We start from the raw sequence: 57,182 nt of genomic DNA on the forward strand, positions 1-57,182 counted from the left end.
CCCCGCCACGACCCCTTGACCCGAACGACCGCCGCCATGGGGCGGGCTGCGCCCTCCCCCCTCTGTCCGGGGGAATGTCAGAGGCCATTCCCCCGGAAAGACCGGGGAGGCTTCGCCCAAGGGGGCTTCCCCTGCGGGAAACGGGAAACCAAGGAGACCGACAATGACCGAACTTTCCAACTTCATCCGTTTCAACGAAGACGGCACCCTCAGCGGCAATATCGCATCCATCGCCTATGACATCGACGTCGCCGGCGAACCCTATGCCAGCACCAACAAGGACGCCCCGGTCTACCGCATCTTTGCCAAGTCCCCTCGCGGCCGACGCGTAGAACTCGGCGGTATCTGGAAGAAGAAGAACCAGAACGGCGGCGACTATCTCAGCCTCTCCGTCAGCACGGGCCACGGCAGGCTCAACGCCAATCTTGGCCGGTTCCCCGGTCAGGACGACGAAGACCTCATGGCTGTCATTCCGTGGGATTAATGGCGCGACCGAAACACTGGCCCTGCCCGAAGGGGAGCGATCCCCTTCGGCGTAAGCCGAACCTTCAAGGATGAACTCAGGAGGAGCAAATCGTGGACACGCCGAACACCGACACGCTGGGCGATGCGCTGGTGGAAAAGGGCTTTGCACCCAACGTTGGCCTTCTCGATATCAAAAATTCGCTGGCTGTCCCGCATGGCTTCGAGCTGCCCGAGCCGTGGAACCTGCCGTCGCGCATGTTCCGGCATCCCATCGAGGTTTGCCCTCCCGATGGAACGCAGCCGCGCAAAATCGGGCTTCGCCATCCCCTGCTGGCCGACCATCCCTATGTGCGGCATGTCGAAAACCTGTTGGGGTACGAGATAGACCGAAACGGCGCACCGAACCGCCACGGCTATTCGAGCGGCCCGACTGCGCGCTGGTGGCACGCCGTCGACCTGATCACGGCGCGGAAATGGCGCGAATTGCTGGCGACGCGGGAATTCACGGAGCGAGAGTGCATCATGCACGCCGTGGCCTTCGGGTGCCGCTATTCCCATCACGAGGACAAAAAGGCGTCGGGCTATATCTCCATCGCCGACGCCCGCAAGGTCATGGGCGCGGTCGGGGCGAGCGAACCCGGCGACCGAAGCGCCACCATCCGCGCTTTCTCTGCCCCGAGCGTCTGCCGTCAGGACAAGGGCAGCGAGCATTGGCCGATCAATACCGGCCGCCTGTCCGCCGAGGCCGAGGCGTGGGGAATGATCTTCGGCATCGAGGACGGCTGGCTTCGCTATGACCGCGCCGGTTTCCTCCAGTGGTCTGCGCTGGGCCGCGAGCGTTATGCGGCGGGCGATAGCGCCACCTACATGCAGGCCAGCGGCCAAGCCGCTTTCGCCTTTTGACGATGGCCCGAACGGAAAGGAAATCTCCAGTGAGCAAGCAGACAGTCACTATCATCCAAATATTCCGCGCCGAGCGCCTCATTAACGTCGAAGTCGATGCGGCAGATCACGAGAGCGCCATCGAGGGGTTCCAGAATGGCAGCGCCGAGGTTCCAGACTTTGACGATCCAAAGTGGACAACGGAGTGGAATTTGCAAAGCGAGGCCTACGAATGAGCCGCTACACCGTTACCCTTCTGAAAGGCGAGAGAACGGACGACGAGGCTGTCATCGGCTTCGACCCGCCGTTACGCACCTTCTTTCTTCAGGGCTTCGAGGCCGACGACGATTTCGGCACGCTGGAAATCTGGCTCGGCACGCTCTTGGAGGAATTCCCGACCTTGGAAGCGATCATTGAGGCGGCACGCCGGCAGCGCTACGAGGTCCGCGATCTCGATCATGCGGACATGATCGCAATGCTGGCAGAGGCGGGCCACGACTATGAGCCATCCATCGCCGAGAAGCTCGGTTTCATCCGGTAGCAAACCCGCCTGCCCCTCCTCCCGACGCGGAGGGGCAGCAGCGCCAGTGACCGCTTCGCACCCGCATCGAGCGGACGCGATGCGGTACGAGAGGAGCCCCAAAGCCCCTCCCCTCGCCCTCCCCTTCCCGCCCCGAAAAGCCCTCGCGTCAGGGGACGATACGGATTTCTGTCGCTCCCTTGGTTTTGGGATTTTGTCTCAATTCGCATTGGACATCGCGCGCGGCGCTGTCGCGTCTTGTAACTCCGGCGCATTCGCGCTAAATGTGGTTACGTAACCACAATTGTTGGAGGCTTGTTATGGGCATCACCACACTTTCAGGCCGGGAACTCAATCAGGACCTTGGCCGCGCAAAGCGCGCCGCCAACGGAGGGCCTGTCATCATCACCGACAGAGGGCGGCCAGCGCATGTCCTCTTGTCGTTCGACGAGTACAAGCGACTTACCGGCAAAATGCGGACGCTCGGTGACATGCTGGCCGCGCCGGGGGCGGAAGACGTCGACTTGCCTCTTCCGCAGCGAACCGAGCATGCCCAGCCGGTCGATCTGTCCTGATGCTGTTGCTCGATACCAATGTCGTGTCCGAGTTGCGCAAGGTTGCGAGCGGCAGGGCGCATCCCAACGTCGTGGTCTGGAACGAAACCGTCGATCCGGCCGAAACCTTCATTTCCTCTGTTGTGCTGCACGAACTGGAGATTGGTGTGCGGCTGGTGGAGCATAATGATCCCGCCGCCGGCAAAGTATTGCGCAACTGGCTCGAAAACATCGTCCTCACGACGTTTTCAGGCCGTATCCTGCCTCTGGACGAGGCGGCGGCCGTTCAGGCGGCCCGATGGCATGTGCCTGATCCAAAGCCTATCAACGACGCCTATATCGCGGCGACGGCGTTCACCCGTCGCATGACCCTGGTGACGCGCAATGTGAGAGATTTTGACGGCATGGGTGTCGCGCTCGTCAATCCGTGGGACCTCTCGGAATAGCATTCCGACGATTCGGTCCCGCCGTCATGTTCAGCGGTGGAAAGAGATTCTGAAATCGATTCATGCTTTCGCTTCCAACCAACACGGTTGGCTGTAGCCCTGCGCCTGGAACGTGTTCGATCCTTTGCGCCTATGCGCGGGGCTGCAATCGGTTTCTGTCAGCCCACACTCTTGTTCCGACTGTTTTGCGGTGATGAAGCCCGTTTTCCAGCCGTAGCGCCGTGAGGACGGCGCGGCCGCGGCCGCAGCGAACCGGCCTTGCCGGTGAGCGGAGCAGGCGGAGGAAACCCGCGCTCCCCAATTGCGCCGTAGGGTTTTCCGGAGCCTCGTGGGAAACGGGCGTTTTTCCATGATGGTGATCTTCTTCGGTATTCTGTTGGGCCACCGCCCGTTCCGGTCGGCCGCGCTCTATGCGAGCACGGAGCCAGCCTTCGGCCGTCTCTGCCGATCCCGGTAACGATCGCTTGTCCGTCGGTGGCTGGCGCCCCCGGTACTGAGGCCCGGCGACGGGCCGCATCATCTCTTTCGCCCCTGACATCGCCGGCCGCCCGGATCAAGGGGCAGGCGCGGCAAGCCGCTTGTCGCGTCGGGAAAAAAACGGCTTTCACCGCTGCGCGCCGAACCTTCCGTTTTTTCCCCGCCACGACCCCTTGACCCGAACGACCGCCGCCATGGGGCGGGCTGCGCCCTCCCCCCTCTGTCCGGGGGAATGTCAGAGGCCATTCCCCCGGAAAGACCGGGGAGGCTTCGCCCAAGGGGGCTTCCCTTCGGGATTTCGGGAAACATGGAGACAGAAAATGAGCACAGTCAAAGCCTTCCTGATCGAGCCGATGGCAGGCACCATTCGTCCGGTGACGATCAACCTTGAGGGCAGCTATGCCGAGATCAAGGATTTCGTGAAATGCGACATGATCGACATCGTCCGGGTGAACGGTCTCGACATTATCGTAGATGACAACGGACTGGGTGACACCGTGCCGTGCCTCACGGAAGTCGCGGGGGCGCCCACGCCGCTGGCCGGAAATCTTCTGGTCACCAAATCCGACAGGCTCGGCGAGCTGGCGGACGTAACCGAGGCTATCGAGGCGGTCGCCGCGCTTTTCGTCATTGCCCGTCCGGTTCTTCGCCCCGTCATCGTGGTGTCAGAGCGCCCCGGTGTCATCGCGGCCGAGATTGCCCGCGTCGAAATCATCCTCGACCGGAGCGCGCCGAAGGTTCTGGAGGCCGCCGAGGCTTGAGCGATGAAGGAAGCGGGGCGGCCCTGCCGTCCCGCTCCCCTCCCCGCCAGACGAAGCGATACCGCCGGAGGAACCCGCCATGGATGACCGGGAAGAACTGGAGCGCCTTAGGCGAAACCGAATCCCCTACTCTAACCCCCGAAGGTCGATGGCGGGCTGACTACCGCAACGCACAGCGCCAGCGCCGGCTTGCAGGTATTCAGCCCGATATGTTCGGCGCGCCAGCGACCGAGCATTTCCACCGGAATCCGAAGCCGCCCAAGGCAGAGGATTGGCCGCTCGATTATGACATCACGCGGTTTCACGATCTTTCGCCGGACGAGCAGAAACAGCAACTCGCCGCTGATCCCCATACGCCTTGGGCGCGGACGACCCGCAAGTCGCTGACCCCGGAGGAAAAGGCCGCGATGATCGCCAGCGCGGCGAACTGGCTCCGGCTCGGTCAGCGCGTGCGCATCACCGGCACGTCGCCGTCCATCGATGGCAGCAACGAACGCCGCGTCGGGCGCGTCGGCGTGGTCTGGCGATTGTGCAGCCCGACCTTCGCCGATTACGTCTATATCAATCTCGACCTGATTGGTCAGGAGCGCAGCGAAAAGGTGATTTTCATCGAATTGCGCGACGTGACGCCGATAGACGACAAAGAGGACTAGTCTGATGGAGAACACGACGAATAGCGCTGCCCGCGACAGAACCACCGAAACGACCGAATTGGAGTTTGCGCAGGCGGTAGCGAAGGAAATCGCCCGGCTGAAGGCCGAAGGCTATAGCAAAGCCTATATCTGCGAGAGGAGCTTTGAAATCGAGGACCGGATTCGCCAGCGCCTTGTTTGATGGCCTTGACGCGGAGGGCATGGCCGGCTCGGGAGACGGGGCCAGCCCGTCCATGCCGCGTGCCTGTCCCTTGCCGCGTCGAGCGGCGCGGAACAGGACGAGGGGTGCCCCGAAGCCCCACCCCTCGAACTCCCTGCCCGCCCCCGAAAAAGCGGAGCGCTGCGAGCGGGGGCAGTCGGTCCCGGCTCGCCCTGCGGGCCGCTATGCTGAGCCTCCTGCGGCTGCCCTCTATCCGCCCTCGCGCGACGAGAATTCCCGAAATCCCGCCCTGCGGACGGCGCGATGCTGATTTCTCCGATGCTCTCCATCATCCGAGGATCGCGCCTACTCGTTTCACGTCGCGGCGGCGCGTCCGGTGCGTTGCGCCCTCCCCTCCCCCGACGCAGTGTCGCTGCGCTATGCGAGACCGCCGACGAAGCCGCTCAATTCCTTCAACCGCACCATGGCAAGCCGCATCCGGCCGTTGCAGCCGCGCTTCTTGCAGCTCGCCTTCACTTCGATCTCATCGAGATAGAGCTGCGAGCGGTCCACCTCCGCGCAGATAATGGCGCGATCGATATAGGTGAGCCGTCCGCATTTGCGGCAAACCAGCTCAAGTTTCTGGTCATCAGCCAGATCGCGTACCTGGATCGTCGTCTTCCAGTTTCCCATCACCAGAAGTCCCCGCCGAGGGAATGCGCGTGTAGCTGATCTTGCCGCCGGCGTGGCCACCGGCGGGGGGCTTCCATTCGCCAAGGCTGACGATCGTGCCGGAATAGCGCGTGTTTAGTGCGTCGACGGCACTGTTCACCTTCTCCCATTTCCGCCGATCAGCATCGTCATTGTCGAGCATGTCGATCTGCCGTTCGTCCGCCGGCGAGAGATCATAGAGCGTGACCCCGACCCGGAAGATGGTCACGCCACGCGGATAGTCCCGGCGCACGCGCGCCCAAAGGGAGCGCAGCGCGGACAGGATGGCCTGGTCGTCGTTGACGACGGCCAGATGGTGCTTGCCCATCCACGATCCATCCGTCACCGACAACCAAAGCCAGACGCCGCCGGCGTAGAAATTCTCCCGGCGCAGGCGGCGGGCCGCCTTGGTCAGCAGCAGCCGGGAAATCTCGGATGCACCGGCGATCGTCCGGCCTTCGGGTGGCAGGACGCGCCCATGCCCGAACATGCCGCGCTTCTGCGGCGGTGCCTGGATGGCATAGCCATGCAGCGCGTACCAAAGGCGCTCTCCGTTCACATTGTTCCAGATCTTGCGCATGTGCTTGGCTTCGAGCGCATAAAGCTCCGCGGTGGTGAAGACCCTGTTGCGCGCCAGCCGCCCGATCATGCTTGCGCCGACGCCCGGAATGTCCTTCAGCGCGACGCGCAGCAGCGGCGCGGGCATGTCCGAAGGTCTCCAGATCGCTAGGCCATTGCCATAGCTGCCCAGTCGCCGGCTCTCCTCTTTGCCCTGCTTGCACGCGATCTTCGCCAACTGGCGGTTCGCCGCGAAACCGATCGAACTCGTGATATACGTCCCGATGTTCGTGGCGATCGCCGTCTTGATCCGGGCGGCTAGCAGCTCGGGGTCGCGCTGGCCGCTTTCGTCGAGGACGCAGGTCAGGTCGTCGATGCTCTTGGCGGTGTCGATGGCGATGACGGTTTCGATCTCGCAGAGCAGCGCATTGTGGGCGCGCCGGTATAGGTCCGGCTTCTGGGGAACGAGGATCAGGTCGGGACAGACCTGCTTGGCCTCCCGGATCGGCATCACGTTCTTGACGCCGGCGGCCTTGGCTTCCTTTGAGCAGGCGATGACGGCCGTGCGATCCGTCCCGGCGAACGGCACGACGCCGACCGGGCGGCCGCGGAGACGAGGGTCCGCCTGTTGCTCCACCGAGGCAAAGAACCCATCGAAATCAAGGTAAAGCCGCTCGATGTCGTCAGGTTTTCGCATGGCCGGCTCCGCAAGAAATATCGGGCGAGCAGGGTCGGCCCATGTGCTTATACGCGCATAGGAATAATCGCTCGGGATGGGTATATGTTCCTATTTTGTTCTGCTTTGGATTTAGAGTCAATCCGTCTCGTTTGTGATCCTGTGGATGGGAGGGGCCACCGCCCGTCCCGGTCGGCCGCGCTCTATGCGCGCACGGAGCCAGCCGGAGGCCGTCTCCGCCGATCCCGGTAACGATCGCTTGTCCAACGGGCGCTGCGCGCCCGCGAGCGAGGCCCGTTCCGGGCCGCTTTGTTTGTCTCGCCCCTGACATCGCCGGCCGCCCGGATCAAGGGGCAGGCGCGGCAAAGCCGCTTGTCGCGTCGGAAAAAAAACGGCTTTCACCGCTGCGCGCCAAACCTTCCGTTTTTTCCCCGCCACGACCCCTTGACCCGAACGACCGCCGCCGTGGGGCGGGCTGCGCCCTCCCCCCTCTGTCCGGGGGAATGTCAGAGGCCATTCCCCCGGAAAGACCGGGGAGGCTTCGCCCAAGGGGGCTTCCCCTGCGGGAAACGGGAAACCAAGGAGACCGACAATGACCGATACCAATGCAGCAACCGAAACCATCATGGTGGCGCTGAACAAGCTCGACCGCGACCCTCTGAACGTGCGCAAGACCTATAGCAAGGAAGGCATCGAGGAACTGGCCGCGACCATTCGCGGTGACGGCTACCGTATTCTGCAGAACCTCGTCGTCCGCAAAGGCGACAAACGGGGGCGCTTCTTCGTGACAGCCGGCGGTCGGCGCCATGCCGCGCTCGACCTTCTGGCAGAATTGGGCGAGATTGCGAAGGATTTCGCGGTCGAATGCAAGGAGCGCAGCGCCGCCGAGGCGACCGAAATCAGCCTCATCGAAAACACGCAGCGGGAAGCCATGCACCCGGTCGATGAATACGAGGCGTTCCGCGTCATGGCCGACGCCGGAAAGTCCGTCGAGGATATCGCCGCCCGTTTCGGCACCACCGAGGTCATGGTGCGCAAGCGCCTCGCCCTGGGCCGTGTCGCCCCTGCCCTGCTCGAACTTTACCGCAACGAAAATATCAGCTTCCAGCAGCTTACGGCCTTCACCGTGTCTGATGATCACGAAAGGCAGGTGGAAGTCTGGAATAGCTTGCCGTCGTGGAATTGCGATCACCGCGCCATTCGTGCGGCCCTGCAAGGCGAAGCCTTAAAGGCCACCGACAAGCGCGTGAAATTCATCGGCGGGCTCGACGCCTATGAAGCCGCTGGTGGAGCCGTCAAGCGCGATCTCTTCGATGAGCAGAACGGCGGCTACGCGCTAGACGTCGCTCTTGTCGAAAAGCTTGTCGGCGACCGGCTTGAAGCCGAGGCCGAAACAGTTCGCCGGGAAGGCTGGAAATGGGTGGAGGTCGTGCCGGTCATCCCGGACGAAGCCCATCGCATGCACCGCGTTTATCCCACCGACGTTCCGTTGACAGACGAGGAACAGGCAGAGGAGGAACGGCTGGAACACGAACATGACGAGCTGGCGGAGCAGATCGAGGAAGGGGTGGCCGACGGCGAGGCCGAGCCGCGCATCGAAGCCATTCGGGCGAGGCTGGCGGTTTTATCGACGGCGCAGGAAGCCTACACCTCGGAGGACATCGCCAAGGCCGGTTGCTATGTCACGATGGACTATTACGGCAACGTCGAAATCGAGCGCGGTCTTGTCCGGCCCGATGATGAAGTCGAGGCCGGAGACGAGGGGGAAGACGGCGACGAAAGCGCCGAAGGCGATAACGAGGAGACGGAGGCAGGTGAGATGACGGTTGCACAGCAGCCCGAACAGCGCCCCGAACCGACGTTCAAAATTCCTGCCCTGCTTGTGCAGGAGCTTACGGCGCAGAAGACCGCCGCCATCCGGGCCGAGCTTGCGCATAATCCGGACGTCGCCCTCGCCGTCGTGGTGCATGCCATGCTGGTGAACCTCTTCGGCAACTACGGCGGCAATGAGTACACGTCCCTTGAGGTAACGGTGAAAAGCGAACGGCTGGAAAACAGCATTGCCAATCCAGCGGAGTGCAAGGGCATCGTGGCGCTGGACGAACTCAAGGAAAACTACGGGCATACCATTCCGGGCAGGCCGAGCGATCTTCTGGAATGGTGCCTTGAGCAGCCGACGTCAACGCTTCTCGACCTCCTGGCCTATGCGGCGGCAAAGTCCGTCAATGCAGTGCAACACCCGCACTATGAGCGGAAGTCGCAGCGCGCCCATGCCGAACGGCTGGCACAGGCCCTCAAGATCGACATGACGCAGTGGTACGAACCGACCGGCGAAAACTACTTCGGCCGGATCAGCAAGATCGGGATCAAGCAGGCGGTCACCGAAGCCGCTGGCGAGGATTTCGCGCTCGGCGTTCCCGGCATGGAGAAGGCGAAAGCCGTGGAATATGCGGAACGGAAGATCACCGGGACCGGATGGCTGCCCGCGCCGGTGCGGATTGCTCTCACCGCCGAGCAGGAGCGCGAGCGGATGGCGGAGGCCGATGGCGATGATGACGGCGTTTGCCCGTTCGACATCGATGACAAGCCGAACGCCGAACACCAGCAGTTCCCCGAAGCAGCCGAGTAATCGGTTGCGGCAGGTCGCGCCAGTCTCCGGCGCGGCCTGCACCTTTCGCTGAATTTCCGAAAACCAGCCGCAATGAGACGCCGGGCATCGCCCCGGCGAGTGGCGAAATGCGCCCTGCGGCCCTGCCCGTCCCAGGTGATCCCATGACCTCTCCCCGTCTCAATGCCATCGTCAAGCTGCTTGAAACCTGCCGCTATAAGCACGACCTCTACACCGTCTTCGGCGACTGGTGCGAATGCTCCGCCATTTCCATGAGCAACGCCGTCGATCTGGTGAACTTCGAGAAGCGCGAGGTGCGCTATCTCGAAATCGCCCGAAAGTATGACAGCGAAACGATGGGCAATTTCTCACGGATATTGGGCGAAGTGGTCATGGCGCTGGAAGAGAAGCCGCAGGACATTTTGGGCATGACGTTTCACGCGCTCGAATTGCACAACAAGGCGAGGGGGCAATTCTTCACGCCATATCCCATCTGCCAATTGATGGCCCGGATCACCGCCGGGAGCGCCGAGGACGTGCAGCAGGCGATTGCCAAGCGCGGTTTCATGCTCGCGCAGGAACCAGCCGTGGGCAGCGGAGCGATGATCATTGCGCTGGCCGAAGCCATCCTTGAGGCGGGTTTCAACTACCAGCAGCTTCTCCATGTGACCGCCGTGGACATCGACCCGCGCGCCGTCCACATGGCCTATATCCAGTTTTCGCTCCTGCATATTCCGGCGACCGTCATCGCGGGCGACAGTCTGGCAATGCGGTTTCGGGAGGAATGGCACACGATGGCCCATGTCATGGGCGGGTGGTCTGCCAAGTTGCGGTACGCAAGGGAAAACGTCGGGGCAGGGGCAGAGGAGGGGGCACTTCCCATTGCTGCGCCGCGCCGGGCTGCCGTGGTCGCGGGTGGCTCCGCCGCACCGAAGGAAGAGGCATCCTCGCCGGTCATCGAGAGGAATGGGCAACTGCGCCTGTTCTGAATTGCAGGGTACAGGCTAGAAGCTCCGACCGGATTGACCGGCCGGAGCTACTTCGAGAGGGGGGCTGGCCGGCCCCTCTCAATCTCTCCCCCATGGAGGAAGGGGCAAGCCCCCTCCTCCAAACCGCCTCCCAAAGGGAAGGGCAAGCCCCTCCCTTGAACCCACCCATGGGAAAGGGGACGGTTCCCTCCTCCCTTTCCCCAAACCCCTATCCCTCTCCCTAGGACGAGACCTCGCGTCTGTGGGTTTCTGGGCGGGTTAGATTCGTGGATCAGCACGAGGTTTTGCGACTTAACAGCTGTTAAGTTCCGACCGATGCGGCCAATCATATCGCCGAAAAAGCTGTGCCGTCTCAGCTGAACTTAACAGCTGTTAAGTCGCAAATTTCTGATCACTCGAATTCCATAATAGAGATATGTGTGCCTCCGCACGCTGCCTGCGTTAACCGTTCATTAACGAAAAACACCTTGAAGAATCGGATTCTGTCTGGCATCCATGACGGAAATGATCGCGTATCGCGTCCAAAACCGTCAAGAGGAATAAATGCTTCAACCGGCTTCTCGAAGCGTCACCGATACCGCATCGAAGATCGGCAATTATACGTCGAAGCTGTCGGCGGAACTGCATGAAATGCGCGAAGGATTCTATCCGCCGACCGCGAAGAAGACGTTCGCGCGCACATTCTCGACGACCGACCTCGTTCGACTGCTGAATGTTCCTGAAAGCACGCTGCGGCAGCTTACCATCGCAGGGAAGGGGCCAGTACCTGAGCGGGCCGACAATAATCGACGCACCTATACCGTTGAACAGGTGAAAGAGCTACGCGCGTTTCTCGCGGAGCTTCGTCCGGACGATGCCCAAACCCTGTTGCCTCATCGTCGTGCGGGGGAGAAACTGCAGATAATCGCGACAGCGAACTTCAAGGGCGGCAGTTCCAAAACGACGACCTCCATCCACCTTGCCCATTTTCTTGGCCTTCAAGGCTATCGCGTTCTTTGCATTGACCTCGACCCCCAAGCGTCGATGACGGCATTGTTCGGCCTCCAGCCAGAATTCGATCTTGGCGAGAATGAAACGGCCTATGCTGCGATCCGGTACGATAACGACCGGCGGCCGCTGGCAGACGTTATCCGGACCACGTATTTTCCGGGTGTCGATCTCGTCCCTGGAAACCTGGAACTCATGGACTTTGAGTTCGACACCCCTTCCTACCTCACGCAGAAAAATCGTGATGATCTCGGTCTGTTCTTTGAACGGCTCAACAATGCGATCTCAGGCGTAGAGGATCGATATGACATCGTAATTCTCGATACGCCGCCGTCGCTCGGCTATTCCACGCTTGCAGCACTCTATGCGGCTACGTCCCTGATCATCACGGTCCATCCCGCCATGCTGGATGTTGCGTCGTGCAATCAGTTTCTCATCATGATTTCCGATCTCAGTGAAACCTTGGCGCAGTTCGGTGCCCGGTTCGAGCACGACTTTTTCCGCTTCCTGCTCACTCGCGTAAATCCGAACGATGGGCCGCAGAAATATATGGCGGGTGTTATGCGCCGTCTTTTTGGAAGCGACGTTCTGGTTGCCGATGCCTTGGAATCGACCGCCATCGCCGGTGCGGCGGTCGCTAAGAAGACTCTTTACGAGCTTGAAGCGGGCGAGGTTGGCCGAGAAGCGCTCAAGCGGGCCATCGAGAGCGCCGACCGCGTTAATTTCGAAATCCTTGAACTCGTTCACAAGGTTTGGGGGCGTAGCGCATGAAGAAGAGCATACTCCAACGGATGGCGGCGGATGCCGAAAATCGCGGTGATGCGGCTCCCGCAAGCGATGGGACCGACAGGATTGGACTTACTCGTCGCCACTCGTCGCCAGTCATTTCCAACGTGGGAAGGGCGCTTTCCCATCTCAGCGAAGACGTCATTGTTTCTCTCGATCCGTCGAAAGTGGACGCTTCGCCCTTCAAGGACAGGTTTGAGTACGATGCGGAAGCCGATGAAAAATTCGGTGCCTTAAAGTTCTCAATTGCCACGGAAGGCCAGAGAATCCCAGTCCTTGTCCGGCCTCATCCAACCAAGAGCGATCACTATCAACTGGCTTATGGGCGCCGTAGGCGCGACGCCATTTTGGCGATCATGGCGGAAGCTGATCGTCCTGAAACCATCAAGATCAAGGCCTATGTGCGAGACCTGACCGATCGCCAGTTGATCGAGGAGCAGACGCTTGAGAATGGTCCAAGAGAGGATCTCAGCTGGATCGAAAAAGCTATGTGGGCCGTGCAGCTGAAAAGCAGCGGCATCTCTCAGCGTGAAACAGCTTCCATCATGGGGCTATCCGAGGTCACGGTCTCACAAATGTTCCGCGTAACGTCCGCGATTCCGGAAGACATCATCTTTGCAATAGGCCGCGCACAGGCAGCGGGTCGCCCGAAATGGACTGCGTTTGCAGAGCTGCTGAAAGACGCGAGCAAGGTTGACGCCGTCCGAAAAATTGTCCCCACGGCGGAGTTTCAACAGGCAGATGGTGCCGAGCGTATTTCCCAGGCAATGCGTGCGACTACGTCGCCGGTGTCTCAGGTGGAAGAACACGTTAAGGAAGAAATTCTTGATTTCGTTATGGGCGGCCGCGTTTTCGGCCGCATGAAGTCTACCTTATCGGGAACGACCGTGACGATCCCGAAAAAGGAGCAGGTCTTTGCGCGGTGGCTGGCAGAACGAATGCCGGAGCTGATGCGTGAGTTCAACGCGGCCGATCCTTCGCAGTAAGCGGGTTTCGGCTGAGAAAATCAATTGGTCGGAAGGAGAGACCGCCGCAAAAGAAAAAGACCCCCAAAGCGTTACCGCCGTGGAAGTCTTCCTCTGATCTAAGCACCCAGAGAATCGCATTTCCACGAATCACAGTCAAGAGTCTTTGGCGCCGTTTTGGTGAGTGGATTTCTTTTGCCTTTTGAGAGGTGAAGGAAAATGCAGATAGGACGTGTAGCAACGCCACACGGGCGGCCGATGACGCTTGCCTTGGTGAGAGGCCAGCTCGAAACGGCTGATCGCCGCCCGAGCAAGGCGGTCAACAAATGGAAGGTCTTCAACGACATCGCCGAGACGAAGGACGTTTTCGGCCTTCAGGATCGTTCAATCACGGTGCTGCAGGCGCTGCTGAGTTTCTATCCAAGCGACGAGCTTTGCGATGAAAGCGGCGGCCTGGTCGTGTTCCCATCAAACAGCCAGTTGTCCATGCGCGCCCACGGCATTGCCGGCACGACCTTGCGCCGACACCTCGCGGCGCTGGTGGACGCCGGTTTGATCCAACGTCGCGATAGCCCGAACGGTAAGCGCTATGCTCACCGGGGCAGGGGAGGGGAGATCGAGGCCGCATTTGGCTTCAGCCTGGCGCCCCTGCTTGCCCGTGCGAGCGAGTTGGCCAGCCTTGCGCAGCAGGTCGCCGCAGAGCGCCTTCAGTTCAAGCGCGCCAAAGAAGCGTTGTCGCTTTGCCGGCGCGATGTCCGTAAGCTCATCTCCGCAGCCATGGAAGAGGGCGCTGATGGTGATTGGGCGACGATCGAAGCTATGTTCACCGGCCTCCTGGCGCGTCTCCCGCGCTCGCCTCACCGCGACGACGTCGACGCGGTGCTCGACGAAATGGTGCTTTTGCGCGAGGAAATCATCAACCGCTTGGAAATTCAAGTAAAAGCAGAAAAAACGGACGTCAATGACCACCATAACGGTCGTCACATACAGAATTCAAAACCCGAATCCTTCCGTGAACTTGAACCTCGCTCAGGAAACGAGCGGGGCGAGAAGCCGAGCCAGAAACCGAAACGGATCGCCGAGCCGCTGAAGGCATTCCCGTTATCGATGGTGCTGAGAGCGTGCCGGCAGATTGCCGATTACGCGGCGGGCGGCCGAATAGACGGTTGGCGCGACCTGATGGGGGCCGCCGTCATGGTCCGGTCGATGCTGGGCGTCAGCCCGTCGGCCTATCAGGAGGCGTGCGAGGTGATGGGGCCTGAAAATGCCGCGGTTGCCGTCGCCTGCATCCTGGAGCGCGCCGAACAGATCACTTCCCCCGGCGGCTACCTGCGCGATCTCACCCGCAAGGCGGCGCGCGGCGAATTCGGCCTTGGGCCGATGCTGATGGCCGCGCTCAGGGCGAATGGCGGAGGCGAGAAGCGAAGCGCATGATCGCCCGCTTCTCGGCCGTTTCAGGAAATGTCGGGGATCCGGGCGGCGATTTTCAGGAGATAGTCATCGATGGCTTCCTCGATGTAGCTGTTGAACTTGCGCCGCTCGATAGCGGCGAGGATCTTCAGCTTCTTGTGGACCTCGGCGCGGATATGGATGCCGGTTGTGACCTTTTCAGTATCGCGGAAGCGCTTGCCGGCGATTGGATCGCGGCTTTCGCCCTTGGCGACCAGGTCGCGGAACTGGGTCCGGCCGGCCGCCGCGATTGGCGCTGCGCCGCCATCACCGTCGGTTTTCGCCGGGGGAGGAGAGGCCATGGGCTTTTCGCGAACGGATGGCCGGTCGCGGCCGGTCGAGATCAGCCCGAGGACGAGATTTTTGCTGTCCGATCCTTCGCTCATAGCAGAGCCTCTTTCGCCGTCGACCTGTAGAGGGTGAGCAGCTCGCCGAGGAGCATTTCCATCTCGGCGATGGCCTTCGGGTCGGATTTCGTGGCGGTCTGGAGCGTGCCGGCGGCGCCGATCGACTGATAGGCGGCGCGCCGGGCGATTGGCTGCGTCGAAAGGGCGACGCCGCTCTCCCGCAGGATTTCGCGCAGAGGCTCGTGGGCCTTGGCGCGGCCGGTGACGAGATCGTGCTGGTTGATGACGATCATCGCCGGCAGCTTGCGCTTCTGGTCTTCCTCGACCACCGGGATATGGTTCAGCGCGAGCTGCATTCCGGCCACCACATCGTCCTGGGTCGTCTGCAGCGGGATCAGAACGATGTCGGCGCAGTAGAGACCGGCGAACAGGTTTTCGTTCGTGGTTCCCTCGATATCGATGAAGACGATCTTTCCTTCGAATTGGCGCTCCAGCGCCAGCTTGTAGATCCGGTTCGGGTCGAGGCAGCTTTCCGCTTCCAACCGGTCCGGCCAGACGTTCACCTGCTTCGACATGGTGACCCAGCGCATCGTGTTCGCCCGGCTGTCGGCATCGATGAGGAAGACGTCGTTGCCGGCATGGGCGGCGGTGCCTGACAGCGCCCGGACGAGCGTGGTCTTTCCGGTCCCGCCCTTCGGGTTGGCGATGGTGACAATCATGATGGCTCCTTCATTGTGATAAACTATATTTAACTCTCTAGTTCTCTTTCCGCAACGAAGTCATTGCCCGTTCACCGTTGACCATTGTTGATTAACGATTGATGACTGCCCACCGACAACGGGCAACGGTGAACGGGCAATCATCAATTGACCGTTGATAATGATCAATTTCCCGCTGGTAACTAACCGTTGTTAATGGATAATTGCCAATTAGCCGCGATGTCACTGTTAACCAGAGCGCGGGTAACGGGCAATTGTTCATGGGGAGACGCTTTGGCATAGGCGCCGGTCGTGTCGGGTGAGTCGAGAGCGCCTGCCTCTATGAGGCTGCATCTGTTGAATAAAATATAGTTTAGTTTTCTGTGGCAGGATAGTCAAGTTTGTGGTACAAACTCGACGTCGCCCCGCCTCCGGCAGGGCAGTGGTTCGCGCCTTCTGGCGCTCCGGGTCGCCTCCGGCAACCTGGCAAGCGGGAAGGAAAAGATGCGGAGCGAGGTGTTGAGGGTCCGACTGCAGCCAGAGGAGCGCGATGCGCTCGCCGCGCTGTGCGAGGAAGGGCGCACCGCCAGCGACGTCATCCGGCTGCTGTTTCGCGAACAGGCGGGCCTTCCGCTCCCGGTGGGGCCAGCTGAGGCCGACGCCCTGCGGGGGACGAACGAGGAGCTGCGGCGCATCGGCATCAACCTCAACCAGGCGGTCCGGGCGATGAACGAGGGTCGCGTAGGTTACGAACCGCATCTCGACGCGGCCCTGCGCACCCTCCTCGATGGCGTGTTCCGGCTGCGCGCCGACGTCGATCTGATGCTGCGGATCAGCCGCAAGGAGCGGAGGGAAGCTGGCCGTGGCGCATGACTGGTCCGGACTGCTTAGTGAGATCGAGGCTTTTTCCGCCCGCCGCGCCACGTCGTTGATCGACGAGGAAGAGGAGTTGCGTCGCCGGCGCGCGATCGGGGTCGCCCTGTCGGGCGGGGAGCCGCCGCGCCGATTTGTAGCCAAGGGCATCGCGAGCAAGGGGCACCCTGGCGCGGTGTCGAGAAGCGAGCCGACAATCGTGTCGATCCTGCAAGCTCCGCTGTCATCGCAACAGGGCGTCATTGCGCTGGTCGGAGCTTTGGGTGCAGGCGACCAGAGGGGGGATGATGACGAGCTGGAGAAGTTGGCCGGCGGGGGAGGGGGCGGGGCGTCCTTTGCAGCAGCGCCGCGTGTCGCCCGTCCTCTGAGCGCGCGGGGCGCAGCGAAGGACAGGTCCAAAGCAGAGACGGCGAGCCGCGCGGCGATCGCCGCCGGTGCGCAGCCGGTGGTGATCAAGGTGACGTCGACCGTATCGAGCCGGGCGTCGGCTGCTGGCCTGATGACCTATCTTGGCACACGGGAAGTCGAGAACGAAATCGGCGAGAAGGGCAAGGTGGATATCCCGGTTTACGATCAGGATGGCCTTGCCATCACCAGCCGCGAAGAGCGCGCCGCCGCGCTCGCGGAGTGGGGCGCGGATTTTCGCGATGCCTATGCGGTCAACGCGCTGGCGACCTTTTCCGTCACCCTTTCCGATGAGGTCGACGACGACACGCTCCACGATGCCCTGAACGCCGCCTTCGGGTCGAAGCCCTTCCTCTATTCGCGGCATCCGGATGGCAAGGTCTCGATCTATGCGGTGACCGATCTGCCGGCGAAGAAAATCGCCGGCGCGTTAAAGGCACGCGAGAAAGGCGAGGGGCCGGCGCGCGCCTTGGAAAATGCAGAGTCCAATTTCGCGCGCCGGCTGGCTCATGCCGGCGTCTCGGCCGAGGTTCGCATTCTCGGTGCAGCCGTCTCGGAGAAATCCGGCCGCTACTTTCTGGAAAAGTTCCTGCGCACCGAGAAGGCCGTCACCACCAGCGAAGGCGATCCGATAAAGCGCGGTTCCAGCGTCAAGGAAAAGGCCGATGGCATCTGGCGGGTCTGGTCCTCGCACATTCGCACCGTCGAGCCGCGCAATGCTTTCCATATCATCTTCTCGGCGCGGGCGGGAACCGAGCCGGAGGCGATGAGCCGCGCCGTCCGGGATTTCCTCAGCGAGCAGGTTGCCGGTCACCGCTGGATCACGGCGTATCACCGGGAAACCGGCCATGTTCATGTCCATGCGATGATCTCGGCGCGCGACGATGTCGGCAAGGCGCTGCGGCTCACCAAACCGGAGCTGTACGAATGGCGCGAGCGCTTCGCGGCAAAGGCGCGGGAGCAGGGCATCGCCATGGTCGCCACCCGGCGCGCGGATGTGGCCGCCACGCGGCCTTATAGCCAGGCGCAGGCCGGCGCCTATGAGCGCGGCAGACAAGATCCCCGCTATCTCAAGACGGCGGCTGTCACCAATCGCGTCGAGCGAAAACGCGCCGGCGTCGTCGACCGTGTGTCGCTCACCAATGGCAACCTCGCGCTTGCCCCGAAATGGCAGGCGACCGCGAGCGCCCTGCAGCGGGCCGGCGCGGCGCCTTCCGTGATCGCGGCGGCCGACCGGTTCGCAGCCGCGGCCACCGCTCAAGCGCCGCAAGCTGCTGCGCGTGCCAGCGGCTTCGTCCTGCTCCGGTTGGAAGTCGAACAGACCTTGGAACGCGAGACGGTGGCTGTCGTTATCGAGGGCGCCGTCGGCATCGAGGCCAAGTTGATCTCCGCCGAGGGGAAGTCCGTCCAGATCCTGGCGCCCACGACCGCGAGCGTCAGCAAGATCGAGCGCGAGCTGGCCAAGCACAACGAGGAGTTCGGCCCCGGTCCCGAGATGCGTTCCGTCGCCGGAGATATCCAGGCGCGGTTGCTGGCGCATGGATTGCGCGCCGCCGTCGTTGTCGAGGCAGCCGGCTCCGCGAAGCATGGTGCGCCGTCGCCTTGGCTGCAGAAGAAATTCGATGCCTTGGCCGAGCGGTCCGGTGCGCCGCCGAACGAGCCATTGGCGGAATTCAAAACCCTGATCGCAACCATCCAACAGCAGAAGGAGAAGACTATGCCCCTATCGTTGGAACAGTTCGACGAGCGCGTCTCGCGGGCGAATAGATCCATGGACCGCCTGGAGACGATGGTCGACAGCAGTGCAGAGCGTCAGGCCGTCGAGGAGATGCGCAAGGAAATCTCCGCGCTGTTCGAAGAGCAGCGTCGTGACATCCAGATGCAACAGATGCGCTCGGTCACCGACACAGCGGGGGCAGGGGGCACGCCGGCGCCGGCGCGCGTCGACGAGACCCGCGCCCATGACCGGCCGGCGCCGGCAACCGTCGATCCCGCGATTGCCGCCCAGCAGCAGGCAATCGCCGCCGGTCGCGCTTCTCGCGCGGCACGAGAACAGGCCGGTGCGTCGAAAGTTGCCCAGGACGAGCAGCGACAGCAGATCCTCCGGCAAGCGGAACAGGAGCGCCAGCGCGGCAACGATAGGGACGGAGCCGAACGGTAGCCGTTCGAATCTACTCTTCCATCAGGCCGTCGAACACTTCCAGGAGGGCGTTGACGATGGCCTGGCCAAGCGCATTGGCCGAGGCGGCAATCTCATCATCGCCCTGGTCTCGGGTAGCGATCGCAAGGTTGCCGCCCTCCTCGGCGACAATCGCCTTCGCCCGCTCGATGGCCCAAAGGGCGAAATCGCTCCGGTTGGAGATCGTCATCGTCTCAGTGGTCTCATCCATGGCGTTTACTCTCCGTCGGCGCAGCACAACCCGCTGTCAGTTTCCCTCTTGATGAATTCCAGCCATATCGCTTGGCGGGTATCGGGGGAACCGTCTTCAGAATTTGACCTTGCGACTGAATTCATTCGGCATTTTTGCGTCTGAATGTTTGCGCCGCGCCGCGTGATCGCCTAGACTCACGGGTGAAGCAGTGACGCGCTGCTTTAGGGCGTGGAAACCCTTGTACACGGGTACGAGTGCCGACCTGCAACGGCACTATCTCCTTGACCTTATGGTCGGGGAGCCTGCGGCGTATGCAACAGGTTCTCCGAACTAAAGGCCGTGGGGATCGTGTGTACACGGTTTTCCAACTCCCCGATCACCAGGGGTCAAAGAGCAGTAGCGGGGGCGTACCGCAAGCTCTTGGAGGAAACCGAGTGTCAGCATCACCCTCCTTCACATTGTATACCTATTCGCCCGAGCTTCAGCGGGTGGAAGCGCGCTGGCGCGACGATGGTATTGGCGATGCGTTTTTCGGAAACGCCGAGGCCGCCCGCGCCGCAATCGTCGAGCTGCGCGATGCGGTTGCTCACGAGCCGGGCTACGACTGCCCGCCAATGCGGCTTGAGCAAATCGATACCGTGCCGGTGACGAAGGAAGCCATCCTCGCGCTGCTCAATGATGGAGTCGGCGCCATCGTCAAAAGCTACCACATCATCGAGACGATCGGAGGAGAATGAAATGGCGAAGATCCCCGACCCGATCGACGTGGAAGTCGGTGGAAAGATCAAGGCGCAGCGCCGGCTGGTGGGCATGAGCCAGGATACCCTGGCCGCGAGGCTCGGCGTTACCTTCCAGCAGATTCAGAAATACGAGAAAGGCACCAACCGGGTCAGTTCGAGCCGCCTAGCAGTGATCGCGCAGACCTTTGGCGTCCCGCCCGCCTTCTTCTTTCTGGGATCGACATTTGATGCTGGTCAAGCCGCCGCGGCCGCTGCTCCCGAGCTGGTCAGCTTCATCGACACCAACGAGGGGCGCGACCTCAATGTGGCGTTCGCGCGGATCAGCTCAAAAACCATGCGCAGAAAAGTCGTTGGCTTGGTCACGGCGCTCGCCGCCGCTCTGCCCAGCGCGGAGAAAGACCCCGGCCTTTAGCACCGCCCGTATGGAAATTCGTGAGACGGCTTCTTGAAATTTGCTGCATTGCAGCATACACTGAGATTGTCGGAGCTGCACTCCTCCTCCCAGCGGCTCCGGGCGACTGACAACCCTCCTCCTCCCAGTTGTCAGTCAGAATCGAAGCCCGGTGCATCTCCTCCCGCACCGGGCTTTTTCATGCCTTCATTTGCGCGATGGGCAAGAGTTGGCCGAGTCCAGCGTTTCCGGAGGCGGGCAGTATAAATGCAACTGTTGATAAAGCGGCTTCTTGCGTTCGCAAGCTAAAGGATGGACTCCCAAACATACCATCTTGCGCTTAAGACTGATCGTACTTTGCAGTGGAAATGGGAAGATGTTCCCGTTATGTTCCTTTTTGAACTGATGGGAGATTTCAATGGCAAAGCCATACGCTTCTGAACTGGCTCGATTGCAGGAAACCCTTCGATGGTCAGCTTCGACTGACATCGAATCCCTGAAAAATGCGGTCAAGACCGCCGGCCTCTCGCCGTTGTCTGCCATCGGATCTGGAGGGTCGCTGACGGCCGCAAATGTGCTCGCAGCGTTGCACCAGTCATTCACCGGCAAGCCTGGCCTGGTTCAAACTCCGCTCGAAGCAGCAAACGCGAACTTGGATGTGTCCGTCAGTCAGTGGCTTTTAAGCGCTGGAGGAAGCAACGTCGATATCAATGCCGCTGCGGTTTCCCTCATTGAGAGAGAACATCGGCAGGTCGCCGTGATGTGTGGCCGGCCCGGCAGCCCGATCACCGAAATTTGCGAACGTCACCCCTTCGTTGATCTTTTATTGTTTCCGCCACCTGCAGGAAAAGACGGTTTCCTTGCGACGAACTCCCTCGTCGGCTTTTCGGCCCTGCTTGCCCGCGCGTACACTTCAGTCTTTGATCCAATCGCGTCCTGGGAAGATGTCGCTTCCACCGTCGAGCCATTTGCGGACAGCAGTTCAGGTCGGGTGGAAAGTTGGCGGGATGCCGCCGAGGTGCTTTGGGGCCGGTCCACTACGGTTGTGCTATACGGGCCTTCGACAAAGATTGGTGCGGTCGATCTGGAATCGAAGTTCACGGAGGCGGCCCTTGGCGTAGTGCAACTGGCGGACTATCGAAACTTTGCCCATGGTCGCCATCATTGGTTAGCTAAGCGTGGGCAGGAAACCGCAGTCCTCGCGTTCATCACAGATGAGGACAGGGCGATCGCCGAACGAACGTTGGCCCTGATTCCTACAGAGATCCCGATTGCGAAGCTCGAGATTAGTGGTCAAGGGCCGGCCGTGCTTCTGGGGTCTCTGCTGGCAGCGCTACACGTTACAGGTTGGGCGGGTCTTGCGCGGGCCATAGATCCTGGCCAGCCAGGCGTCCCTGATTTCGGTCGAAAGCTGTATCATCTCAATTTTCCGAGCAAAGGCCGGAAAAAAGCCTCAGAGGTTCGGGCCAAAAGTGCCAATGCCGCGATCGAACGTAAGACCGGAGAGTCGATCCGACGGCTCGAAGAACGAAAGACGCTATCTCACTGGCAAGATGCGCTGGCCACATTTGTTGGCCAGCTGCAGTCAACTACCTTTGGGGGCGTAATTCTCGACTATGATGGTACGGTTGTCGATACACGACATCGCTTTCATCCGGCACGTCCTGAAATCGTCGCCGAATTGGAGAAGATCGCAAGAAGTGACGCGACGTTGGCGATCGCCACCGGACGAGGAGTGTCAGTCAGGAAGGACTTGAGGGCAGTGCTTCCTGAGGAGTTCTGGTCACGGGTTTTCATTGGATATTACAACGGCGCAATGATCGGAACGCTCAGTGACGACAGCGTGCCCGATGGGACGGATGAAGTATGCCCGGAACTCAAAGACCTGGCTGAAGCCTTCGCCACGAGCGATGAGCTGGCGGGCTCTGCAAAGCAGACGAACCGACGCTACCAGATTACCCTCGAACCCCGTCAGTTCATGGCCGAGAACCGACTTTGGGACATTGTCCACCAATTGATCCTGCGCACCGGCTGCCGGGAGGCCATCGTTACCAGATCAAGCCATTCTGTAGATATCATTGCAAGTGGTGTCAGCAAAACCAACGTCATAAATCAGATTCAGGAGCGTTTGCCGGGCCGTCAAATTCTCACGATTGGCGACCGCGGCCGCTGGCCTGGCAACGACTACGACCTGTTGAATGCCCCGATGGGTCTCAGCGTCGATGAGGTCAGCGTCGATCCAATGACCTGCTGGAACCTCGCGGAACCCGGGCAACGCGGAGTAGCGGTTACTCGAAACTATCTCGAGGCACTCGAAGCCGTTGATGGTGGTCTGCGATTTCGTAAGGGGACTTTCCGGTGAATGAAGATCTCGGCCTGAGGGTCCTCAGCGAAATCATGCAATGGAACGATGACGAAGCGCGGAGAGAGTTCGACTGGCTCCGGTTGATGGCGCGTCTCAAATACGATGGCTATCGCGACTTCCAGGCCGGTATGCGTTTCATCGAAAGCCTCGCAACTTGGCTTCAGCAGTTCAATATCGCGGAAGAGAGAAAGACAGCCTACGATTTTGTCCGCAATGCGCTTGTCTATGTCGGACCGAGTGAAATGCAGAGACTGGTTGAACAGCTTTATCCGAAGATAGTGCGCGACAGGCTGGTGCGGATGGTTGCACAGGAGCGCGGCATTCCCCCTTATCGCATCTACGCAGACGAAGAGGCGAGCAAGGCAGTCGAGCGTCTGCGCCGGCAGACGCTATTCATGGGTCTGAGTGATGGAGCACGCATCGACGGTTTGCGCCACAGCAATGTCGGACTGTTAACCAACGAACAGCTGGTGGTCTCAACCCAGCTGGACACGGAAAAATGGCAAGACCTTCTCAGCAATCTTGAGGATGGTCTTCAGGACAAGGAAGCCAAGTTCAAGCTCGTCTATTTGATCGACGATTTCATGGGCACAGGCACGTCCTTTCTTCGGTACAACGACGAAAAAAAGAAGTGGTCGGGTAAGCTGACGAAATTCAAGGAATCGATCGAGCTTGCTCGAAAGAGCCTCGATGGAAAGCAAATATTTGCGGACAATTGGCATCTCTGCATTCACCACTACATCGGCACGCACGCGGCCTCGACGGTTATGAAAGAACGAGCAGCGCAGGCAAAAGCGGCGTTGCAGTCGGACGGCTGGGCGTCGGAAGTTCATTTCTCTTTCGGAACGATCCTCCCTGAGGCGCTTCCGATCGACGCTCATGGGAATGACTTTCAAAGATTCATTGAACTGACGAAAACCTATTATGACCCGGCAATTCGTACAAAGCACACTGACGTTGGCGGCAAAACACATCTTGGGCTCGGTTACGGCGGCTGCGCCCTTCCCTTAATCCTCGACCACAATACTCCAAACAATTCCGTAGCTCTGCTATGGGCGGAGACCGACGGCGGAAAATGCGAGGGGGGTGCGGATGCACCGCCAATGAGCCCCTTGTTTCGGCGCCGGCAAAGACATGTATAGGTGAGATTTGGTAAACCCGTTTGAGAAACGCGCAACGGAGTATCTCCAGCAGGACGAGGCGTTTCTGGCAGTTGTGACGCCGGAACCCCTTTCGACGTTCTTCGAGAAGCCAGCCCAGGAGGGGAGGCTCTACGACCGCCTCGCGATGGTCATTGGAACGCCTGGGAGTGGCAAGACCACCTTGGCGCGTCTCTTTAAGTATTCGACGCTACGGATCCTTTTGAGAAACCGTGGGTTTGAAACTTACAAGAACCTCATCGATGGTCTTTCCGCCTGTAGCGCGATCAAGGACGGGCAACCTGCCGTAATCGGGTGCCGGATCTCACTCGAGAGCGAGTATCGCGAGTTCTGGGAGTTTCCCTATCCGGACACGCTTAAGGCCTCGCTTACCGTGGCACTCCTTCAGGCGCGCGCTGTTCTGGCCTGGCTCAGAGATGCGCAGGCAGCCGGTATTCCGTTGGAAGACATTGACATTGTTGCACGACCTGACGCGGAGGCGGCGCTTGAAGCGATCGGCGGAGCCAACGGTGTCGGCCTGCAGCGACGGGCGCGCGAGATGGAAACTGCGATCTATGAGATTTCTGCGGCGCTGGTGCCACCCGATATAGATGAGGTCGAACAGAACGCCGCCGCCACCGCCTATCGTCCTCTCGACGTCATTGACGCGTTTAGGGTGAAGGACGGTAATGAATTCCTTCAGCTCACGCCACTCGTCGTGTTCGACGACGCGCACTACCTGCACCCGAGCCAGCTTTTGGCGCTCCAGCGGTGGCTCGCCCGCCGGGAGCTTCGGGTTGCACGATGGATCCTCACCCGCCTGGATGCACTCGCACCGGCGGATGTTTTGATCGAAGGGCAGAATGTTTTTGAAGAGGATGAGCCTGGATTGAAGCGCGCCAGAGAGGTGACGACCATCTGGATGCAAAGCAGCGAGGGGCGCGCGAGCCAGCGTCGCGCGTTCCGCAAAATGGCAAAGGACATGGCCGGGCGATATCTCAGCCAAATGGAAGTCTTCAATCGGAGGGGCCTCAACACGCTTGGCGATCTACTTTCAACTCACATCGAAACGCTAGCGCCCTCCAAGGTCGAGAAACTGGCGAAGAAGGTTGCTGCAATCCAGCGCCGATACTCAATCACCGCCGAACGGCGGGCAATCCTTGAGCGAGAGGTCGTCGACTATCTCGATAAAGGCGGGGAAAATTCCGAGGATATGAAGCTATCGCTGCTCTCTATTCTTCTGGAGCGCTACGCGAACAGAACGCCGCAGCGCGGCCTTTTCGAAGACGAGCCGGAAGTGGACGTGGAACCGTCAAAGCCGCTGACCGCGGGCGCAGCAGTAGCCGATGGCGCGAGGATTCATCTCCTCCATCAGTTCGATCGTCCCTATTATTACGGCATCGATGCGCTGTGTGACGCAAGTTCCGAGAACGCCGAGCAGTTTCTCCACTTGGCGGCTCGGCTCGTTGCGCAATCGGAGACACAACTCATTCGGTCGAAATCGCCGACCCTCTCCAGTCAAGTCCAGCATAACCTTTTGAGAGAGCGCGCCGACGAGATGATACGCGGTTGGGATTTCCCACTCCATCACCTTGTCCGTCGACTATCGCAGGGCATCGCGGATCAATGTATCGTCAAGAGCCTCGAAGGCAATGCTCCGTTGAACGGTGGCGCGAACGCCTTCGGCATTCCCCAAGAAGACTTCGACCAGATCCCGAAACTGTATCCGGACCTAGCGAAGGTTCTGCAGTTCGGGGTCGCATACAATGCCTTTGTGCTGATCCCCAATCACAGCACGAAAAACCGCAACTGGTGCCTCGTGGAGCTGTCCGGCGTCTTGCTGATCCGAAGCGGGTTGACCCTGAAGAGGGGTGGCTTCCTGGAGCGGCGTGTCGAGGACCTCGTGCGTTTGACTGAAGAGGCGTCATGATGGCTCGAGACTGGCGATGGGACCCGTGTGTGTCGCATGATGGTATCGAAGCCGAGCGCTTCGTCGCCGAGTACTTTCCAGAGAAGCAACGCAAGACGCTGCTCATCGCCGGGGCGGGGTTTGATCCGAGAGCGACCCAGGTCGTTGACCGGTTGGCAACTGGCGGCGCCGATCTCAAGGCTTTGTTCGTACGCGAGAGTAGACCGAATCCAGATGCGGAGCTGACGCGCCGTGCCGAGGCAAATATCGAGCGGCTGAAGACGGCTATCCCCAATCACGAAATCGTCCGGATCGAGATTTTTGGCGCCGATGGCGCGGTTGTCGGGGGGAGGAATGTGGCCACGGCAGCGTCTCGCCAAGACATGGCGGATGTGACGGATGTCGTCGTCGATATCAGTGCGCTTTCGGTCGGTACCGCATTTCCTCTCATTCGGTACTTCGTTGAACTCATCGATCGGGGAAGGGGGCCGAAGAACCTCCATTTGTTCGTGGCGCACGATCCGAGCCTCGATTCCCAGATCTCTTCGATTGCGAGCGATGCGCCGGGCTATGTCCACGGTTTCAAGGGCGGACTTACGCTTGACGCCGCAGCCAATGCAGCCAAACTCTGGCTACCTCAGCTCGCGAAAGGGCGGCGGCAGGCGCTATCGCGTGTCCATGACTTCGTTGTTCCCCATGACACATGCCCGATTTTGCCATTTCCGGCCCGCGACCCGCGGTTGGGCGACATGCTGGCCGAGGAGTACATGGTTGAGTTCGAAAGCGCCTGGAAGGTCGATGCGCGCGATGTTGTTTACGCGGATGAGCAGGATCCTTTGCACCTTTACCGGACAATCCTTCGCCTGGACGATCTGCGCAAACCTGTGTTTCGCGACGCCGGCGGTTCGATCCTTATCCTATCGCCGCTCGGCACGAAGGTCATGTCGCTGGGAGCGCTTATGGCCGCCCTAGAAAGGGATTTACCAGTCGCTTACCTTGAGTCGATAGGGTATGATTTCAAAGCGTCGGCGGAACCTCAAATGCCGGCACCGCATCTCATTCATGTCTGGTTGGAGGGAGACGTCTACCCGCAGCCTCGCCCCAGGCTGAAGAAAGGACTGATTCAATGACTACCTCGTCCGAAAAGCCCAGCATTTTTGGTACAGGCCTGATCGCTCTCGATCTTGTCATTGGTCTCGACAGCCAGGCGCCCGTTCATTCCTGGACTGGTGGAACCTGCGGCAACATCCTTGCAATCATGAGCTACCTTGGCTGGGACTCCTATCCCATCGCCCGTATGAATGGTGACCCCGCTTCCGAGCGGGTTCGCGTTGATCTCGCGAGATGGGGCGTGCATCTGGATTTTACCGATTGTGCGCCAACCGGGCACACGCCAATCATCATTCAGCAGATTAAGCGCGCGCGCGACGGTTCGCCGACGCATCGCTTTCTGTGGACATGCCCTCATTGTGGCCAACGCCTTCCGAGCTACCGTCCGGTCACGCAAAACGCGATAGAAAGCATTTTGCCAGCACTCTCCCAATCGTCTGTTTTCTTCCTTGACCGCGTGTCGCGCGCGGCGCTCTCTCTCGCCGCAGAGGCGGCCCGTTCAGGTGCCATTGTCGTATTTGAGCCTTCCGGGAAATCTGACGAGAAGCTATTCTCAGAAGCACTTCATATTGCTCATATCGTCAAATATTCGGATCAGCGGCTGCCGGATGCTGGCGGTACGATGACTGGCGATCACGCGACATTGGTCGAAATCCAAACCCTCGGCTCGCAAGGTCTTCGCTACAGGCATCGCTTAGCTGGTGTTCCTTCCGAGTGGCTGAACCTTCCTGCCGTGCCTGCCCCTCGCCTGGTTGACACCTGCGGCTCGGGTGATTGGTGTACAGCCGGGTTCTTGGCGGCCGCGGCTTCCAAGGGCGTCGAAGGGCTGAGAAAAGACGGAGGACAGGGTATCGCGAGCGCGCTTCGATTTGGACAAGCACTTGCGGCATGGAATTGCGGCTTTGAGGGGGCACGCGGCGGGATGTACGTTCTGGGGCGGGAAGAATTTGAACGTCAGATCGATGCGATCGTGTCGGGGAAACCGCTCCTGCGCGTCGTCGAACGCCCGCAAAGTACGGAGCCGTCAGTGGCTTGCCCAGCATGCCCGCGCGATATCTCCGCAGCATAGCATTTTTCCAGTTCAGCCTGGGCGCCCCAGTTGTTCCCGTCAGTAGTGTGTTTTCGGCGAGCGCAAAGTCTTGCCTGGCGGATGGATTTCGGCGTCGATGGAGAACAGGTCTGTCAGACCGATGCAGTAGTGGTAAGGGCGAGACGGTGCAGCGGATAACCGTTACGAAGAGATGCGATCTGGTTCAGCAGCGCGTGATCGCTGGTGTCGCCTAGGTACGGTCTTGCGCTCACCGGCAAGTTTTGCCCCGTCATCATCATCGAGCTTCTCGGCCGTTTACGTTTTCTTTTAACTTCACCCGCAGAGTCCGTGAGCGCGGTTTGTATTGCGTCCGCGCCTGTTCGACCCCTCGGCAATCTTTTCGAGGGGAGTCGGCAGGGGAGGGCCGTGGCTTTTTGGTGGAGCAGAATATTCCGGAAGGCGACCTCCGCTGCTCAACCTGCCGTTTTCGACTAGGTCTCCAGGATAATAATTACGAACGATAAGCCAACTTTATCGTTCGTTTTTATCTGTCGACGGGCGCGGCGGTTTATGCGCCAGATACTGGCTCAAAGCGCCGTCTTGTGGTACTGCTCAGCATGGTCTCACGCGCACGAATCATCCCCGATCCCCCGCCCATCTTCCCACTCCCGCCAGATTGGGCGCGGGCCGCCGGCGAGCGGCAAGGCGCTGGCGATGCGGAGCTTTTCGCCGGCGCGGCGCTCGCGGCTATCCACCCGATCGCCCGCAGCGAGCATCCGCTGGGACAGCTCTGGCGGCAGCGCCTGGCGCTGTCGGCCGCAGAGGCCGTCGTCCGCTGGCAGGGGCGCACGGAAGACGCCGCGACGCTGCGCGATCATCTCTATCTGACCCGCCCCGGGGACGATCCGGGGCCGGCTGGCCGGCTGCTGCAGGCCTGGAGGGCGCTGGGCAGAAAATCCTCGCTAGGGCCGGCATCGCTGAATGGCGAATGGCCGGTGATCTTCGCCGAGTTTTTGTCGGTCATGATCGACGAGCCGGCGCAGGAGGCGATCAACGCCGCACTGACGGCGAGCGTCGGAACCAGGAACCCGATCGAGGCGGCGAGCACGACGGCCGCGGCCAGCCTACACCTGCGGCCTGATAGCCGGCCGTTGGCACTCTGGCTCGCGGACGCGGTGCTTGCCCGGCGTCTGAACTGGCCGGTCCCGGTGCCACTCTTCGCGGCGCATCTGAAGGGGGACGACCTGCGCCTCGCCGCCGGTCCGCGTGCCGATCCGCAGCGGTGGCGGACCGCATGTGCCTTCGCGTATGGGCGAGGAGCAACAGCGGCGTTCGATCTTTACGCCGATCTGGCGCGGCGAACGGCACAGCTGCTGGCCGTGGCGCCCCAATTGCGCGGCAAGGACGCTGACGTCGTGGTGGCCACGCTGATCAGCGAAGATGCTCAGGCCGCGCGGCCGGTCTGGACGGCCAGCGACCGCTCCAGCCGTCGGCTGTTCGAGCGGTTGGTGGCGCTCGGCGGTGCGCGCGAGCTGACCGGACGGCCGACGTTCCGGCTTTACGGATTGTAGCCGATGGGACGGCGGCCACAATCGACCGAGGGGCTGGACACTGAACTGGCGGATCTGCCGCCGGAGTTGCGCTGGCGCGAATGGATGGGCCGGGTCGAGGCGGTGATTTTCGCGTCGTCCGAGCCGGTGAACCGCGAGACGCTGACGCAGTTGGTCGGGCGCGACTGCAGCATCGACCTGCTGATCGACGACATCCGCGACGAGCTGCGTGACCGGCCTTATGAGCTCGTCTCCGTGGCCGGCGGCTGGCAGCATCGGACCCGCATCCGGTTTGCTGATGCGATCCGCCGTGTCACCGGTGTCGAGCAGGAAGGACGCTCATTGTCGCAAACCGATCTGCTGGTGTTAGCAATAGTCGCCTATCACCAGCCGATCACCCGACACGAGATTTCCAAGATCATCGGAAAGGAAGTCAGCCGTGATAGAGTTGCTCACATTCGCTCTTTGGGTTTTCTTTCCTCGGGTCCGCGCAGTCCGCAGCCGGGCGCTCCTTACACGCTGGTCACGACACGGACCTTCCTGTCACGCTTCGGGTTAGGGACTTTGCGCGACCTGCCGAACCTCGAATTGCTCGAAGATGCCGGCCTGCTGAGCAGGGACAGGAGGTTCGATGGCGACATGCCGATCGCATCGGACGAACAGGACGAACAAGCCGACTTCGAGGACGACAGCAGCGAGGACTACCAGGCTTCGGATCGCTGACCATTCACAGGCTTTGCCCGGATCCGGGAAAGGGGATTCAGGTTGAGAATCTAGATCTACGGGTATTGACCCTGCAGTGGCTACAGGCCGTAGCACCCTTTCTTCATGCGAATCAGGGCTCGGACTAAAATGATCGAGGCAATACTCCACCGGCTCGGGCCGCTCGTCTTGTTTGTGCTGCTTGTCGCCGGACTTAACGGCTGTACCACCATGAGCCTCGACGATATCGGCGATCCGTCGCCGAAAATTCCGGTCAAACTCGTCGGAGAGATGGCAAAGAAAGGGATGACGCCGGAGAGCCCAGTGCTGATACGGATCTTCAAACAAGAAAGCGAGCTCGAGATTTGGAAGCAGGATCGGACCGGTCGCTACGCACTTTTGAAGGTGTATCCGATGTGCCGATGGTCAGGAAAACTCGGCCCGAAAACCCGGACCGGCGATCGGCAGGCGCCCGAAGGATTTTATCATGTCTCCACAGGCATGCTGAATCCCAAGTCGCAATTTTATCTATCGTTCAACCTTGGCTATCCGAACCGCCTCGAGGCGGCACTGAATTACACCGGCGAAGCTCTGATGGTCCACGGCGCTTGTTCTTCGTCGGGATGCTACGCGATGACCGACCAAGGTGTCGGCGAAATCTACGCCCTCGTGCACAGCGCACTCGCCGGTGGCCAAGACAAGTTTCAGGTGCAGGCATATCCGTTTCGCATGACCGTGGAGAATATGGTGGCCAATCGCAGCGATCCGAACTTCGCGTTCTGGAAAAACCTGAAAGAAGGTTACGACGCCTTCGAATTTTCCAAGCGGCAGCCAAAAGTCGCGGCGTGCAATCGTCGATATGTTTTCAACGCCGATTTCGACAGGGACCCTACCAACCCCCTTGCTGCCTGTCCCCCTCTTAAACAGGCTATAGATCCGACCCTTTCCGCCAAAGTTCAACAAGAGGATCAGAAACTGACCGCGCTGCTCGACAAGGATTCTCCTGCGACCGTGACCGCCTATGCTGACGGTGGGATGCACTCCAGCTTCCGCGAACTGCTGAAGCAAAACGGCGCCGACAAGCTTGCCCAGAAAATCTCGACCATTAAGTACCCGATCAGCCGTCCAGACGCGGCCTTGGCGGACCCTTACCAGGGCGAGCCTTGGAAACCGGCGCTTAGCCGTTCCGAAAAGGACAGAGACGCCGATTGATGGGGCAGTTCTTCACCTGAAGTTCAATTTGCGCGAGCATGGAACGCGCTCAACGAGGGAACGATTGTCTTTTATCTCGGCTACGCTGGCTCTTCACGTTTGTGGCGCGGTTTCGTCTAGGCGTATTTTCTTGCCCAGGTGATATCCATCAGGTCCTCGACCGGGACGGGGAAGTTCTTCAAGGCTGAATGTAAACGCTCCACATCGCCAGCATGTTCTTTAGTCACGCTTCGGCAAATTGGCGATTGACCCTGTAGCCGCTACAGGCTGTAGACCTAAGCTCGAACGAATCTGACGAAGGAAGCCTATCCAAGAGATGCGGCGGGGTCCCATTTCGCGGCATTCAGTCCGTCGAGCAATCTTTGTTTGGCGCCAGCCGAGAAGCGGGACTAACTGCAGCGACGGCGCGGGGCGACATCGGCGCGCGGTGTGGGCGCCTCGCGCTCGACTTCCACTAACGATCAGGCCCAGCCAATGAGGGGAAATCATATTGCCGACTAGTTCCGTTAGACATCGAACCGTCTGGATTGCGATCGCTTTTGTCCTCGCGCTTCTTTTCGACATCGCGACAAAGTGGCTGATCGTTAACGTCGTCATGGTCCCGCCGCGGACGATTGAGCTTGTGAGCTACTTCAACCTGACACTGGGTTTCAATACCGGCGTCAGTTTCGGAATGTTCAGCGATATCTTCTTTGAGCGTCCGTTATTGCTGGCCACCATAAAGACCGTCATAACCATCGGGCTGATCGTCTGGGCAATGCGAGCGGATCGGACGTTGGAAGCGACTGCGCTCGGTTTGATTGCCGGTGGGGCGGCCGGAAATATTCTTGATCGCGTGTGGCATGGCGCCGTCACCGACTTTCTCGATTTTCATATCGGGACTTGGCATTGGCCCGCTTTCAACATGGCAGATGTCGCGATCACCATCGGGGCAGCGCTGCTTATCGCAGGCTCGATCTTTTCTTTTGAGCCCGCACGCACACCCGGACCGTCCAGTACCGAGAAGCGCTGAATGAAGACGTTGTCGGGTTTCAGCCGCACGCGACGCTGGACCAGTGCATCGGCTTTCTATGTGCAGAAATAATGGGAAAACTTGAATGAGCGAGAAACACCGCGAGGACGAAATACGGCTCGACGCGAGAAATGCCTCCGAGCGAACGACGCTTGTCTGGGTCCTTGCCATCAATCTGTTGCAAGTGATCGTCGCCGGCGTCGTTGGCGTCTTCGCTGACTCGACCGGTCTTCTGGGAGCAGCCCTCGATAATATGGGCGACGCTGGCGTTTATGCCATCAGCCTTTACGCCGTCGGTCGGACGGTAGTGGCAAAGGTGCGTGTTGCGCGCCTGTCCGGAATCCTGCTGATCGCCCTGGGTCTGGCACTTTTCGTCGAGGTAGGGCGTCGGTTTTTCGTAGGCGCCGAGCCGATTGGCTTGGCCATGATCATTACCGCCTTCATCAATGCCGCGCTGAATGTCATTTGCCTGAAGCTTCTTCGATCGCATCGCGATCAGGGCGTTCATCTGAAGGCGTCGTGGATTTTCACGACGAACGATATGATCGCCAATGCCGGCATTGTCGTTTCGGGCGCAGCGGTTATGTTCTTCGCTTCTCCTTATCCGGATCTGCTTATCGGGGTGTTGGTTGCAGGCATCGTCCTGCGGGGTGGCTGGGAAATCCTGGAAGAGGCGAAGGACGCATCTTAGCGGCCTGCAATGTAGGAGATCGGCGTTCATTGCAGTTCACGACGCTGGTCGGCAATTCGCCTGCCGCCACAGACGCATTGGAACGAGGGCCTCAAACAGTCGAATGCGCTCTCTGCCTGCGCCGGCCACCCACTTCCCAGCCGCCGCTTTACATCAAAGCGGCTTTTGAATCTGTGTTGGCCCCTAATGCTTCGGCGAAAGAGAATCGATGATGCGGCAGTCGGCGACCGTTCCACAACTACACTGGTCGATAATACTGTCTAGTTCCGCCTTCAACGCCTGCAGGTCGCGGATCTTGCGCTCGACCTCGGCGCGATGCTCGTTGGCAATTTCGTCGACCGCCATGCATGACTGGTCACGGTCGTCACTCAGCCTCAGAAGACCGCGTACCTGATCGAGGGAAAATCCAAGGTCGCGCGCGCGACGGATGAAGCTCAGTCGATTCAGGTGCGCATGGTCATAGGCGCGGTAGTTGCCCTCGGTGCGGCCCGGTTCGGGCAGCAAACCGTTCTTTTCATAAAAGCGGATCGTTTCAACCTTGGTGCCGGTTTTCTTGGCAAGATACCCGATTGTCAGAATGTTTGGCGACATGGCTTGACCCTGTAGTTGCTACAGGCCTCATGTAAGGCGCCAGTTCGTAATTGTCGAGGTGACGTCATGGCTTCCAGCGCGTTGAAATTGAAGATCAAGGGCATGGATTGCGCTGCCTGCGCAATGAAGATTGAAAACGCGATGAAGCGCTTGCCAGGCGTCAGCGACATCAATGTCAATTACAGTCAGGAAAGCATGGTCATCATGCTGGATAAGGACAGGACCTCGCCGCAGACTGTCGAGGACAAGATCAAAGGGCTCGGCTTCACCCCAATTTCAGCGGGCGCGGACAATCAAGCTGGTGCCAGCCAGCTCCCGGACTACCACGACCAGGCATGGTGGAAGGGTAAGAAGGGGCGTCTCGTCATCTTCACTGGCGCGATGTTTGCAGTTGCCTGGAGCATCGCCCACGTATCTCCGGACTGGGGTCAGATCGCTTACTCGGTAGCGGCGCTGATCGCCATCGTTCCGTTCGCAAGACGTGCCTTCGTCGGTGCTGTCTCCGGAACGCCGTTTAGCATCGAAACGCTGATGACGGTTGCCGCGCTCGGGGCGTTGCTGATTGGGGCCGCCGAGGAGTCGGCGGTCGTAATCCTGCTGTTTGCCGTTGGCGAGCTTCTCGAAACCATCGCGGCCGGCCGCGCCCGGGCTGGTATCAAGGCATTGATCGATCTTGTCCCAAGGACTGCCTTTCGCGAGCGCGATGGCGTGGTCGAGAAGGTTGCAGTAGAGGAACTGGCGATCGACGACATAGTCGTCGTGCGGCCCGGCGATCGTGTTCCCTCCGATGGCAAAGTCACGCAGGGCTTTTCCGAACTCAACGAGGCTCCGGTGACAGGTGAGTCCGTTCCGGTCGCCAAGAACGTCGGCGACAAGGTCTATGCCGGCAGCATCAACACCAATGGCGAGCTTCGGGTGGCGATCAGTCATGTCGCGGCCGACAATACAATCTCGCGCATCATTCATATGGTCGAGGAAGCGCAGTCGTCGAAGGCACCAATGGCACGGCTGATCGATCGCTTCAGCGCCTGGTATACGCCGGCGGCTATGGTGGTGGCGGCGCTGGTCATCGTCGTGCCGCCGATCTTCTTCGGCGGCGAGTGGGCGACGTGGATCTACCGTGGCCTCTCCACGCTCCTGATCGCCTGCCCCTGTGCGCTGGTCATCTCCACGCCGGCGGCCATAGCGTCCGGACTTGCGGCCGGCGCTCGCAAGGGTCTGCTTATCAAGGGCGGCGCGGCACTTGAGACGCTCGGAAAGGTCAAGACCGTCGCCTTCGACAAGACAGGAACGCTGACCCGCGGCCGACCGCAGGTCACGGATGTGTTGGCAATTGTCGGGACAGAGGCCGATGTGCTGGCCCGCGCGGCCGCCGTCGAACGGAACAGCAGCCATCCGCTAGGCGTCGCGATTGGTGAAGCGGCGGTCGCAAAAGGCTTATCTGTGCCGGCAAGCTTCGGCGGTGCCAAGGCAACGCCCGGAAAAGCGGTTACTGCGCGGTTGAAGAACGGCTTCGTCTCCGTCGGGTCTCCCCGATTTGCCGCCGAGCAGGCCGTACTCGATGACGAATTTGCCCGGCGGATCACCTACCTTGAGGAAGAAGGAAAGACGGTCGTCGTTCTGATGATGAACGGCAAGATTGAGGGCCTGATCGCGCTCAGGGACGAGCCGCGGGACGACGCCGCAACTGCCATCCGGCATCTGCAGGATATCGGCGTCAAAACTATCATGCTCACCGGCGACAATCAGCGCACGGCAATAGCGATAGGATCGGCGCTCGGACTGGACGTGAAGGCGGAACTACTTCCGGACGCCAAGCTTGCCGAGATCTCGCGCCTCAAGACGCAAGCGCCCATCGCCATGATCGGCGACGGTATCAATGACGCTCCGGCGCTCGCCACCGCTTCGGTCGGGGTGGCAATGGGCGGAGGAACCGATGTCGCGCTGGAAACCGCCGACGCCGCGCTGCTTCGCGACAAGGTTATGGGAGTGGCCGATCTCATTGCCCTCTCAAAGGCGACGCTTGGCAACATCTGGCAAAATATCGGGCTCGCTCTTGGTCTCAAGGTCATTTTCCTCGGCACGACGCTTTTCGGTGTTACCACGCTTTGGATGGCGATTCTGGCTGATACGGGGGCGACGGTCCTGGTAACAGCCAATGCACTTCGCCTTCTTCGCCATCGCCGCCGTGATATCGAGTAGGAGCAACTGGAAAGGAGGCCGATGCCCTGCTTTCCGGATCTACAGCGCTTTCCGAGAAATTCGAAATTCATCAATCGACCCTCGTTAAGGGGGTCGCCAAAATGCGTCAGTTCGAAGATGCGATCGAAATAATGCCGGGAGAAACCCTAGCTTTGAGGGCGGGCGCATCGCACATCATGTTTGCGAAGCTTAGGAAGCAACTGGCGGCAGGGGAGCGCTTCGCCGTCAGTCTCAACTTCAAGAACGCTGGCTCGACAACCGTGGACTTGGCTGTCCAGGGGCTCGGGGTTTCCAAGCCCGCCAAAGCCCATGACGACGCAGGCCGAAGGCTGACTGACCGTGCTGAAGATTGTCCGCACCGCTGCTTAGTTGCCGGCGCGATTCCTGTCGCGATCTTAATCGGCGCCTGGCCCTGATGCCGCCGCCCGCGGGGCGGGAGCGTGCAACCTGCGATCGCCACAGGTCTCCAGGTGCTCTTATCCTCTCGACGGCCTGTCTGTCAGGTCAGGAACTCGCAATAGAACCAATTCGTGCTGAGCGAGGTCGAAACCGAGAGACAGCCGCGGTGTCAGGCCGGATGTAGAAGAGGTCGACCGGCCTGACGGAGACGTCGGGGCGCTCAGTTCGAGACCGTGTATCCGAGGTCCACAACCGTCTCCTGCAGTATGTCGGCGCCGATGATCTCGGGATCGATCTGAACGATCGCCCTAGTGCTATCGAGTGAAACGTTGACGTCCAGCACGCCGGGAAGCGCGCGTAGGCCCTTCTCGACCTTTGCGACACAGCTCGCGCAGTCCATTCCGACCACATTCATTTCTACAGTTTCCATCTGAAATCCTTTCAGGACTAAGCTGACGTGAGTTAAGTTTCCCAACGCGTCAAAACTTTGCACCCTGTAGCGGCTGCAGGGTCAACCCAAAGGGCTCACGGTTCCTAGAAATTTTTGGGCCCTTCGATCATTTGCCGCCAAGCCAATGTCCGGGAGGCATCCGCAGCCAATGAAGCGCCGTTGATCCAGTACCACTCTGCATCGTGCTACGTACCGAGTTAAAAACCTAGGAACGCAGATCAGAGCTATAAAGCCCCAGATTGAGGTGTTTAGCAGGGCCTCTGCCCTGCACGCTTAATCAGATGGTGGTGGAACCGGGTCACGCTTCATACCTGATGCTATGCGATATGTTTGCCGGCGGGCATTGTGATTACTCTGGTGTGACCGGCAGTGCTCGCTTGTGTGCGGTCGCTGTGTACATGGTGAGGATTCGCTCGCGAGCTGGTTCCGTGATCACCTTACCCTCGAGAAAATCGTCAATCTCGTCGTAGGTGACGCCGTAAGCCTCCTCGTCAGGACGCAGCGGCGCATCGCTTTCTAGGTCGGCGGTCGGCACCTTGTCGATCAGTTCCTGTGGCGCTCCGACGTGCTTTGCAATTGCACGGACGCGGCGCTTGGTAAGACCCGAAAGTGGAAGGATATCCGCAGCGCCGTCTCCGAATTTCGTGAAGAACCCCATCAGCGCCTCGGCGGCGTGATCCGTACCGATCACCAAGCCGCCGACGGCGCCCGCCAACGCGTATTGCGCAATCATGCGCTGACGTGCCTTGATATTGCCGAGGTGGAAATCGACCCTCTCTACCTCAAACAATTCTCCTGCCTGACGACGGATCTCTGCAAGCATGGCATCGGCAGCCGGTTTGATGTCGATGGTGACGGTTCGATCGGGACGGATCGCCGCTAAGGCTTTCTGCGCATCGGCTTCATCAGCCTGAACGCCATACGGGAGCCGCACTGCGACGAATTCCGCTTTGTGGCCGTGCTCGCGCAGGCGGTTTGAAGCGGTCTGGGCCAGGATGGCGGCGGTCAGGGAATCCACGCCGCCGCTGATGCCAAGGACAAAGGCCCGTAATGCCCTAGTGCGAAGGTAATCGGCCAGAAACGCGATCCGACGTTCTGTCTCTGCTGCTGCATCGAAGCTCGGTGCGACGCCGAGTGCGTGGATGATATCGGCCTGTTGATGCAGCAAGGTCGTTCCTTCGTTTGACGAACGCATCAATAGCTAAGCCCAGGCGCGGTGACGTCAAGGCCTTTCATAGGGGCTGATCAATTCCCTCGATGTCGGTCATCTGTTTCGCGTTCGTCAGTTGGGCTGGAAGGCGTCTACCCGGGAAGCGGCAAGCTTACAGCGGAAAGTTGCCTGTTGCAGCGCGTGGTCGTGGCTTAATTTGTGTGACCAATGGCCGAGGCCGTCGTGAGGATCCGGCCATTAGGTCATTCAGCAGCCTGCAGACTGCGCCTCTGGTTCTCGGTTACAGCATGATCCGCTTCGGATGCGGCTGGCAGTCGCCATCCCTTGATCAGCCCATAGACGGCCGGAATGACGACCAGCGTCAGCAGCGTCGACGACACCATGCCGCCGATCATCGGTACGGCGATCCGTTGCATGATCTCCGATCCCGTGCCGGTCCTCCACAGGATCGGCACGAGGCCGGCCATGATGGCGGCGACGGTCATCATCTTCGGTCGGACGCGCTCGACCGCGCCGACCATGATCGCCCGATTGAGGTCCGGCTTCGAGAAGGAACGACCCTCCTGTTCGCAGGCTTCGCGTTGCTCCTTCAGGGCGTGGTCGAGATAGATCAACATGATCACCCCGGTTTCCGCCGCCACGCCTGCAAGGGCAATGAAGCCGACGGCGACCGCCACCGAGGCGTTGAAGCCCATCCACCACATCAGCCAGATGCCGCCGACCAGCGCGAACGGCAGCGACAGCATTACGATGACAGTCTCCGTCAGCGCCTTGAAGTTCAGGTAGAGCAGCAGGAAGATCAGGGCCAGGGTCAGGGGAACGACGACGGCCAGTCGTGCTTCGGCCCGTTGGAGATATTCGAACTGACCGCTCCAGGCGACGGAATAGCCTGGAGGCATCGTCACGCTCCTTGCCACTGCCTGCTGGGCTTCGGGGACATAGCCGCCGAGATCGCGGTTGGCGATGTCGACGTAGATGTAGACGGCGAGCTGGCCGTTTTCGGTGCGGATGGTTGTCGCTCCGCGCGTCAGCTTGACGTCCGCGACCTCGCCGAGAGGAACCGTCCCGCCGCCCGGCAGGGATATCTGCACGTCCCTGGCGATCGACTGCGGATCGCTTCGCGAGGCCCGTGGATACCGTATTGCCACGCCATATCGTTCCCGGCCTTCGACCGTCTGGGTAACGACCTCGGAGCCCAGCGCCATGCCGACAACGTCCTGGACATCGTTGATGGTCAGCCCGTAACGGCCGAGCGCCGTTCGATCGGGAACGATGTCGAGGTAGTAGCCGCCGATCACCCGCTCGGCATAGGCGCTCGACGTACCGGGGATTGTCTTCAGCACGCTTTCGATTTGGCGAGCGACTTTTTCCATCTCGCCGAGATCTGTACCGTAGACTTTAACCCCGACGGGCGTTCTGATCCCGGTCGACAGCATATCGATGCGGGCGCGGATCGGCATGGTCCAGGCATTGGAGACGCCGGGGAACTGCAGGGCGGCGTCCATCTCCTGTTTCAGGCTGTCGGTGGTGACCCCCGGCCGCCATTCCGACTTCGGCTTCAGGGTGATGATCGTCTCGAACATCTCCGTCGGCGCCGGGTCGGTGGCGGTCAGCGCCCGCCCGGCCTTGCCAAAGACGGTTTGGACTTCCGGGAAGGACTTGATGATGCGGTCCTGCGTCTGCATCAGCTCGGCCGCCTTGGTGACCGATATGCCGGGCAAGGTGGTCGGCATGTACATCAGCGTGCCCTCGTCGAGATTGGGCATGAACTCGCTACCGATATGCTGGACGGGCCAGGCAGTGACCCCGAGGATGACGAGCGCCGCCAGAATCGTCAATGTCTTGACCCGCAACACCCCAGCAATGACGGGGCGGTAGATCCAGATCAGGAACCGATTGAGAGGGTTCTTGTGCTCGGGAACGATATAGCCCCGAACGAAGAGGATCATCAGTGCAGGCACAAGCGTCACCGATAGCAGGGCGGCAGCAGCCATCGAGAAAGTCTTGGTGAAGGCGAGCGGCCCGAACAGCCGGCCTTCCTGCGATTCCAGTGTAAAGATCGGCAGGAACGACACGGTGATGATCAGCAGGCTGAAGAACAGCGCCGGCCCGACCTCGCTCGCCGCCTCTATGAGGATTTCCACCCGTGGCTTGTCAGGCGGCGCACGCTCGAGATGCTTATGGGCATTCTCGATCATGACGATCGCCGCGTCGATCATCGCGCCGATGGCGATAGCGATGCCGCCGAGGCTCATGATGTTTGCACCGATCCCGGTTCGGGCAGAGGTCGCGGACCTGTCCATGCTGTCGGCGCACGCCGACGCAAACGAGCTGATGCGCTGGCTGTCCGGCTTCCGTCGGCCGCCGTCCCGCGTGTTCATCGTGCATGGTGAAGACGATGCCTCCGAAGCGCTGCGCGTGCGGATCGACCGCGAGCTTGGATGGAACGCAGTCGTCTCACGCCAGAATCAGGCTTTCGACCTATGACGATCAACAACGTCGAACCCGAGGTTCCTTCTCAGCCGACGCTACGCGTGCGGCGCCTGCGGCTGCACACTCAGCACCAGGCCGTGGTGGTGATGCGCACCGATTGCCATGTCTGCCGCTCGGAGGGTCTGTCCGCGCGCACCCAGGTCCTCGTCTCGATCGGCGCGAGACAGGTACAGGCAACGCTCTTTCAGGTCGAAGGAGATGCATTGCTCGCTCAGGATGAAGTCGGTCTTTCTGAAACAGCCTGGCAGATCCTCGGCGTTAGCGAGAATGACAATGTGACGGTGACCCATCCTCCGGCCGTGGAGTCTCTGACGAGCGTGCGCCGTCGCATATATGGCAATCGCCTCGACGCGCACGCCTTTGCCGAAATCGTGAGCGACGTGGTCGCAGGCCGCTATACCGAGGTCCATCTCGCCGCCTTTCTGACCGCCAGTGCCGCGCTTCCTCTCGACGAGAGCGAGACTGTTGACCTCACGCGCGCCATGGTCGATGTCGGCGACCGGATGAGCTGGAATGCTCCGATCGTTGTGGACAAGCACTGTGTCGGCGGGTTGCCGGGCAATCGAACCACGCCGATCGTCGTCGCGATCGTGGCCGCCAATGGCCTTGTCATGCCGAAGACGTCTTCGCGCGCGATTACCTCGCCAGCCGGCACCGCCGACACAATGGAAACGCTTGCCCCTGTCGACCTCAGCATCGAAACCCTTCGACGCGTCGTGGAAGCAGAAGGCGGATGCATCGCCTGGGGCGGGGCGGTGCATCTCAGCCCCGCCGACGACATTTTCGTCCGGATCGAACGCGAACTCGACGTGGATACCGAGGGACAGCTTGTCGCTTCCGTCCTTTCAAAAAAAATCGCCGCTGGCTCGACGCATGTGGTTATCGACATCCCGGTTGGGGCAACCGCCAAGGTGCGCAGCGAAGCGGCCGCCGATCAGCTCGCCAGTCGCCTCAGCGCCGTCGCTGCCCGTTTCGATCTGGCCCTGACCTGCGTCCAGACCGACGGTTCGCAACCCGTCGGGCGCGGCATCGGCCCAGGTCTAGAAGCCTTCGACGTCCTGGCGGTTCTTCAAAACGCGCCGGATGCGCCGGACGATCTGCGACGCCGCGCGATCCTGTTGGCGGGCGCCGCGCTTGAGATCGGTGGAAAGGCCGCAAAGGGGAAAGGTGAAGCGCTTGCGTTGGCGACCTTGGTCGACGGTCGTGCCTGGTCGAAGTTCATGGCGATCTGCGAGGCGCAAGGCGGACTTCGTGAGCCACCGAAGGCCGCACAGGTTCATCCGTTGATCGCGTCGCGCGCCGGCCGCGTCGTCCATATCAACAATCGCAAAATCGCCCGACTCGCCAAGCTCGCCGGAGCGCCGGAGTCGAAGGCGGCAGGCGTCCAAATGGCCGTCCGCCTCGGCGACGAGATCGCCAGCGGCCAGCCGCTTTTGCACGTTCACGCCGAGACGGCTGGTGAACTTGGCTACGCACTGGACTATGCCGCGCATGCAGGCGACCTTTTCGAGGTCGAAAGTTGACGTGGCGGCTGTCCATTTGGATACGCCGGCACCGTTCGGCCGGCGCATTCTCGATCTACCAGCGCTTGATGCACTGGATGGTCCTTATCCTGTGTATCATCCAGGTCCCCACGGCCTGGGCGATCCAACGCACGCACATGGCGCACCTTTTCTTGAAACCTAAACCCTTCGACCTTTTCCTGCATCAGGTTCACGCCTGGAGCGGATGGCTGATTATGGCGCTGGCGCTCAGTCAACTTATTCTGCGCTTCACATATGGCCGACCACCTCCGATCCAGGGCATGTCGGTGCTTGAGCGCATGATCGCAGGGGTCACTCATGCGGTGCTCTACGGCCTATTGCTCGCACTGCCGATCACAGGCACGATCGCTATGTACGTGACGTTCCGCATCGCTTCCCTGCACAGCCTGCTGAGCTGGATGCTTCTGGTCGTTGCGACCACTCACGCCCTCGCTGCTCTGTGGCATCACTTCTGGCGTCGCGACGACGTGCTGCGGCGAATGATCAGGAACACGAAATAGCGCGCCGGACAGTCAGCCCACGGGTAAATTCTATCTAGTCGAGCGCGCTTCTCCGCGCGAGCAGCACACTCATTTGCGGAGATTGGCGCGCAGGTCGTTTCGGTGAGCGGCCTCGCAAGCATTGATCCCTACGTGTTTGATGCAGCGCAAAGTGATCATTCTGGATCTGCGCTAGATTTGCCCCCAGTTTCTACATTCAAGCAAACCGAAGGATGAGCCGTGGTGGCCGCCGGCGTGACAATGGTCAAGGCGTTCAGAAGGTCGCATAATTGGGCGACCGCCTTGCGGCGCGGGTTTATCCTTTTCTTCGCCATCGCGTTCGGGCTTACGGCGTTTCTCACAGATGGCGGGCATCAAGCGCGTGCTGCTTCAAGGGAGGGCATCCCGGCGCTCATGACTCAAGCTGGGGATTGTGCCGACCTCCTCGTGCGCATGCCCTGCGACAACGATACCCAACGCGGCGCCGAGCACCCGTGCGACAGCGGTCACTGCCTGTCGAGCCTCGGGTGCTTCCTCTGCGCTCCGCTGAACACGGCCTGGAGCTGGCGCACGTTGAACGCCGAGACAGTCTCGCCGGCTGCATCGCCCGTGCCCTCATCCGCGGAGTTGCGTCGTCAGAAGCGACCTCCGCGATCCATCTTGGTCATCTGAGCACCTTCGGCCTGTTCTGTCCGTGTGCTCCAGCCGACCCGAGGACTGGCACAATGCCTTAGTCTTCCGACCGTGCGCGTCCCAGGCCGCCCAACGATACGGCCGAGGAGACGAGCCGTTCTGCGTGACGCCGACGTGACATAGCCTCCAATCGTCGGCTGCCGGCGAGCCAGAAAGGGCCATGCACGGACCTTGCCGAAATCGGTAGGCAGCGGCACGCGAGGAAGTCTTCGGTATCCGCACGCCGGGCCACTTTTCAAACTCACCTCAAGATGTGCTCGAGCAGCCCGCAAGGCTGCGAGCCGAGGAGCTGAATACCATGTTAAAGACCCACTCGACCCGTTCGATTTCCATCACCGCGGCAGTCCTGACAGCAACCGCGATTCGCAGACGTGCGGCCATGCTGGCCTTCGCGACGGCATCGGCCCTGGTGCTTGCTATTCCGTTCGCCGCCACCGTCCGAGCGGAGCCTGCTGCAACCGGCTTCGTCTATACGGCCGATGAATTTGGCAACACCGTTAGCCGCATCGACCTTGCCACGGAAAAGGTCGACATCGTTCCGGTCCCGATCACGCCCCACAACGTGCAGTTCGTATCGGGAAAAGATTTGGTGCTGGCGGTGGGCCTGCCGGTCGCCGGCAAAGCTGAAGACGCTCATGCGTCCAATGGGGCTGGCCATGGCGGCGACGGACATGGTGATGCCGCTGTCGCAGGCCAATTGATCGTCCTCGACGCGGCCGATATTTCCTCCGGCGTGAAGGCGTCGATCCCCGTGGGTGGGCATCCTGCGCATGTGATCGCAGACGCGCAAGGCAATCGCGCCTACGTCTCGAATTCCGAAGACGACAGCTTGTCGGTCGTTGATCTTGCCAAGGGCGAGGTCGTCGCCACGGTCGGCACCGGCGACTACCCCCACGGCCTGCGGATGAGCCCGGATGGAAGCGCCATCTATGTCGCGAATGTCCAGGACGGTACTGTTTCGGTTATCGACACAACGGCGCTTTCGGAAGTTGCCAGGATCAAGGTAGGCGTTGCGCCCGTCCAGGTCGGCTTCACACCTGACGGAAAGCGGGTCTATGTCTCGCTGCGCGATGAAAACAAGGTCGCCGTTATCGACACGCAGTCGCGCGAGGTGATCGCACGCATCAATGTCGGCCGTTCGCCCATCCAGGTTTACGCCACGCCTGATGGCCGGCTGGTTTACGTCGCGAACCAGGGAACCGAAACGGAGCCGGATGAGACGGTCTCGGTTATCGATGTCGTAGGCGGGAATGTCGTGAAGACCATCCAGACGGACAAGGGCGCTCACGGCGTGACGGTCGTTGCCGACGGAGCCTTTGTCTTCGTCACCAACATCGTGGCCGGGACCGTTTCCCAGATCGACGTCGGCAGCCAGTCCGTGGTCAAGACATATGCTGTCGGCAAGGGACCGAACGGCGTCACCTATCAGGCGCAGTGATGCAACGTCGGGGCGGCGCTTCGCCGCCCCGCACGACCTAAGCCTCAAACCTATGAGCAGGACGGCCGGCATGCAGGCTTCATCAATGGACAAAGGGTCGGCGAGGCTCTATTCTTTGCCCATGCTTCGCGCGTTGCTTATCATTGTTACAACCATCTCGCTTGCCGCTGCTTCTTTTGCCGTTCAAGCACACGAGACCCGCATGTCCGGGATGTTGGAACGCGCCGCGCTGACGCAGCACATGGAGCAAGCCTCTTCTTCGATGGCCGCTTGCAGCGAAGGGAAATCCTGCAAAGCAGATGCCGGATTGTGCACCTTCGCCTGCGCCGGAATATCGGCCTGGCTTCCGGTTGTGCGTACTTCGGCAAAGCAAATCAGCTCGCGGCAAAAATATCCCTTCCCGCCGGATGCCGTCTTCGTTGCGGCAGCTCCCGGCCGGAATGATCGCCCTCCTATATCGCGCCTCCTCTGAGCCTGCGGCGGGGCTGATCCCGCTGCGATCCATTTGGACCTTTCAGGCGGGACAGATCGTCCCGAGGTGACGAATATGACGACCTTTTCACGACGCGGCTTCCTCGCCGCCAGCGCAGCCATGCTTGCTGCATCCCATTTCCCCATCAGGGCCTACGGCCAGGACGCGGCTGCGATCCGCCTGGCCGCCACCAGCCGCACGCTCGATATAGACAATCGACCGGCCACCGTTTTCGGACTTGCTGGTCCCAACGGGCAGGGGCTGCTCCTCGATCCGGGCGAGCGATTTCGGGTGGATCTGACCAACGATCTCGCCGAGTCCACGATCATTCATTGGCACGGCCAGATTCCCCCGAACGCTCAGGACGGCGTCCCGGATATGCCGCAGCCGCTTCTTCAGCCCAGTGAAACGCGCAGCTTCGATTTCGCGCCCCAGCCCGGAACGCACTGGATGCACAGCCATGTGCCGATCCAGGAAATGCGATTGCTCGCCGCGCCGCTGATCGTCCGGAGGGCAGAAGACCTATCCGCCGATCGGCAGGAAGTCGTCCTGTTCCTGCACGACTTCGCGTTCAAGACACCGGAAGAAGTGCTGGAAGAGATCACCAGCGCAAGCGCTGATGGACATGGCGCTGCCGGCATGTCACGCGCGATGCAAGGCATGAACCATGGCGGCATGCCTGGAATGAACCAGGGCGAGGCCGGGGGAATGGGCTCGATGGCCATGGATATGGGTAACATGGCGATGGATCTCAACGACTACGACTGGGATGCCTATCTCGCCAATGACCGAACCCTGTCCGATCCCGATGTCGTTCAGGTCGAACGCGGCGGCCGGGTTCGCCTCCGTGTCATCAACGCAGCCGCAGCCACCGTTTTCTGGATCGACACGGGCGAAGCACAAGCCCGGCTCGTCGCCGTCGACGGGCATGAGGTCCAGCCGGTCGCGGGTTCGCGGTTCGGGCTGGCCATGGGGCAGCGTCTCGACCTGGAGATCGACCTTCCAAATGAGACCCGCGCATGGCCGATTCTGGCGCTCAGGGAGGGCGAACGTGAAAGGACCGGCATTATTCTCGCCCCCGCGGGCGCCACGATCGACAGGATCGATTCCCTTTCAGCGAATGACGCCCCGGCCTTCGACACGGACTTGTCTCAGGAGTCACGGCTGGTCGCTGTCGACACGCTTGCCGCCCGTCCGGTGGATCGAAGCCACATGATCATGCTCGGCGGCTCGATGCAGCCCTATGTCTGGACCATCGACGGAGCAACATGGGGCAAGCATCGGCCGGTTGCCGCAACGAGCGGCGATCGGGTGGAACTGATGTTCCACAATATGTCGATGATGGGGCACCCGATGCATCTGCATGGGCATGCATTCCAGGTTGTTGGCATCAACAGGCGACGCTTCGAAGGTGCGCGCCGCGATACCGTGTACATACCGCCGATGTCGATGGTCACTGTTGCCCTTGATGCCGGCGAGGCCGCGAGCTGGATGTTGCATTGCCATCATATGCCGCATCTGGCCACCGGGATGATGACCGAGTTCAGGATCGCTGCATGAAACCGCTCTGGATCGCGGTCGCCGCAACTCTCCTGGCGGCGGCCGGTGCGATCTTGGTCGGAAAGGGACGGTCCGGTCAGGAGGCGAGCGATCGCATCGCCCTTGGCCGGGCAGTCTATCTAGCGAACTGTGCGAGCTGTCACGGCACGAAACTCGAAGGCCAGCCCGACTGGCGCAGCCCGGGCACGAGCGGCCGCCTTCCGGCGCCGCCGCATGACGAGACCGGTCACACCTGGCATCATTCGGACAGGCAGCTCCTCGCAATCATCACCGATGGGACCGCCGCGGTGGTTGGCGGTGGCTACGAGAGTGACATGCCCAGCTTTCGGGAGGCTCTGACCTCCGCCGAGATCGAGGCTGTCCTCGACTACATCAAGAGTACCTGGCCGCAGCGAGAGGCAGACTACCAACGCCGCATCTCGAACGGCTGACACGCCGGAGGCCACGAAAACAATTTCGTGGCCCCACATCGCCATCGCGCGCCGCCCCACCACCACATTCATGCCGACGGGTTCGGCAGTTGATGGCGGCAGAGAGGGTGTTCGGCGGCCTAAAGACATAAGGATTCACAAATGAACAAGAGAAACGTCTTCGCTCTGCTCGTCGCCGCGGCAGCGGTTGCGGGCTTTGCGCTTTGGAATCGAACCGGATCGGAAGACGAAGCCAGAAGAGGAGTATCGGGCCAGGGGACGGCATTGTCGGTTGTCGTGCCTTCGTCATTGTCCGACACCGCAAAGATGGGAGAACGAGCTTTCAACGCCGTCTGTGCAGCGTGCCACGGCAAGAACGCGGCCGGAACCGATGCCGGCCCGCCGCTCATCCATCGGATATACGAACCTTCTCACCACGGAGACTACGCCTTTGAAATGGCCGTCGCCAACGGCGTGCGCGCGCATCACTGGAAATTCGGAAACATGCCTCCTCAGCCGGGTCTGACGAGGGCCGACGTCGCTACGATCGTGGCCTATGTGCGCGAGCTTCAGCGGGCGAACGGCATCAATTGAGGAGCATTGGCGGCGAGATACCCTGCCAGACCTGTCGAGGCGGGTTTGAGGAAATCGGGCGGCTGCGAGTGGAGTTGTGGTGTGATAGGATGAGGCGGCCAAGTCGCCTATGGGAGGGGTGTGCAATGCGAACTGGCATAACATGCGCATTTGTCGTTCTGGCTTTGCTGGTGTCGGCGTCAAATGCCCAAGAGGATCAGCCGTTTCATACGTCTTATTTCGCGGATGAAACGACCATCAGCCTGTCCGTGACCGTCGCGGCAACCTCTCTTGACCCGGAATATAATTTCGATGTGCAAGTCGCGCTCACGGAGCGCGGACCCGAGGGTCAGATCAGATTCATCGACCACAGCGCCCACCTTGCAAAGGTACGATGCGCCGCGCCGAAGGCCGTCATGATCGGCCAATCAGAGTTTATGCTGTCGGATTCGCCCGAGCCGGGGGATTGGAAGCAGGATCTCTGGCGCACCTTCTGCCTCCTGCCGGTCTCATGAGGAACGGGGCCGCGCTGCATCCAGCGCGGCCCTGTGCTTCACTTGACCTGGGTGACAGTCAGCTTTCCGTTGACGCGCTCGGCAACGAACTGGACCTTTGCGCCGACCTTGAGCTTTTCCAGCATCGCGTCATCAGCGACCTGGAATACCATCGTCATGGCCGGCATCTCGAGGTTCTTCAGCTCTTCATGGATGAGCGTGACCTTCTTCGCCTTCTCGTCCAGCTTCTTGACCGTGCCGCTGGTGAATTCCTGCGCGAAGGCGGCGGTGCCGAAGGCGAAGGCGACGGCGCCGGCGAGTGTGATTCTTGTGATAGCTTTCATCGTCATTTCTGTTGCTCCTTATTTCTTCGCGACCGTGACGTCGCCGTGCATGCCGGAATCGTAGTGACCGGGAACGAGGCAGGCGATCTTGAACACGCCGTCGTTGGTGAACTTCCAGACGATCTCGCCGGATTTTTCGGGCGCGAAGCGAATGGCGTTCGGATCCTCGTGTTCCATTTCCGGGAATTTCTCCATCACGGCTTTGTGCTCCATGATCTTGTCTTCCTGGTCGAGCACGAATTCATGATCGACCTCGCCCGCATTCTTGATCGCGAAGCGAACGGTCTGGCCCTGGCGGACCTTGAAGGTGCTTGGTGTGAAGATCATCTTGCCGTCATCCGTTTCCTTCATCGTGACACGGATGGTCTGGGACGCCTTGGCCTTTTCACCGGGTTCGCCAACGGCCATTTCGCCATGACCGCCCTCATGCGAACCGGATGCAAAAGCAGCGGTGGCAAACGTTGAGAGTAGCAGACCAACTAGAATGCGTTTCATAATCGTTTCCTTTGTCGTTTCTGGGAGGAAGTTAACCGTGATTGGAATGGCCAGACGGAAGTTGTGTCTTGGCATCTTTCGCTTTGACAGGCTCGGGCAAGCTCCCGGTCCATTCCCACGCCTGCGTGCCGGGAGGGTTCTCGTACCAACCCGGATCGCTGTAGTCGTCCGCTGAGATACCCTCGCGGACCTTCACCACGGAGAACATGCCGCCCATTTCGATCGGGCCGTGGGGACCCCACCCGGTCATCATGGGGACGGTGTTCTCCGGTATTTCCATCGACATTTCGCCCATATCCGCCATGCCGGCCGTCCCCATGGGCATGTATTCGGGACGGATCTGCCTGATCTTTTTTGCAACCTCCTTCTTGTCGACCCCGATGAATGTCGGGATCTCGTGACCCATGGCATTCATGGTGTGATGCGACTTGTGGCAATGGATCGCCCAGTCGCCGACGTACTTCGCGTCGAACTCGTAGGCGCGCATCGCACCGACAGGGATGTCGATGCTGACCTCGGGCCAGCGCGCCTCCGGCCTGACCCAGCCGCCATCGGTGCAGGTCACCTCGAAATCGTAGCCGTGCATGTGGATTGGATGGTTCGTCATCGTCAGGTTACCGACGCGAACACGAACCCTGTCGTTCTTGGAAACGACGAGCGGATCGATCCCTGGAAAGACGCGCGTGTTGAACGTCCAGAGGTTGAAGTCGGTCATTTCCATGATCCGGGGCACGTATGTTCCCGGATCGATGTCATAGGCGCTGAGCAGGAAGACGAAATCCCGATCCACCGGCATGAACTTCGGGTCCCGGGGATGGATGACGAAGAAGCCCATCATCCCCATCGCCATCTGTACCATCTCGTCCGAGTGCGGGTGGTACATGAAGGTGCCGGATTTCACGAGATCGAACTCGTAAACGAAGGTCTTGCCAGAGGGGATGTGAGGCTGCGACAGCCCGCCAACACCATCCATCCCCGACGGCAGGATCATACCGTGCCAATGAATGGTCGTGTGCTCCGGCAGCTTGTTGGTCACGAAAATGCGAACCCGGTCGCCTTCGACTGCTTCGATGGTCGGACCCGGTGACTGGCCGTTGTACCCCCAAAGATATGCGGTCATGCCTTCGGCCATCTCCCGCTCCACCGGCTCGGCAACGAGGTGGAATTCCTTCACCCCGTTGTTCATTCGGAACGGCAAGGTCCAACCGTTGAGGGTGACGACCGGATTGTAATCTGGGCCGACCGTCGGCTTTACCGGGGTTTGCGTGGCCGCCGAGTCCATGAGACCGGCTTCCGGCAAGCCCATGTTGGACGTTTGCGCCCAGGTCTTACGATAACGCTGCAATGGTGGCAACTAAACCACATATGTGCTAATGTGGGTCCGTCACTTCGGGAGTATGTGAAATGAGCCGCTTGACGATCGACATAACGGACAAACAACATCAAAGCCTCAAAGCGCTAGCCGCTCTGCAGGGCAAGACAATCAAGCAGTACGCACTTGAGCGCCTGTTTCCTGGCGACGTCGAGGGAGAGCTGGCCTGGGAAGAGTTAAAGACGTTGATGAATACGCGCATCAGTGAGGGGCTCGCCGGAAAACTGTCGACCAAAACCGTAGGTGAGATCCTCGACGAGGAGATCGCCGAAGGTCGCGCTTGACGGCTTACATCCTGACCGCAGAGGCAGAATCCGATCTTCGCTCGGTAATCCGTTACACACGGACACAATGGAGTGCCGCCCAGGTACGTCACTACGTCTCGGCTTTGGAGCGAGGAATGGAGGACATTGCCGCGGGCAAAGTTCCCTTCAAGGATCTGAGCGCACTCTATCCGGCGCTGCGGATGGCGCGATGCCAGCACCACTACTTCTTCTGTCTGCCTCGAGAACATGCGCCCGCTCTCATCGTAGCGATTCTTCACGAACGAATGGATCTCATGAGGCGTTGGCTGACCGTCTAAACGAGTGATGTTTTCACGACGGGAGGAACTCCTGCGCGCGTGCTAGATAAGCCCTTGTCTTCGAGCGATCAAAAAGGTGTCGTCGGTTCGGATCCCTTCAAGAGCTTAAGACAGAGTATCTGCGTTCGAGAGCTGCGCTATACGCTGACGTGGCCGGACTAGTTGCCATTTGTTTGACGCAAGTCAACGACCGCTTGCCATGAACACTCCAATGCTCCCGCAACCATCTGCGGGAATGCCTTGGAATGAAATTCGTTCGTCTCTTCTTTTTCCTCTGTGCCAGCCTGTTCTTCGCCTTCTCCGCGAAGGCCGGCACGGTGCTGCAAGACTATCTGCCGGGCACGACGGCCTCCGATCTCGTGCCGAGCGCGGATGGCTTCGGCGCGGTGCGCGACGATATCGCGGTGGCACCGGTGTTGCAGGGTGGCAAGACGGTCGCCTGGGTCTTCGTCACCTCGGATTTTGTCGGCACGACCGGCTATTCCGGCAAGCCGATCCATACGCTCGTGGCTGTAGGGACGGATGCGAAGATCATCGGCGTGCGCCTCGTCAAGCATTCCGAGCCCATCGTGCTCATCGGCATTCCCGATGCCAAGGTGAAGGCTTTGGTGGCCGGCTATGCCGGGCTCGACCTCGTCGCAGAGGCGAAATCCGGCGGCACGGCGCATGAGGTGGATATCATCTCCGGCGCGACCGTGACGGTGATGGTGATCGACGATTCGATCGTCCGTTCGGGCCTGAAGGTCGCACGGGCGCTGGGTCTCGGCGGTCTTGCGCCCGAAGCGGACAAGGCCGGTCCGCGTTTCGAGATCGATCCTGCGGCTACCGCGCCAACCGATTGGACCGAGGCCGAGGGCGACGGGACGCTGCGCCGGCTTTCGCTCGACGTGGCACAGGTCAATGGCGCCTTCGCGGCGCATCCCGATGAACGGGCGCGTGAGCGGGCGATTGCCGAAGCGCCGCAAACGACCTTCATCGACATGCAGGCGGCGCTGGTCTCCGTTCCGGCAATCGGCGGCGCTTTGCTCGGCTCCGCCGAGGAGGTCAATCTCAAAGGCTGGCTGAAAGATGGCGAAAACGCCATCGCCGTAATGGCGCGCGGCCTCTATTCCTTCAAGGGCTCGGGCTACGTGCGCGGAGGCATCTTCGACCGCATCGTACTGATCCAGGACGACGTGTCCGTGCGCTTCCGCGACCGTGATCATCGCCGTCTTGGCGGCATCGCGCTTGCCGGTGCGCCAGAATTCACCGAGATGGACCTGTTCCGCATTCCTGCGGGTCTCGGTTTCGATCCGGCCAAACCCTTCCGCATCCAGCTTCTGGCGCACCGCGAGGTCGGGCCGATCGAAAAGGTCTTCCATACCTTCGATCTCGGCTATCAGTTGCCGCAGAAATATCTCCGCGCCGTGGCGCCGCCGGTGAAGGAGGCTGTCGCCGTCGCCGACCGTGGCGAGGGAGCGGCGCAGGCCGATCTCTGGAAACGCATCTGGCAGGATTCCAAGCTGAAGATCGTCGTGCTCGGCGCCATGCTGGTGGTGCTGACCGGGGTTTTCTTCTTCCAGAGCTATGCGGTGAAGAACGCCAAGGGGTTCTACATCTTCCGCATCGCCTTCCTGACGGTGACGCTGGTCTTCCTGGGCTGGTATGCCAATGCGCAGCTTTCGGTCGTCAACCTGATGGCGCTGTTCGGCAGCCTGGTGACCGGCTTCAGCTGGCAGGCGTTCCTGCTCGATCCCTTGACCTTCATCCTGTGGTTTGCCGTTGCCGCCGCGCTGCTCTTCTGGGGACGCGGGGCCTATTGCGGCTGGCTCTGCCCCTTCGGCGCGCTGCAGGAACTGACCAACCAGATCGCCCGCAAGCTGGGCATCCCGCAATGGACATTGCCCTGGGGGCTGCATGAACGGCTCTGGCCGATCAAATATATGATCTTCCTTGGCCTTTTCGGCGTATCGCTGATGAGCGTCGAGCAGGCCGAGCACCTGGCCGAGATCGAGCCGTTCAAGACGGCGATCATCCTGAAGTTCATCCGCGCCTGGCCGTTCGTGGCCTATGCGGTGGCGCTTCTGGTGGCCGGGCTCTTCGTCGAGCGCTTCTACTGCCGCTATCTCTGCCCGCTCGGCGCCGCACTCGCCATCCCCGCTCGCATGCGCATGTTCGACTGGCTCAAGCGCTATCACGAATGCGGAAGCCCCTGTCAGACCTGCGCGATCCAATGTCCGGTGCAGGCGATCCACAAGACCGGCGAGATCAATCCGAACGAGTGCATCAACTGTCTGCACTGCCAGGTTCTCTACCAGTCCGAAACGATGTGCCCCGTCGTGATCAAGAAGATGAAGTCGCGGGCCAAGCTTGCGGCGAGCCCGGGCGGTGCGCCGATCCATCAACCCGTAGCAAAAGTTAACTGAAGAAGGAGTCGATCATGGAATCGAAGGAAAACAAGGGGCTGAGCCGCCGCGCGCTCTTCAGCGCCACGGCAGGGACGGCCGTTCTTGCCGGCACGATGGGGCCGGCCGCCCTTGGCCTGGGGGCTGCGGGTCTCGCCACCCCGGCCCGTGCCGCCGCCGGAGCGGACGGTTCCGTCGCACCCGGCAAGCTCGACGACTATTACGGCTTCTGGTCATCGGGACAATCGGGCGAAATGCGCATTCTCGGCATCCCCTCGATGCGCGAGCTGATGCGGGTGCCGGTGTTCAATCGTTGCTCGGCCACCGGCTGGGGCCAGACGAATGAATCGATCCGCATCCACCAGCGCACGATGACGGAGAAGACCAAGAAGCAACTCGCTGCGAACGGCAAGCACATCCACGACAATGGCGACCTGCACCACGTCCACATGTCCTTCACCGAGGGCAAGTATGACGGCCGCTATCTCTTCATGAACGACAAGGCCAATACCCGCGTGGCGCGCGTGCGCTGCGACGTGATGAAGACCGATGCCATCCTGGAAATTCCGAACGCCAAGGGCATCCACGGCCTGCGGCCACAAAAATGGCCGCGCTCGAACTACGTCTTCTGCAATGGCGAGGACGAAGCGCCCTTGGTCAACGACGGCTCGACCATGACCGACGTCTCGACCTATGTGAACATCTTCACCGCCGTCGATGCCGACAAGTGGGAGGTCGCCTGGCAGGTGAAGGTCTCCGGCAACCTCGACAATTGCGATGCCGACTATGAAGGCAAGTGGGCCTTCTCGACCTGCTACAACTCGGAAATGGGCATGTCCCTGGAAGAGATGACCAAGTCCGAGATGGACCATGTCGTCGTTTTCAATCTCGCCGAGATCGAAAAGGCGATCACCGCCGGTCAATATGAAGAGATCAACGGCGTGAAGGTCGTGGACGGCCGCAAAGACGCCAAGTCGCTCTTCACCCGCTACATCCCGATCGCCAACAACCCGCACGGCTGCAACATGGCGCCGGACAAGAAGCACCTGTGCGTGGCCGGCAAGCTCTCGCCGACCGTAACCGTGCTCGACGTCACCAAGTTCGACGCGATCTTCTACGACAATGCCGAACCGCGCAGCGCCGTGGTGGCGGAACCGGAACTCGGCCTCGGGCCGCTGCACACCGCCTTCGACGGCCGCGGCAACGCCTACACCTCGCTCTTCCTCGACAGCCAGGTGGTGAAGTGGAACATCGACGAGGCCATCCGTGCCTATGCCGGTGAAAAGATCAATCCGATCAAGGACAAGCTTGATGTCCAGTATCAGCCCGGCCACCTGAAGACGGTGATGGGCGAGACGCTGGATGCCACCAACGACTGGCTGGTGTGCCTGTGCAAGTTCTCCAAGGACCGCTTCCTGAATGTCGGGCCGCTAAAGCCGGAAAACGACCAGCTGATCGACATTTCCGGCGACAAGATGGTGCTGGTGCATGACGGCCCGAACTTTGCTGAGCCGCATGACGCCATCGCCGTCGCTCCCTCGATCCTGCCGAACATAAAGTCGGTGTGGGATCGCAAGGATCCGCTCTGGGCCGAAACCCGCAAGCAGGCCGAGGCCGACGGCGTCAATATCGACGAGTGGACCGATGCCGTCATCCGCGACGGCAACAAGGTGCGCGTCTATATGACGTCGGTTGCACCGAGCTTCAGCCAGGAAAGCTTCACGGTGAAGGAGGGCGACGAGGTTACGGTCATCGTCACCAATCTCGACGAGATCGACGACCTGACGCACGGCTTCACCATGGGCAACCACGGCGTTGCCATGGAGGTCGGACCGCAGATGACGAGTTCGGTCACCTTCGTCGCGGCCAATGCAGGCGTCTACTGGTACTATTGCCAGTGGTTCTGCCACGCGCTGCACATGGAGATGCGCGGGCGCATGTTCGTGGAACCGAAGGGCGCCTGAACGATGCGGCTGTCCGTTTTTCTCATCGGCCTTCTTCTCGCTTCGCCGCTTGCGGCGGCGGAGCGTGCCGTTGCGCCGGGTACGGGCAGCCTCGCAGCCGCCATCGCCGGGGCTGCACCCGGCGATGTGCTTGTTCTTGACGACGGGGTCTATGCCGGCCCCGTCGTCATCGACCGATCGCTCACCATCTCGGGTCCCCGCAGTGCGTTGTTGGACGGGCAGGGGCGGGGCAGCGTGATGACGATTTCCGCTGCCGACGTGACCCTGACGGGCTTCACCGTCACCGGTTCGGGCCGCGTGAACCAGGATCTCGATGCCGGGGTGAAAATCCTGGAGGGTGCCGACCGGGCACGCATCGAGAATCTGCTCGTCACCGGAAACATGCACGGCATCGACGTGCATGGCGGCCACGATGCCGCCATCAGCGGAAACGAGATTATCGGGACCGACAGCCCGCGCATGAACGAGCGCGGCAACGGCATCTATGTCTGGAACAGCCCAGGTACGCTGCTCGAGAACAATGTCATCCGCTATGGCCGTGACGGCATCTTCTCCAATGCCAGCGCCGATAGCATCTACCGCGGCAATGTCATGCGCGACCTGCGTTTTGCCGTGCATTTCATGTACACCCGCAACACCGAGGTTTCCAGCAATATCTCGATCGGCAACCATCTCGGCTTCGCAATCATGTTCTCCAACAAGGCGAAGATCCTCAACAATCTGAGCCTCGGCGACCGCGAACACGGGCTGATGTTGAACTATGCCAACAATGCCGACGTCACCGGCAATCTGGTGCGCGGCGACACGAAGAAATGCCTCTTCATCTACAACGCCCACAAGAACCTGATCTGGAACAACCGCTTCGAGGGCTGCGGCATCGGCATCCACTTCACCGCCGGGTCCGAGAAGAATGTGCTGACCGGCAATGCCTTCATCGCCAACCGCGAGCAGGTGAAATATGTCGGCACCCGCAACATGGAATGGAGCCATGAGGGCAGGGGCAATTTCTGGTCCGACCACCCCGCCTTCGACCTCAATGGCGACGGCATCGCCGACAGTTTCTATCGCCCAAACGATCTGATGGACCAGATCCTCTGGTCGCAGCCGGCGGCCAGCCTGCTCATCGGTTCGCCCGCCGTGCAGCTCGTGCGCTGGAGCCAGCGGGACTTTCCTGCGACGCTGCCCGGCGGCGTACGCGACAGCGCGCCGCTGATGCGGCCTCTCACCATATCCGTCCCGCCCGAAATCCTCGGCTACGAAGCCGAAGCCGCCGGTCGCTGGGCCGAAGGAAATTATGATGACACCGACCCTGACAATCTCTCGGCTCACTAAGCGCTTCGGCGAGGTGGAGGCGCTCAAGGCCGTTTCACTGACGTTGGAAGCGGGGCGGCGTGCGGCGCTGCTCGGCCACAACGGCGCGGGCAAATCGACCTTGATGAAGATCGTCCTCGGCCTCATCCCCTATGACGGCGGCGACGTCACGGTTTGCGGCATGGCGCCCGGTTCGCCGGCCGCGCGCGCGCAGGTGGCCTATCTGCCTGAAAACGCCGCCTTCCACCCCGCTTTGACCGGAGAGGAGCAGCTTCGCCACTATCTTGCACTGCGCGGGGAAAACCCGAAGCAGGCCATGGTGCTTCTTGCCCGTGTCGGGCTGGAGAAGGCGGCGCACCGACGCATCGGCACCTATTCCAAGGGCATGCGCCAGCGTATCGGCCTCGCGCAGACGCTGATCGGCCGCCCGCGTCTCCTCGTGCTGGATGAGCCCACGTCGGGCCTCGATCCGGTGTCGCGGCGCGATTTCTACGATCTTCTCGACGGCCTTGCCGCCGAGGGAACCGCGATCCTGCTTTCTTCCCACGTGCTGACCGAGGTGGAGGCGCGCACCGACCGCATCCTTA

Annotated in this window: 55 protein-coding genes and 2 pseudogenes (1 of these 57 running past the window's edge); 45 read left to right on the forward strand and 12 right to left on the reverse strand. The window is 60.8% G+C overall.

Features of this window, described 5'->3' with window-relative positions:
* Positions 1-163: 163 nt before the first annotated feature.
* The 9 genes from GB927_RS31180 to GB927_RS31220 all read left to right on the forward strand — a co-directional run bounded on the left by GB927_RS31180 (position 164) and on the right by GB927_RS31220 (position 4,939).
* Positions 164-484 carry a DUF736 domain-containing protein gene (locus GB927_RS31180; RefSeq protein WP_256121129.1) on the forward strand — a complete coding sequence of 107 codons (321 nt, stop codon included), beginning with the start codon at positions 164-166 and terminating at the stop codon, positions 482-484.
* A gap of 92 nt (positions 485-576) precedes the next feature.
* Positions 577-1,368: a hypothetical protein gene (locus tag GB927_RS31185; RefSeq protein WP_256121130.1), complete on the forward strand. Its 792-nt coding sequence runs from the start codon at positions 577-579 to the stop codon at positions 1,366-1,368.
* Between the two features lie 29 nt (positions 1,369-1,397).
* Positions 1,398-1,583, forward strand: a complete 186-nt coding sequence (locus tag GB927_RS31190) for a hypothetical protein (protein WP_256121131.1) — start codon at positions 1,398-1,400, stop codon at positions 1,581-1,583.
* Complete coding sequence (locus tag GB927_RS31195; protein ID WP_256121133.1) at positions 1,580-1,888, forward strand: hypothetical protein; 309 nt, start codon at positions 1,580-1,582, stop codon at positions 1,886-1,888. Before GB927_RS31190 ends, GB927_RS31195 begins: the two co-directional genes overlap by 4 nt.
* Before the next feature lie 299 nt (positions 1,889-2,187).
* Entirely contained in the window at positions 2,188-2,442 is a 255-nt protein-coding gene (locus GB927_RS31200) for a type II toxin-antitoxin system Phd/YefM family antitoxin (protein WP_256121134.1), read from the forward strand.
* Complete coding sequence (locus tag GB927_RS31205; RefSeq protein WP_256121135.1) at positions 2,442-2,867, forward strand: type II toxin-antitoxin system VapC family toxin; 426 nt, start codon at positions 2,442-2,444, stop codon at positions 2,865-2,867. Before GB927_RS31200 ends, GB927_RS31205 begins: the two co-directional genes overlap by 1 nt.
* A gap of 797 nt (positions 2,868-3,664) precedes the next feature.
* Entirely contained in the window at positions 3,665-4,105 is a 441-nt protein-coding gene (locus GB927_RS31210; protein ID WP_256121136.1) for a DUF3846 domain-containing protein, read from the forward strand.
* An 83-nt stretch (positions 4,106-4,188) separates the two neighbouring features.
* Positions 4,189-4,758: a hypothetical protein gene (locus GB927_RS31215; protein ID WP_256121137.1), complete on the forward strand. Its 570-nt coding sequence runs from the start codon at positions 4,189-4,191 to the stop codon at positions 4,756-4,758.
* Between the two features lie 4 nt (positions 4,759-4,762).
* The gene (locus GB927_RS31220) at positions 4,763-4,939 is read left to right on the forward strand and encodes a hypothetical protein (RefSeq protein ID WP_156334192.1); all 177 of its coding nucleotides are present in this window, start codon (positions 4,763-4,765) and stop codon (positions 4,937-4,939) included.
* Between the two features lie 396 nt (positions 4,940-5,335).
* On the opposite strand, the gene GB927_RS31225 is transcribed toward GB927_RS31220, so the two are convergent.
* Together GB927_RS31225 and GB927_RS31230 are read right to left on the reverse strand one after the other, a co-directional pair.
* Positions 5,336-5,590: a hypothetical protein gene (locus tag GB927_RS31225; protein ID WP_256121138.1), complete on the reverse strand. Its 255-nt coding sequence runs from the start codon at positions 5,588-5,590 to the stop codon at positions 5,336-5,338.
* Entirely contained in the window at positions 5,547-6,863 is a 1,317-nt protein-coding gene (locus tag GB927_RS31230) for a Y-family DNA polymerase (RefSeq protein ID WP_256121139.1), read from the reverse strand. The genes GB927_RS31225 and GB927_RS31230 overlap by 44 nt, the downstream gene beginning before the upstream one ends.
* A 571-nt stretch (positions 6,864-7,434) precedes the next feature.
* On the opposite strand from GB927_RS31230, the gene GB927_RS31235 reads away from it, so the two are divergent.
* The 5 genes from GB927_RS31235 (at position 7,435) to repC (ending at position 14,611) form a co-directional block, all read left to right on the forward strand.
* The gene (locus GB927_RS31235) at positions 7,435-9,471 is read left to right on the forward strand and encodes a ParB N-terminal domain-containing protein (protein WP_500809275.1); all 2,037 of its coding nucleotides are present in this window, start codon (positions 7,435-7,437) and stop codon (positions 9,469-9,471) included.
* A gap of 107 nt (positions 9,472-9,578) precedes the next feature.
* Positions 9,579-10,439, forward strand: a complete 861-nt coding sequence (locus GB927_RS31240; RefSeq protein WP_256121141.1) for an N-6 DNA methylase — start codon at positions 9,579-9,581, stop codon at positions 10,437-10,439.
* Positions 10,440-10,982: 543 nt separating this feature from the next.
* A complete protein-coding gene (repA, locus tag GB927_RS31245) occupies positions 10,983-12,197 on the forward strand; it encodes a plasmid partitioning protein RepA (RefSeq protein ID WP_256121142.1) in 1,215 nt (404 codons plus the stop codon).
* Positions 12,194-13,198 (forward strand): plasmid partitioning protein RepB, encoded by a 1,005-nt coding sequence (gene repB / locus GB927_RS31250; RefSeq protein WP_256121143.1) that lies wholly within the window; start codon positions 12,194-12,196, stop codon positions 13,196-13,198. Before repA ends, repB begins: the two co-directional genes overlap by 4 nt.
* A gap of 198 nt (positions 13,199-13,396) precedes the next feature.
* Positions 13,397-14,611 carry a plasmid replication protein RepC gene (gene repC, locus GB927_RS31255; RefSeq protein WP_256121144.1) on the forward strand — a complete coding sequence of 405 codons (1,215 nt, stop codon included), beginning with the start codon at positions 13,397-13,399 and terminating at the stop codon, positions 14,609-14,611.
* A 20-nt stretch (positions 14,612-14,631) separates the two neighbouring features.
* Here repC and GB927_RS31260 read toward each other — a convergent pair whose 3' ends face one another.
* Both GB927_RS31260 and GB927_RS31265 read right to left on the reverse strand, forming a co-directional pair.
* The gene (locus tag GB927_RS31260; protein WP_256121145.1) at positions 14,632-15,012 is read right to left on the reverse strand and encodes a hypothetical protein; all 381 of its coding nucleotides are present in this window, start codon (positions 15,010-15,012) and stop codon (positions 14,632-14,634) included.
* The gene (locus GB927_RS31265) at positions 15,009-15,692 is read right to left on the reverse strand and encodes a ParA family protein (protein ID WP_256121146.1); all 684 of its coding nucleotides are present in this window, start codon (positions 15,690-15,692) and stop codon (positions 15,009-15,011) included. Before GB927_RS31265 ends, GB927_RS31260 begins: the two co-directional genes overlap by 4 nt.
* Before the next feature lie 483 nt (positions 15,693-16,175).
* Between GB927_RS31265 and GB927_RS31270 the strand changes: the two genes are divergently transcribed.
* Both GB927_RS31270 and GB927_RS31275 read left to right on the forward strand, forming a co-directional pair.
* The gene (locus GB927_RS31270; protein WP_256121147.1) at positions 16,176-16,544 is read left to right on the forward strand and encodes a MobC family plasmid mobilization relaxosome protein; all 369 of its coding nucleotides are present in this window, start codon (positions 16,176-16,178) and stop codon (positions 16,542-16,544) included.
* Positions 16,534-19,110, forward strand: a complete 2,577-nt coding sequence (locus GB927_RS31275) for a relaxase/mobilization nuclease domain-containing protein (protein WP_256121148.1) — start codon at positions 16,534-16,536, stop codon at positions 19,108-19,110. The genes GB927_RS31270 and GB927_RS31275 overlap by 11 nt, the downstream gene beginning before the upstream one ends.
* Positions 19,111-19,120: 10 nt before the next feature.
* Here GB927_RS31275 and GB927_RS31280 read toward each other — a convergent pair whose 3' ends face one another.
* Entirely contained in the window at positions 19,121-19,339 is a 219-nt protein-coding gene (locus GB927_RS31280) for a hypothetical protein (RefSeq protein WP_256121149.1), read from the reverse strand.
* Between the two features lie 416 nt (positions 19,340-19,755).
* Between GB927_RS31280 and GB927_RS31285 the strand changes: the two genes are divergently transcribed.
* The 12 genes from GB927_RS31285 (at position 19,756) to GB927_RS31340 (ending at position 33,172) form a co-directional block, all read left to right on the forward strand.
* Positions 19,756-20,058, forward strand: a complete 303-nt coding sequence (locus GB927_RS31285) for a hypothetical protein (RefSeq protein ID WP_256121150.1) — start codon at positions 19,756-19,758, stop codon at positions 20,056-20,058.
* A 1-nt stretch (position 20,059) separates the two neighbouring features.
* Entirely contained in the window at positions 20,060-20,473 is a 414-nt protein-coding gene (locus GB927_RS31290) for a helix-turn-helix domain-containing protein (RefSeq protein WP_256121151.1), read from the forward strand.
* Positions 20,474-20,870: 397 nt separating this feature from the next.
* Entirely contained in the window at positions 20,871-22,814 is a 1,944-nt protein-coding gene (locus GB927_RS31295) for an HAD family hydrolase (RefSeq protein ID WP_256121152.1), read from the forward strand.
* Positions 22,811-23,959, forward strand: coding sequence for a phosphoribosyltransferase-like protein (locus tag GB927_RS31300; protein ID WP_256121153.1), 1,149 nt, complete (start codon positions 22,811-22,813; stop codon positions 23,957-23,959). The genes GB927_RS31295 and GB927_RS31300 overlap by 4 nt, the downstream gene beginning before the upstream one ends.
* Positions 23,960-23,966: 7 nt before the next feature.
* A complete protein-coding gene (locus GB927_RS31305; RefSeq protein ID WP_256121154.1) occupies positions 23,967-25,886 on the forward strand; it encodes a hypothetical protein in 1,920 nt (639 codons plus the stop codon).
* A 29-nt stretch (positions 25,887-25,915) separates the two neighbouring features.
* A complete protein-coding gene (locus GB927_RS31310; protein WP_256121155.1) occupies positions 25,916-26,995 on the forward strand; it encodes a hypothetical protein in 1,080 nt (359 codons plus the stop codon).
* Entirely contained in the window at positions 26,992-28,044 is a 1,053-nt protein-coding gene (locus tag GB927_RS31315) for a PfkB family carbohydrate kinase (RefSeq protein ID WP_256121156.1), read from the forward strand. Before GB927_RS31310 ends, GB927_RS31315 begins: the two co-directional genes overlap by 4 nt.
* A 578-nt stretch (positions 28,045-28,622) precedes the next feature.
* Positions 28,623-29,576 (forward strand): DUF1403 family protein, encoded by a 954-nt coding sequence (locus GB927_RS31320; protein ID WP_256121157.1) that lies wholly within the window; start codon positions 28,623-28,625, stop codon positions 29,574-29,576.
* A 3-nt stretch (positions 29,577-29,579) separates the two neighbouring features.
* Entirely contained in the window at positions 29,580-30,278 is a 699-nt protein-coding gene (gene scpB / locus GB927_RS31325) for an SMC-Scp complex subunit ScpB (RefSeq protein ID WP_256121159.1), read from the forward strand.
* A gap of 129 nt (positions 30,279-30,407) precedes the next feature.
* Positions 30,408-31,469, forward strand: coding sequence for a L,D-transpeptidase family protein (locus tag GB927_RS31330; protein WP_167388195.1), 1,062 nt, complete (start codon positions 30,408-30,410; stop codon positions 31,467-31,469).
* 490 nt (positions 31,470-31,959) lie between these two features.
* A complete protein-coding gene (lspA, locus tag GB927_RS31335) occupies positions 31,960-32,481 on the forward strand; it encodes a signal peptidase II (protein ID WP_094542208.1) in 522 nt (173 codons plus the stop codon).
* 85 nt (positions 32,482-32,566) lie between these two features.
* On the forward strand, positions 32,567-33,172 hold the full coding sequence (locus tag GB927_RS31340; protein WP_256121160.1) for a cation efflux transmembrane domain-containing protein: 606 nt from the start codon (positions 32,567-32,569) through the stop codon (positions 33,170-33,172).
* A gap of 183 nt (positions 33,173-33,355) precedes the next feature.
* On the opposite strand, the gene GB927_RS31345 is transcribed toward GB927_RS31340, so the two are convergent.
* A complete protein-coding gene (locus GB927_RS31345; protein WP_094542210.1) occupies positions 33,356-33,763 on the reverse strand; it encodes a MerR family transcriptional regulator in 408 nt (135 codons plus the stop codon).
* Positions 33,764-33,829: 66 nt separating this feature from the next.
* Between GB927_RS31345 and GB927_RS31350 the strand changes: the two genes are divergently transcribed.
* On the forward strand, positions 33,830-35,965 hold the full coding sequence (locus GB927_RS31350; RefSeq protein WP_208620228.1) for a heavy metal translocating P-type ATPase: 2,136 nt from the start codon (positions 33,830-33,832) through the stop codon (positions 35,963-35,965).
* A gap of 14 nt (positions 35,966-35,979) precedes the next feature.
* A pseudogene (locus tag GB927_RS31355) lies at positions 35,980-36,381 on the forward strand (copper chaperone PCu(A)C); the annotation flags it as partial.
* Positions 36,382-36,584: 203 nt separating this feature from the next.
* Here the strand turns inward: GB927_RS31355 and GB927_RS31360 are convergent.
* From GB927_RS31360 to GB927_RS31370, 3 genes and pseudogenes are all read right to left on the reverse strand, one after another.
* Positions 36,585-36,794, reverse strand: coding sequence for a heavy-metal-associated domain-containing protein (locus GB927_RS31360; RefSeq protein WP_094542212.1), 210 nt, complete (start codon positions 36,792-36,794; stop codon positions 36,585-36,587).
* Positions 36,795-37,164: 370 nt separating this feature from the next.
* Entirely contained in the window at positions 37,165-38,010 is an 846-nt protein-coding gene (gene nadE, locus GB927_RS31365; protein ID WP_094542213.1) for an NAD(+) synthase, read from the reverse strand.
* Positions 38,011-38,228: 218 nt separating this feature from the next.
* A pseudogene (locus GB927_RS31370) lies at positions 38,229-40,259 on the reverse strand (efflux RND transporter permease subunit); the annotation flags it as partial.
* A 28-nt stretch (positions 40,260-40,287) separates the two neighbouring features.
* On the opposite strand from GB927_RS31370, the gene GB927_RS31375 reads away from it, so the two are divergent.
* The 9 genes from GB927_RS31375 to GB927_RS31415 all read left to right on the forward strand — a co-directional run bounded on the left by GB927_RS31375 (position 40,288) and on the right by GB927_RS31415 (position 48,163).
* Positions 40,288-40,473 (forward strand): MBL fold metallo-hydrolase RNA specificity domain-containing protein, encoded by a 186-nt coding sequence (locus GB927_RS31375; protein ID WP_407923796.1) that lies wholly within the window; start codon positions 40,288-40,290, stop codon positions 40,471-40,473.
* A complete protein-coding gene (locus GB927_RS31380; protein WP_080843324.1) occupies positions 40,470-42,002 on the forward strand; it encodes a thymidine phosphorylase family protein in 1,533 nt (510 codons plus the stop codon). Before GB927_RS31375 ends, GB927_RS31380 begins: the two co-directional genes overlap by 4 nt.
* Complete coding sequence (locus GB927_RS31385) at positions 41,999-42,523, forward strand: cytochrome b (RefSeq protein ID WP_052114352.1); 525 nt, start codon at positions 41,999-42,001, stop codon at positions 42,521-42,523. The genes GB927_RS31380 and GB927_RS31385 overlap by 4 nt, the downstream gene beginning before the upstream one ends.
* A 970-nt stretch (positions 42,524-43,493) precedes the next feature.
* The gene (locus tag GB927_RS31390) at positions 43,494-44,633 is read left to right on the forward strand and encodes a YncE family protein (protein ID WP_256121161.1); all 1,140 of its coding nucleotides are present in this window, start codon (positions 43,494-43,496) and stop codon (positions 44,631-44,633) included.
* A 70-nt stretch (positions 44,634-44,703) separates the two neighbouring features.
* Complete coding sequence (locus tag GB927_RS31395; protein WP_094542215.1) at positions 44,704-45,105, forward strand: hypothetical protein; 402 nt, start codon at positions 44,704-44,706, stop codon at positions 45,103-45,105.
* 75 nt (positions 45,106-45,180) lie between these two features.
* The gene (locus GB927_RS31400) at positions 45,181-46,665 is read left to right on the forward strand and encodes a multicopper oxidase family protein (RefSeq protein WP_037094843.1); all 1,485 of its coding nucleotides are present in this window, start codon (positions 45,181-45,183) and stop codon (positions 46,663-46,665) included.
* A complete protein-coding gene (locus GB927_RS31405; RefSeq protein ID WP_037094846.1) occupies positions 46,662-47,096 on the forward strand; it encodes a c-type cytochrome in 435 nt (144 codons plus the stop codon). The genes GB927_RS31400 and GB927_RS31405 overlap by 4 nt, the downstream gene beginning before the upstream one ends.
* 141 nt (positions 47,097-47,237) lie before the next feature.
* Positions 47,238-47,669: a c-type cytochrome gene (locus tag GB927_RS31410; protein ID WP_037094849.1), complete on the forward strand. Its 432-nt coding sequence runs from the start codon at positions 47,238-47,240 to the stop codon at positions 47,667-47,669.
* Between the two features lie 125 nt (positions 47,670-47,794).
* Positions 47,795-48,163 carry a hypothetical protein gene (locus GB927_RS31415; protein WP_052821447.1) on the forward strand — a complete coding sequence of 123 codons (369 nt, stop codon included), beginning with the start codon at positions 47,795-47,797 and terminating at the stop codon, positions 48,161-48,163.
* A 38-nt stretch (positions 48,164-48,201) separates the two neighbouring features.
* Here the strand turns inward: GB927_RS31415 and GB927_RS31420 are convergent, their stop codons facing one another.
* From GB927_RS31420 to GB927_RS31430, 3 genes are read right to left on the reverse strand one after another with little or no spacing between them, the layout of a single operon-like run.
* Positions 48,202-48,486, reverse strand: coding sequence for a copper-binding protein (locus GB927_RS31420; RefSeq protein ID WP_077546222.1), 285 nt, complete (start codon positions 48,484-48,486; stop codon positions 48,202-48,204).
* Between the two features lie 18 nt (positions 48,487-48,504).
* A complete protein-coding gene (locus GB927_RS31425) occupies positions 48,505-48,981 on the reverse strand; it encodes a cupredoxin domain-containing protein (protein WP_256121162.1) in 477 nt (158 codons plus the stop codon).
* 31 nt (positions 48,982-49,012) lie between these two features.
* Positions 49,013-50,335: a multicopper oxidase family protein gene (locus GB927_RS31430; RefSeq protein ID WP_256121163.1), complete on the reverse strand. Its 1,323-nt coding sequence runs from the start codon at positions 50,333-50,335 to the stop codon at positions 49,013-49,015.
* A gap of 50 nt (positions 50,336-50,385) precedes the next feature.
* Here GB927_RS31430 and GB927_RS31435 point away from each other — a divergent pair, with 50 nt between their 5' ends.
* The 6 genes from GB927_RS31435 to GB927_RS31460 all read left to right on the forward strand — a co-directional run.
* Positions 50,386-50,637 carry a type II TA system antitoxin, ParD family gene (locus GB927_RS31435; RefSeq protein ID WP_094542217.1) on the forward strand — a complete coding sequence of 84 codons (252 nt, stop codon included), beginning with the start codon at positions 50,386-50,388 and terminating at the stop codon, positions 50,635-50,637.
* Positions 50,634-50,936 carry a type II toxin-antitoxin system RelE/ParE family toxin gene (locus GB927_RS31440; protein WP_094542218.1) on the forward strand — a complete coding sequence of 101 codons (303 nt, stop codon included), beginning with the start codon at positions 50,634-50,636 and terminating at the stop codon, positions 50,934-50,936. Before GB927_RS31435 ends, GB927_RS31440 begins: the two co-directional genes overlap by 4 nt.
* Before the next feature lie 245 nt (positions 50,937-51,181).
* Entirely contained in the window at positions 51,182-53,341 is a 2,160-nt protein-coding gene (locus tag GB927_RS31445; RefSeq protein WP_256121164.1) for a NosR/NirI family protein, read from the forward strand.
* A 14-nt stretch (positions 53,342-53,355) separates the two neighbouring features.
* The gene (gene nosZ, locus GB927_RS31450) at positions 53,356-55,284 is read left to right on the forward strand and encodes a TAT-dependent nitrous-oxide reductase (RefSeq protein WP_256121165.1); all 1,929 of its coding nucleotides are present in this window, start codon (positions 53,356-53,358) and stop codon (positions 55,282-55,284) included.
* Positions 55,285-55,287: 3 nt separating this feature from the next.
* The gene (locus GB927_RS31455) at positions 55,288-56,616 is read left to right on the forward strand and encodes a nitrous oxide reductase family maturation protein NosD (RefSeq protein ID WP_256121166.1); all 1,329 of its coding nucleotides are present in this window, start codon (positions 55,288-55,290) and stop codon (positions 56,614-56,616) included.
* Positions 56,582-57,182, forward strand: the 5' portion of a protein-coding gene (locus GB927_RS31460) for an ABC transporter ATP-binding protein (RefSeq protein WP_256121167.1). The gene runs 299 nt beyond the window's last position; the window shows 601 of its 900 coding nt (coding positions 1-601); its start codon is at positions 56,582-56,584; its stop codon lies beyond the right edge, outside the window. The genes GB927_RS31455 and GB927_RS31460 overlap by 35 nt, the downstream gene beginning before the upstream one ends.

The organism is Shinella lacus (assembly GCF_010994755.1).
Taxonomy (GTDB): Bacteria; Pseudomonadota; Alphaproteobacteria; order Rhizobiales; family Rhizobiaceae; genus Shinella; species Shinella lacus.

Excerpts from the sequence above, each read along its gene's own strand:
- GB927_RS31280 (WP_256121149.1), bottom strand. The coding sequence starts at position 19,339 with ATGGATGAGACCACTGAGACGATGACGATCTCCAACCGGAGCGATTTC.
- repA (WP_256121142.1), top strand. The coding sequence starts at position 10,983 with ATGCTTCAACCGGCTTCTCGAAGCGTCACCGATACCGCATCGAAGATC.
- GB927_RS31390 (WP_256121161.1), top strand. The coding sequence starts at position 43,494 with ATGTTAAAGACCCACTCGACCCGTTCGATTTCCATCACCGCGGCAGTC.
- GB927_RS31415 (WP_052821447.1), top strand. The coding sequence starts at position 47,795 with ATGCGAACTGGCATAACATGCGCATTTGTCGTTCTGGCTTTGCTGGTG.
- GB927_RS31375 (WP_407923796.1), top strand. The coding sequence starts at position 40,288 with ATGCTGTCGGCGCACGCCGACGCAAACGAGCTGATGCGCTGGCTGTCC.
- GB927_RS31315 (WP_256121156.1), top strand. The coding sequence starts at position 26,992 with ATGACTACCTCGTCCGAAAAGCCCAGCATTTTTGGTACAGGCCTGATC.
- GB927_RS31340 (WP_256121160.1), top strand. The coding sequence starts at position 32,567 with ATGAGCGAGAAACACCGCGAGGACGAAATACGGCTCGACGCGAGAAAT.
- GB927_RS31425 (WP_256121162.1), bottom strand. The coding sequence starts at position 48,981 with ATGAAACGCATTCTAGTTGGTCTGCTACTCTCAACGTTTGCCACCGCT.
- GB927_RS31405 (WP_037094846.1), top strand. The coding sequence starts at position 46,662 with ATGAAACCGCTCTGGATCGCGGTCGCCGCAACTCTCCTGGCGGCGGCC.
- GB927_RS31320 (WP_256121157.1), top strand. The coding sequence starts at position 28,623 with ATGGTCTCACGCGCACGAATCATCCCCGATCCCCCGCCCATCTTCCCA.
- scpB (WP_256121159.1), top strand. The coding sequence starts at position 29,580 with ATGGGACGGCGGCCACAATCGACCGAGGGGCTGGACACTGAACTGGCG.
- repC (WP_256121144.1), top strand. The coding sequence starts at position 13,397 with ATGCAGATAGGACGTGTAGCAACGCCACACGGGCGGCCGATGACGCTT.
- GB927_RS31180 (WP_256121129.1), top strand. The coding sequence starts at position 164 with ATGACCGAACTTTCCAACTTCATCCGTTTCAACGAAGACGGCACCCTC.
- GB927_RS31210 (WP_256121136.1), top strand. The coding sequence starts at position 3,665 with ATGAGCACAGTCAAAGCCTTCCTGATCGAGCCGATGGCAGGCACCATT.
- GB927_RS31260 (WP_256121145.1), bottom strand. The coding sequence starts at position 15,012 with ATGAGCGAAGGATCGGACAGCAAAAATCTCGTCCTCGGGCTGATCTCG.
- GB927_RS31455 (WP_256121166.1), top strand. The coding sequence starts at position 55,288 with ATGCGGCTGTCCGTTTTTCTCATCGGCCTTCTTCTCGCTTCGCCGCTT.
- GB927_RS31235 (WP_500809275.1), top strand. The coding sequence starts at position 7,435 with ATGACCGATACCAATGCAGCAACCGAAACCATCATGGTGGCGCTGAAC.
- GB927_RS31410 (WP_037094849.1), top strand. The coding sequence starts at position 47,238 with ATGAACAAGAGAAACGTCTTCGCTCTGCTCGTCGCCGCGGCAGCGGTT.
- GB927_RS31330 (WP_167388195.1), top strand. The coding sequence starts at position 30,408 with ATGATCGAGGCAATACTCCACCGGCTCGGGCCGCTCGTCTTGTTTGTG.
- GB927_RS31395 (WP_094542215.1), top strand. The coding sequence starts at position 44,704 with ATGCAGGCTTCATCAATGGACAAAGGGTCGGCGAGGCTCTATTCTTTG.
- GB927_RS31230 (WP_256121139.1), bottom strand. The coding sequence starts at position 6,863 with ATGCGAAAACCTGACGACATCGAGCGGCTTTACCTTGATTTCGATGGG.
- nadE (WP_094542213.1), bottom strand. The coding sequence starts at position 38,010 with ATGCGTTCGTCAAACGAAGGAACGACCTTGCTGCATCAACAGGCCGAT.
- GB927_RS31360 (WP_094542212.1), bottom strand. The coding sequence starts at position 36,794 with ATGGAAACTGTAGAAATGAATGTGGTCGGAATGGACTGCGCGAGCTGT.
- GB927_RS31240 (WP_256121141.1), top strand. The coding sequence starts at position 9,579 with ATGCGCCCTGCGGCCCTGCCCGTCCCAGGTGATCCCATGACCTCTCCC.
- GB927_RS31205 (WP_256121135.1), top strand. The coding sequence starts at position 2,442 with ATGCTGTTGCTCGATACCAATGTCGTGTCCGAGTTGCGCAAGGTTGCG.
- GB927_RS31290 (WP_256121151.1), top strand. The coding sequence starts at position 20,060 with ATGGCGAAGATCCCCGACCCGATCGACGTGGAAGTCGGTGGAAAGATC.
- GB927_RS31350 (WP_208620228.1), top strand. The coding sequence starts at position 33,830 with ATGGCTTCCAGCGCGTTGAAATTGAAGATCAAGGGCATGGATTGCGCT.
- GB927_RS31295 (WP_256121152.1), top strand. The coding sequence starts at position 20,871 with ATGGCAAAGCCATACGCTTCTGAACTGGCTCGATTGCAGGAAACCCTT.
- GB927_RS31215 (WP_256121137.1), top strand. The coding sequence starts at position 4,189 with ATGACCGGGAAGAACTGGAGCGCCTTAGGCGAAACCGAATCCCCTACT.
- GB927_RS31345 (WP_094542210.1), bottom strand. The coding sequence starts at position 33,763 with ATGTCGCCAAACATTCTGACAATCGGGTATCTTGCCAAGAAAACCGGC.
- GB927_RS31200 (WP_256121134.1), top strand. The coding sequence starts at position 2,188 with ATGGGCATCACCACACTTTCAGGCCGGGAACTCAATCAGGACCTTGGC.
- nosZ (WP_256121165.1), top strand. The coding sequence starts at position 53,356 with ATGGAATCGAAGGAAAACAAGGGGCTGAGCCGCCGCGCGCTCTTCAGC.
- GB927_RS31220 (WP_156334192.1), top strand. The coding sequence starts at position 4,763 with ATGGAGAACACGACGAATAGCGCTGCCCGCGACAGAACCACCGAAACG.
- GB927_RS31400 (WP_037094843.1), top strand. The coding sequence starts at position 45,181 with ATGACGACCTTTTCACGACGCGGCTTCCTCGCCGCCAGCGCAGCCATG.
- GB927_RS31420 (WP_077546222.1), bottom strand. The coding sequence starts at position 48,486 with ATGAAAGCTATCACAAGAATCACACTCGCCGGCGCCGTCGCCTTCGCC.
- repB (WP_256121143.1), top strand. The coding sequence starts at position 12,194 with ATGAAGAAGAGCATACTCCAACGGATGGCGGCGGATGCCGAAAATCGC.
- GB927_RS31445 (WP_256121164.1), top strand. The coding sequence starts at position 51,182 with ATGAAATTCGTTCGTCTCTTCTTTTTCCTCTGTGCCAGCCTGTTCTTC.
- GB927_RS31265 (WP_256121146.1), bottom strand. The coding sequence starts at position 15,692 with ATGATTGTCACCATCGCCAACCCGAAGGGCGGGACCGGAAAGACCACG.
- GB927_RS31225 (WP_256121138.1), bottom strand. The coding sequence starts at position 5,590 with ATGGGAAACTGGAAGACGACGATCCAGGTACGCGATCTGGCTGATGAC.
- GB927_RS31380 (WP_080843324.1), top strand. The coding sequence starts at position 40,470 with ATGACGATCAACAACGTCGAACCCGAGGTTCCTTCTCAGCCGACGCTA.
- GB927_RS31435 (WP_094542217.1), top strand. The coding sequence starts at position 50,386 with ATGAGCCGCTTGACGATCGACATAACGGACAAACAACATCAAAGCCTC.
- GB927_RS31195 (WP_256121133.1), top strand. The coding sequence starts at position 1,580 with ATGAGCCGCTACACCGTTACCCTTCTGAAAGGCGAGAGAACGGACGAC.
- GB927_RS31270 (WP_256121147.1), top strand. The coding sequence starts at position 16,176 with ATGCGGAGCGAGGTGTTGAGGGTCCGACTGCAGCCAGAGGAGCGCGAT.